41 protein-coding genes are annotated in these 56,175 nt (G+C 69.1%); 22 read left to right on the plus strand and 19 right to left on the minus strand.

What is annotated here, in order from left to right:
* The coding region (locus tag QHF89_RS41255) for a L,D-transpeptidase (RefSeq protein ID WP_284721602.1) at positions 1-1,496 on the plus strand (1,496 nt) is incomplete at its 5' end.
* Positions 1,497-2,441: 945 nt separating this feature from the next.
* On the opposite strand, the gene QHF89_RS41260 is transcribed toward QHF89_RS41255, so the two are convergent.
* The 3 genes from QHF89_RS41260 to QHF89_RS41270 all read right to left on the minus strand — a co-directional run bounded on the left by QHF89_RS41260 (position 2,442) and on the right by QHF89_RS41270 (position 8,324).
* Entirely contained in the window at positions 2,442-4,157 is a 1,716-nt protein-coding gene (locus QHF89_RS41260; protein WP_136970414.1) for a reverse transcriptase domain-containing protein, read from the minus strand.
* A gap of 355 nt (positions 4,158-4,512) precedes the next feature.
* Complete coding sequence (locus tag QHF89_RS41265; RefSeq protein WP_136970415.1) at positions 4,513-6,621, minus strand: SWIM zinc finger family protein; 2,109 nt, start codon at positions 6,619-6,621, stop codon at positions 4,513-4,515.
* Positions 6,618-8,324, minus strand: coding sequence for a hypothetical protein (locus tag QHF89_RS41270; RefSeq protein WP_136970416.1), 1,707 nt, complete (start codon positions 8,322-8,324; stop codon positions 6,618-6,620). Before QHF89_RS41270 ends, QHF89_RS41265 begins: the two co-directional genes overlap by 4 nt.
* A 175-nt stretch (positions 8,325-8,499) precedes the next feature.
* Here QHF89_RS41270 and QHF89_RS41275 point away from each other — a divergent pair, with 175 nt between their 5' ends.
* The 5 genes from QHF89_RS41275 (at position 8,500) to QHF89_RS41295 (ending at position 13,958) form a co-directional block, all read left to right on the plus strand.
* Positions 8,500-9,849 carry a pectin acetylesterase-family hydrolase gene (locus QHF89_RS41275; RefSeq protein ID WP_284721603.1) on the plus strand — a complete coding sequence of 450 codons (1,350 nt, stop codon included), beginning with the start codon at positions 8,500-8,502 and terminating at the stop codon, positions 9,847-9,849.
* Between the two features lie 82 nt (positions 9,850-9,931).
* Positions 9,932-10,528, plus strand: coding sequence for a TIGR00730 family Rossman fold protein (locus tag QHF89_RS41280; RefSeq protein WP_136970417.1), 597 nt, complete (start codon positions 9,932-9,934; stop codon positions 10,526-10,528).
* 34 nt (positions 10,529-10,562) lie between these two features.
* On the plus strand, positions 10,563-11,849 hold the full coding sequence (locus tag QHF89_RS41285) for an ABC1 kinase family protein (RefSeq protein ID WP_136970418.1): 1,287 nt from the start codon (positions 10,563-10,565) through the stop codon (positions 11,847-11,849).
* Positions 11,850-11,902: 53 nt separating this feature from the next.
* Entirely contained in the window at positions 11,903-12,487 is a 585-nt protein-coding gene (locus QHF89_RS41290; RefSeq protein ID WP_136970419.1) for a hypothetical protein, read from the plus strand.
* A gap of 166 nt (positions 12,488-12,653) precedes the next feature.
* Positions 12,654-13,958: a sigma-70 family RNA polymerase sigma factor gene (locus tag QHF89_RS41295; RefSeq protein ID WP_136970420.1), complete on the plus strand. Its 1,305-nt coding sequence runs from the start codon at positions 12,654-12,656 to the stop codon at positions 13,956-13,958.
* Between the two features lie 30 nt (positions 13,959-13,988).
* Here QHF89_RS41295 and QHF89_RS41300 read toward each other — a convergent pair whose 3' ends face one another.
* Together QHF89_RS41300 and QHF89_RS41305 are read right to left on the minus strand one after the other, a co-directional pair.
* Positions 13,989-14,792, minus strand: a complete 804-nt coding sequence (locus QHF89_RS41300; RefSeq protein WP_136970421.1) for an SDR family NAD(P)-dependent oxidoreductase — start codon at positions 14,790-14,792, stop codon at positions 13,989-13,991.
* 75 nt (positions 14,793-14,867) lie between these two features.
* A complete protein-coding gene (locus QHF89_RS41305) occupies positions 14,868-16,349 on the minus strand; it encodes a flavin-containing monooxygenase (protein WP_136970422.1) in 1,482 nt (493 codons plus the stop codon).
* Positions 16,350-16,460: 111 nt separating this feature from the next.
* On the opposite strand from QHF89_RS41305, the gene QHF89_RS41310 reads away from it, so the two are divergent.
* Entirely contained in the window at positions 16,461-17,159 is a 699-nt protein-coding gene (locus QHF89_RS41310) for a TetR/AcrR family transcriptional regulator (protein ID WP_136931604.1), read from the plus strand.
* On the opposite strand, the gene QHF89_RS41315 is transcribed toward QHF89_RS41310, so the two are convergent.
* From QHF89_RS41315 to QHF89_RS41330, 4 genes are all read right to left on the minus strand, one after another.
* Positions 17,160-21,002, minus strand: a complete 3,843-nt coding sequence (locus QHF89_RS41315; RefSeq protein WP_136970423.1) for a serine/threonine-protein kinase — start codon at positions 21,000-21,002, stop codon at positions 17,160-17,162.
* 120 nt (positions 21,003-21,122) lie between these two features.
* The gene (locus QHF89_RS41320; RefSeq protein ID WP_136931606.1) at positions 21,123-22,034 is read right to left on the minus strand and encodes a hypothetical protein; all 912 of its coding nucleotides are present in this window, start codon (positions 22,032-22,034) and stop codon (positions 21,123-21,125) included.
* A gap of 146 nt (positions 22,035-22,180) precedes the next feature.
* Positions 22,181-23,179: a lysylphosphatidylglycerol synthase domain-containing protein gene (locus QHF89_RS41325; RefSeq protein ID WP_284721604.1), complete on the minus strand. Its 999-nt coding sequence runs from the start codon at positions 23,177-23,179 to the stop codon at positions 22,181-22,183.
* A gap of 192 nt (positions 23,180-23,371) precedes the next feature.
* Positions 23,372-24,010 carry a hypothetical protein gene (locus tag QHF89_RS41330; RefSeq protein ID WP_136970424.1) on the minus strand — a complete coding sequence of 213 codons (639 nt, stop codon included), beginning with the start codon at positions 24,008-24,010 and terminating at the stop codon, positions 23,372-23,374.
* A 185-nt stretch (positions 24,011-24,195) separates the two neighbouring features.
* Between QHF89_RS41330 and QHF89_RS41335 the strand changes: the two genes are divergently transcribed.
* A complete protein-coding gene (locus QHF89_RS41335; RefSeq protein ID WP_136970425.1) occupies positions 24,196-24,975 on the plus strand; it encodes a YgaP-like transmembrane domain in 780 nt (259 codons plus the stop codon).
* A 35-nt stretch (positions 24,976-25,010) separates the two neighbouring features.
* Positions 25,011-26,186: an alcohol dehydrogenase catalytic domain-containing protein gene (locus QHF89_RS41340; RefSeq protein ID WP_136970454.1), complete on the plus strand. Its 1,176-nt coding sequence runs from the start codon at positions 25,011-25,013 to the stop codon at positions 26,184-26,186.
* Between the two features lie 13 nt (positions 26,187-26,199).
* Here QHF89_RS41340 and QHF89_RS41345 read toward each other — a convergent pair whose 3' ends face one another.
* Positions 26,200-26,781, minus strand: a complete 582-nt coding sequence (locus tag QHF89_RS41345; protein WP_136970426.1) for a hypothetical protein — start codon at positions 26,779-26,781, stop codon at positions 26,200-26,202.
* Between the two features lie 249 nt (positions 26,782-27,030).
* On the opposite strand from QHF89_RS41345, the gene QHF89_RS41350 reads away from it, so the two are divergent.
* A complete protein-coding gene (locus QHF89_RS41350) occupies positions 27,031-27,492 on the plus strand; it encodes a hypothetical protein (RefSeq protein ID WP_136970427.1) in 462 nt (153 codons plus the stop codon).
* 26 nt (positions 27,493-27,518) lie between these two features.
* Here the strand turns inward: QHF89_RS41350 and QHF89_RS41355 are convergent, their stop codons facing one another.
* Positions 27,519-29,213: a mechanosensitive ion channel family protein gene (locus QHF89_RS41355; RefSeq protein ID WP_136970428.1), complete on the minus strand. Its 1,695-nt coding sequence runs from the start codon at positions 29,211-29,213 to the stop codon at positions 27,519-27,521.
* A gap of 107 nt (positions 29,214-29,320) precedes the next feature.
* On the opposite strand from QHF89_RS41355, the gene QHF89_RS41360 reads away from it, so the two are divergent.
* Positions 29,321-30,007: a thioredoxin family protein gene (locus QHF89_RS41360; RefSeq protein ID WP_284721606.1), complete on the plus strand. Its 687-nt coding sequence runs from the start codon at positions 29,321-29,323 to the stop codon at positions 30,005-30,007.
* A 78-nt stretch (positions 30,008-30,085) separates the two neighbouring features.
* Positions 30,086-31,960 (plus strand): serine/threonine-protein kinase, encoded by a 1,875-nt coding sequence (locus QHF89_RS41365; RefSeq protein WP_136970430.1) that lies wholly within the window; start codon positions 30,086-30,088, stop codon positions 31,958-31,960.
* A gap of 9 nt (positions 31,961-31,969) precedes the next feature.
* Here QHF89_RS41365 and QHF89_RS41370 read toward each other — a convergent pair whose 3' ends face one another.
* A complete protein-coding gene (locus QHF89_RS41370; RefSeq protein WP_136970431.1) occupies positions 31,970-33,613 on the minus strand; it encodes an AMP-binding protein in 1,644 nt (547 codons plus the stop codon).
* A gap of 144 nt (positions 33,614-33,757) precedes the next feature.
* Between QHF89_RS41370 and QHF89_RS41375 the strand changes: the two genes are divergently transcribed.
* Positions 33,758-34,540: an SDR family NAD(P)-dependent oxidoreductase gene (locus QHF89_RS41375; RefSeq protein WP_136970432.1), complete on the plus strand. Its 783-nt coding sequence runs from the start codon at positions 33,758-33,760 to the stop codon at positions 34,538-34,540.
* A 16-nt stretch (positions 34,541-34,556) separates the two neighbouring features.
* Here the strand turns inward: QHF89_RS41375 and QHF89_RS41380 are convergent, their stop codons facing one another.
* Together QHF89_RS41380 and QHF89_RS41385 are read right to left on the minus strand one after the other, a co-directional pair.
* A complete protein-coding gene (locus tag QHF89_RS41380; protein WP_136970433.1) occupies positions 34,557-36,002 on the minus strand; it encodes a hypothetical protein in 1,446 nt (481 codons plus the stop codon).
* 76 nt (positions 36,003-36,078) lie between these two features.
* A complete protein-coding gene (locus QHF89_RS41385; protein ID WP_136970434.1) occupies positions 36,079-36,681 on the minus strand; it encodes an NUDIX hydrolase in 603 nt (200 codons plus the stop codon).
* Between the two features lie 88 nt (positions 36,682-36,769).
* Between QHF89_RS41385 and QHF89_RS41390 the strand changes: the two genes are divergently transcribed.
* A complete protein-coding gene (locus QHF89_RS41390) occupies positions 36,770-38,254 on the plus strand; it encodes a DUF7305 domain-containing protein (protein WP_284721607.1) in 1,485 nt (494 codons plus the stop codon).
* A 10-nt stretch (positions 38,255-38,264) separates the two neighbouring features.
* On the opposite strand, the gene QHF89_RS41395 is transcribed toward QHF89_RS41390, so the two are convergent.
* Positions 38,265-39,485: a methyltransferase gene (locus tag QHF89_RS41395; protein ID WP_136970435.1), complete on the minus strand. Its 1,221-nt coding sequence runs from the start codon at positions 39,483-39,485 to the stop codon at positions 38,265-38,267.
* 107 nt (positions 39,486-39,592) lie between these two features.
* Between QHF89_RS41395 and QHF89_RS41400 the strand changes: the two genes are divergently transcribed.
* Genes QHF89_RS41400 through QHF89_RS41410 form a run of 3 tightly spaced genes read left to right on the plus strand, consistent with a single transcriptional unit; the run spans position 39,593 to position 45,316 of the window.
* Positions 39,593-41,242 (plus strand): serine/threonine-protein kinase, encoded by a 1,650-nt coding sequence (locus tag QHF89_RS41400; protein ID WP_136970436.1) that lies wholly within the window; start codon positions 39,593-39,595, stop codon positions 41,240-41,242.
* Positions 41,223-44,084 (plus strand): FG-GAP repeat domain-containing protein, encoded by a 2,862-nt coding sequence (locus QHF89_RS41405; RefSeq protein WP_284721608.1) that lies wholly within the window; start codon positions 41,223-41,225, stop codon positions 44,082-44,084. The genes QHF89_RS41400 and QHF89_RS41405 overlap by 20 nt, the downstream gene beginning before the upstream one ends.
* The gene (locus QHF89_RS41410; RefSeq protein ID WP_136970438.1) at positions 44,081-45,316 is read left to right on the plus strand and encodes a PEGA domain-containing protein; all 1,236 of its coding nucleotides are present in this window, start codon (positions 44,081-44,083) and stop codon (positions 45,314-45,316) included. The genes QHF89_RS41405 and QHF89_RS41410 overlap by 4 nt, the downstream gene beginning before the upstream one ends.
* A 9-nt stretch (positions 45,317-45,325) precedes the next feature.
* On the opposite strand, the gene QHF89_RS41415 is transcribed toward QHF89_RS41410, so the two are convergent.
* Positions 45,326-46,003, minus strand: a complete 678-nt coding sequence (locus tag QHF89_RS41415) for a hypothetical protein (RefSeq protein WP_136970439.1) — start codon at positions 46,001-46,003, stop codon at positions 45,326-45,328.
* Between the two features lie 85 nt (positions 46,004-46,088).
* Here QHF89_RS41415 and QHF89_RS41420 point away from each other — a divergent pair, with 85 nt between their 5' ends.
* On the plus strand, positions 46,089-47,360 hold the full coding sequence (locus QHF89_RS41420; protein ID WP_284721609.1) for a hypothetical protein: 1,272 nt from the start codon (positions 46,089-46,091) through the stop codon (positions 47,358-47,360).
* On the opposite strand, the gene QHF89_RS41425 is transcribed toward QHF89_RS41420, so the two are convergent.
* On the minus strand, positions 47,361-47,987 hold the full coding sequence (locus tag QHF89_RS41425) for a phenylalanine--tRNA ligase beta subunit-related protein (protein WP_136970440.1): 627 nt from the start codon (positions 47,985-47,987) through the stop codon (positions 47,361-47,363).
* Between the two features lie 90 nt (positions 47,988-48,077).
* Between QHF89_RS41425 and QHF89_RS41430 the strand changes: the two genes are divergently transcribed.
* The 3 genes from QHF89_RS41430 (at position 48,078) to QHF89_RS41440 (ending at position 51,208) form a co-directional block, all read left to right on the plus strand.
* The gene (locus tag QHF89_RS41430) at positions 48,078-49,541 is read left to right on the plus strand and encodes a pyridoxal phosphate-dependent decarboxylase family protein (protein ID WP_136970441.1); all 1,464 of its coding nucleotides are present in this window, start codon (positions 48,078-48,080) and stop codon (positions 49,539-49,541) included.
* A 95-nt stretch (positions 49,542-49,636) separates the two neighbouring features.
* Positions 49,637-50,386: an alpha/beta hydrolase gene (locus QHF89_RS41435; RefSeq protein WP_284721610.1), complete on the plus strand. Its 750-nt coding sequence runs from the start codon at positions 49,637-49,639 to the stop codon at positions 50,384-50,386.
* 39 nt (positions 50,387-50,425) lie between these two features.
* Complete coding sequence (locus QHF89_RS41440; protein WP_284721611.1) at positions 50,426-51,208, plus strand: hypothetical protein; 783 nt, start codon at positions 50,426-50,428, stop codon at positions 51,206-51,208.
* Between the two features lie 6 nt (positions 51,209-51,214).
* On the opposite strand, the gene QHF89_RS41445 is transcribed toward QHF89_RS41440, so the two are convergent.
* Positions 51,215-52,126: a hypothetical protein gene (locus tag QHF89_RS41445; protein ID WP_136970444.1), complete on the minus strand. Its 912-nt coding sequence runs from the start codon at positions 52,124-52,126 to the stop codon at positions 51,215-51,217.
* Between the two features lie 641 nt (positions 52,127-52,767).
* On the opposite strand from QHF89_RS41445, the gene QHF89_RS41450 reads away from it, so the two are divergent.
* On the plus strand, positions 52,768-55,509 hold the full coding sequence (locus tag QHF89_RS41450) for a pentapeptide repeat-containing protein (RefSeq protein ID WP_136970445.1): 2,742 nt from the start codon (positions 52,768-52,770) through the stop codon (positions 55,507-55,509).
* Here QHF89_RS41450 and QHF89_RS41455 read toward each other — a convergent pair.
* Positions 55,427-56,026: an RNA polymerase sigma factor gene (locus QHF89_RS41455; protein WP_136970446.1), complete on the minus strand. Its 600-nt coding sequence runs from the start codon at positions 56,024-56,026 to the stop codon at positions 55,427-55,429. The genes QHF89_RS41450 and QHF89_RS41455 overlap by 83 nt on opposite strands.
* Positions 56,027-56,175 lie beyond the last annotated feature (149 nt).

Consider the following 56,175-nt stretch of genomic DNA (forward strand, 5'->3'; position numbering starts at 1 on the left):
CCGCCGCCGAGGTGATGCCCCCGGCGCCCCCCACGACCCCGCCCGCCGCCGCCCCCGCGACGGCCCCCGCGCCCACAGCCGCGCCCGCCGCCGCCCCCGCGCCCACAACCACGCCCGCTGCGCCGCGCATCTGGTCGAAGGGGCGGTTTGCCTGGATCCACCCCGAGCCCGGGGCAAGCCGCGCCTGGATCGGATACCTCGCGCTCGGCAGCTCCGTGCCACTCAAAGGCGGCTGCGTCGAAGCCGCGCACATCAAGGGGTATGGCGGCTGCGACGCCTGGTACGCCGTCGAACCACGCGGCTACGTCTGCGCGGGCGCCACCGCGACGATCGACGAAAAGGACCCAGCGATCGTCATCCTGCGGCGCGACGCAGCCGATGTGAGTTCGCCCTGGCCGTACCAGTACGGCGAATCCATTGGCGCTCCGCGTTATGACCACATCCCCACGCGCGCCGAGCAACACGAGGCGGAATGGGACCTCGAAAAACACGAGGCCAAGGTCGAAAAAGCGCGCGCCGCGGCAGGAAACACGGCCGCGATCGCCGCGATCGACAAAGCCCTCGTCGGCGTCGACCTCGCCCCCTCCGGCGAGGGCCCGCCCGAGCTCGTGCCCTTTGGCCCGCTCGTCCGGGAAAACCGCAAGTTCGTCCAGCTCGGCTCGACGATCGCCTTCGTGCGGGCCTTCGAGTCCGGCGGTCGCACGTTCGTCCTCACGGCAGACCAAGCGATCCTGCCGAAGGATCGCCTCAAGCCTTACCCGCGCTCCACGTTCCACGGCGTCTCGCTCAGCGACGACGTGAAGCTCCCGCTCGCGTTCTTCCGCCAGAAGCCACGCCCGAAATGGAAACGCGAAGCCGAAGGCAAGCTCGTGCAGACCGACGAGACGTTCCCGCGGCTCGGCTGGGTCGGCCTCACAGGCACGCGGATCGAGCAAGACGGCAAGGCGTTCGTCGAGACGAAGGAGAGCGGCATCTACGTCCTCGCCGAGGACGCGCAGATCGTCGAGGCCGTCCCCGAGGCGCCCTGGCTCGCCGACAAAGATCCGACGAAGAGCAAATGGGTCGACGTGCGCGTCTTGAATGGCACGCTCGTCGCCTACGAGGGCCTACGCCCAGTCTATGCGACGATGATCTCCCCGGGCCGCGGCGGCGTGCCGTACCCAGGCATCGAGCCGCTCAAGACCGCCTCCACGCCCGTCGGCCTCTTCCGCGTCGACGGCAAGTTCCGCACGGCGTCGATGGTGTCGAGCTCGGACGAGAACCTCGTGCATGCCGAGGTAAACTGGGTCCTGAACTTCAGCGGCCCCCACGCGCTGCACGGCGCCTACTGGCACGACGCCTGGGGCGAGCCAAAGAGCGGCGGCTGCGTGAACATGGCGCCGATCGACGCCAAATGGGTCTTCGACTGGACCGACCCGACCGTGCCCGAAGGCTGGCACGGCATGCGCGCCGTGCAGGCCTTCGGCCAGAGCACGATCGTGCGGATCCGGCGGTAGAGCCGGCCACGGCGTTGCGCCGGGGTTTCACCCCGGACCCCGCGGGGGGCTGTCCGCCCCCTCGACCCCGGACCAGCCAGGGGCTGGACCCAAGCTCGATGAACTGCGCTCCGCGCAGTTCATCGAACAGGCCCGGTTAAGACCGGCAGCGGCGTTGCCAACCGAGACCGCCGCGTTGCGGGTTCTGCTGGCACCCTGGGTTCTTCGTCGGCCTGTTTGAAAAACTGCGCTCCGCGCAGTTTTTCAACCCTGGGTCCAGCGCCTCGCTGGTCCGGGGTCGAGGGGGCGGACAGCCCCCCGCGGGGTCCGGGGCAGCGCCCCGGGGCGGACAGGGCTCGCCTGGCCCCGTGCGCTTCGTCGAAGGGCTTGGATCACGGCTCGCCTGCCCCCGCGCGCGTCGTGACCACGGGAGGGACGGGGCGTCCTGCCAGGGAACATGGCGTGACCACTGGAGGATCACGGCTCGGCTTGGTGGGTACGGGGGCAGCGCGGGGGAGGATCAGAGCGTCCTTCGTGTGGGATGGACGCGGAGTGGGAGAGGGACGGGGTCACCTGGCCGCTATCGGTCGCGGAGCGGGGGTGGATCACGGCTCTGTGCATCGGTCTCCTCTCGAAGCCGCCTCGCTGGGGCTTTGCCCCAGGCCCCAGCAGGGGTTGTCCACCCCTGGACCCGGACCAGCCAGGGGCTGGACCCAAGCTCGATGAACTGCGCTCCGCGCAGTTCATCGAACAGGCCCGGTCAAGACCAGCAACGACCCTGCCACCCCAAACAGCCGCGCTGCGGGTTCGGCTGGCGACCTGGGTTCTTCGTCGGCCTGCTTGAAAAACTGCGCATCGCGCAGTTTTTCAACCCTGGGTCCAGCGCCTCGCTGGTCCGGGGTCGAGGGGGCGGACAGCCCCCCGCGGGGTCCGGGGCAGCGCCCCGGGGCGACGCTTCCCCGCGTGTCAGCGCGGAATTTCGAGGAATGCCTTTGCGAGTTGCATCGCTCGCTCGGGGTCGACCATGTTCAGGTAGGCGATCTTCCCCTGCAGATACGCTTCGAAGTGGGGGATGTTCTCGCGGTTTTGCGCGGCGAGCCCGGTCTTCTTTGCGGCGTGCAGGATTGCGCGGAGCTTGCGGACCTCCTCGCGTGGCATCCCGAGTTTGTCGTTCACCACGATTCCGGTGACCTCTTGCCGCCCGCCTGCGTGCTGCACGCGCCCCTTCTTCGGGTTGATGGCGAACCCCTCCTCTTGCACGATGTGCCGCACCCGCGCGAGCAGGATTCCGAGGTCGCCTCGGCCTTTCTTCTGGCCGCCCTTGCCGTCGTCCACGAGCTCGTTTGCCGCGGAGAATGTGAGGTCGTCTGCGTACCGCGTGTACGTCCAGCCCATCTTGCGCGTCATGCCTGTGAGACGCCGATCGAGCTTGCGCGCGACCAGGTTCGAGATCGCGGGGCTCGTGCACGCGCCCTGCGGCAATCCCCGCTCGCCCACGGCCACCCAGTATGTCGTCCCGTCGTACACGACCTTCCGGCGCGGCGACTCCGTGCAGAGCAGCGCGAAGATCGTGGCCACTGCGGGCGAGTATCCGATCGACTCGAAGAGCCCGCGCACGCGGCCGAACGTGATCGTCGGGAAGAAGTCCGAGAGATCGAGGTTCACCACGGTCCCGCGGCCGAGGTGCGCCCGTGCGTTCGTTACTGTCGAGCGGCCCTTCACGAACCCGTGCGCCTCGGCCTCGACCGAAAGCTTTGCGAGCACGTTCTGGAGGATCCACTGCTGCGCCTTCGAGAGCGCCTCGTGCGGCGCCGAGAGCAAGCGCATCCCGCCCGAGCGCTTGGGCACCTCGAAGTACACGTAATGCGGCTTCTCGACCGCGTCGTTGTGGTAGCAGAGCCAGCGCAGACGCGGGATCGGCAGGCCCAGCGCCTTCGCGACCTCCGCCGGCGTCGAGAGCATGGGCAACCCCTGCTTCTGCAACGACTCGACGTTCGCGCGGCGATCCCCGAGGCTGCCGGACACGCCGCGGCCGAGGAAGATGATGTCTTCGGCGCGACGCTTGGCGACGGCCTCTGCGTGCTCCTTCTTGCGTTCGGCCGCGAGGCGCTTCTTCTCTGCCTTGCGCTCGGCCTTCTGGCGGCGCAGCTCCTCGATCGCCTCGTCGGCCTTCTTCCGGGCCACCGTGGACGCCAGGCTCGTGGCCTCGTTGTGCTTGAGCCAGAGATCCCCGACGCGGTGGATCTCCTCGATCTGCGCCTCCGTGAGCAAGCCGCGCAGGATGAGGCCCCGATCGATCAGCGCCGTGCGCTCGTCGCTCTGCGGCGGGATGGTGTCCACGCGCCCGATCCACGCCGTCTGGTACGGGTTGATCTTGAGCGCGCGCTTGCGCATCTCGTCTGCCGACAAACCAAGGATCCCCGACGTGTCGTACGGGTCCTTCGGCTTCGGTTTGTCCTTCTTCTTCGCCGCAGGCGCAGAGCTCGTCGAGGTGAACGTCGCGACGGCGGTCGTCGCGCTCCCCGTCGCAGCTCCCGTCGTCGTCGACTTGGTCGACGATGACGATGACGACGTCGAAGCCGATGCCGCCTTCGGTTTGTCGTCCGGCTCGTTTTTCCCGGGCTCGCCCTCGCCGGGTTTGCCGGTGCCGATGAAGGACTTGACTTTGTCCCAGAAGCCCACGGCAACTCCCGCTAGATCGAGGTTGCGATGCGCATCGCCCGAGAGCTCGGGCGAGCGACCCTTGATGCACCGTTCGACGCGCCGTCCAGCCCTCCAAGGAAGCCCGTCCGCCCGACTACTCGCCTAGGACCACGTCCGATCACCGAGGCCCTAGGCCCCCTACCGGCATCCAGACCCAAGGGTCCGCTGAGTGGATGCTGGTAGGGGGCTTTAGGGCCAAAAGAACATCGGGCGCGGGGACGCATGGGGGAACGAACTCCGCCACGGCGGAACGCCGCAGCATGGTGGGCTCGGGCGGACGGACCTCCTTGCAAGGCTGGACGCGAGCGCGTCGAACGAGACGACAAGACCATTCCTACAACGACTTCCTACCCAGAAGCCAGGCCAGACAGAGGACGGATGCGCGCTCGGCGCGGAACCGATCCGCGACGCGCTTCACCTCGGCGAGCACGTCGGGCGGGAGCGCGAGCCGCTCCTCCACGGCGTCCGCCGGTACACGTGTGGCAAGGGAACGCGCGAGCGTGACATCCGCGAGCGCGAGCGCCGTGGTCCACGATCGCTCCGCCTGGATCCGCGGCATCGCCACGTCCCACGCCTCCTCCAGCACCCGCGACACGGTGGTGTTTTTCCGGTTCGCCACCTTGCGGATGTCGTCGAGGATCTGGCGCGGGATCGGGAAGCTCTCGCCCGACGACCACTTCGACGCCTTCGGCGCCTCGGGCGCGGGCTCGGGCTTCGGCGCCTGCGGCAGGGCGCGGCTCGAGAGCACCATCTTGAGCGCGAGCAAATGCCGGCAAGGCCCGGCCCGAAGGCCACTCTTGTAGAAGTACGAGCACGAGCACTTCGCCTTCTTGATCGCGAGGTCCTCGTCGAAGATCGCCTCGCACCCCGTGCCCTTCGCCTTGCCGACGACCGCGCGCCGGCCATCGGAGAGAAGCTCGTCCCGATCGATCGTCACCGCGTTGCTCCGGGCCATCGCGCGGCCCTCGACGAGCTCCGGGTGCTCCGGCCCGAGGAAGGCCTCGCTGAGCACGGCGGGCATCACCTGCCGGTAGCGATACACCTGATCGGCGTGGTCGAAGATGAGCTGCCCGCGCTTTGCGAGCAGGTGCAGCGCGGGCACGAGGCTCTCCTCGGACGCACCCGTCGCCGCGGCGATCGCGGGCAACGTCGCGCGTTGCTCGTTCTGGAGGAACCGATCCGCCTGCAGCATCGTGCGCGCGTCCGGCTCGGTCGTGCCCGCGAGCAGGTCGAGCCCCGAGCCGCTCGTCCAGTCGTTGGTGGTCCACCCGCTCAGCGCGAGCACGAGCCGCATGTCGCCCATGTGCGCGATCCAGATGCTCGGCAGGCCCGATCCGAGCAGCCGCACCTCGACGCGATCCGTGAGCGGCAGGACGCGGGCGAGCGCGAAGAGCCGCCGCCGACCCCAGATCTTGACCTCCTCGGTGATCTCGCGGCCCGCGGGCGCCGAACGATACGGGCCCAGCTTGCCGCCCACGCTGCTCCCGCCGATCTCGAGCCCGCCGTCGTACACCGGCCCGCGCGATTGGATCTCGATCCCCCACGGATCGAGGATGATCTTCGGCGCCTTGCCCGGCGTGAGCACGAACCGGATGCTGCGCGGCCCGGTCTTCTCGCGGTGGCGCTTCAGGTGCGCGAGGATCGCGTACACGACCTCGACGGGCAGATCCACGCGGCGGCTCGGCAGGCACGTCGAGGCCTGGATCTGACCGAATCCACGCAGCCACGAGGGCGGCAGATCGATCTTCTCCTCGCGGTAGTCCGCCACGCCCTCGACCTTCACGTCGAAGCCGGTCGGGTCCACGGAGAGGCGCGTCTTCCGGTAGCTCCGCAGCGTCTGGAAATGCTCGTAGAGCGCGATCGAGTAATCGACGTTCGTCGTGCCGAGCCCCGCCTCCTGCGCGCCCACGAACGAGTCGCGGTCCACGGACAAACAGCCGTAGCTCGACTCGTCCTTGGAGAAACACTCGAAGAAGACCACGTCGGGCGCGACGGTCACGACCGGGTCGCACGGCACGAGGTGGCGGAAGAGCTCCGGATCGTGCCGCGCCAGCTCGTTCGCCCACTTGACGCGCGCGTCCCAGTAGAGGCGATGCATCTTGCGGAAGTCGCGATCGAGGTTCGGCGGGATCGGCTCCTTCGCGAGCCGCGCGAGCTCGGCGCGCTTCGCCTGATCGAAGAGCTGCGCCTTGAGCTGCGCCTCGCGCTCTTCTTCGGCCTTCTTCCACGCCTGGTACGCGGTCTTGTCTTTCTTCCGGAACTTGAGGTCGCCGACGACCACGTCGTGCAGCGCGCTCATGGCCTCGCGGAAGCGGATCGCGTCCTTGAGCTCGGCGTCGAAGAAGGTCTTCGGCCGCGCGAGGTTCGGGGAAAAACGCACGAGCAGGCTCTGCGCCGCCCCGAGCACGCCGCTCTTGCCCAGATAACGGAGGTCGACGTTCACGCCCTCTCCTCCTGGAAAAGCGAGAGCTCCGGCAACTTGCGCCCGATCGCGCTGCGAAGCGCCGGCGCCTGGAACGCCGCGCGCGAGACGGCCGCGAGCGCCGCGCGCCGCTCCGGCGGCCGCACGCTGCGCAGCGCATACCCGAGCAGCCCCACGAGCGGCTCCGCCTCGGCCGGATGTTCCACGATACGCGCCGCGATCTGCGAGAGCGCCGTGCGCTTCTGCTTCGAGCCGCGGTGCACCGCGAGGATCGTCGTCGCCCAGATCCGCTCGAGCGTCGCCGGACCGAGCGCCTTCTCCCGCTGCACGAGGTGCGCGAGCAAGAACGCCCGCACGTCGTCGTAGGGGCTCTCCGAGAGCGCCGACCAGAGCGCCGGATCATCCTTGAAGCGCACGTCGCGCTCGAAGAGCTGCAGGGCCTCGCGGCGCACGTCGTCGTAGCGCGCGTCCACGAGATCCCGGACGTGCGTCATGCGCGCTTCCTTGGCGGTCGAGAGGATCGACACGACCCACTTCGCCGCGGCCTCACGCACGCGCGGCGCGCGCGCCGTCGCGAGGCGCAACGTCGCCTCGATCGCCTTGATCCCGGCCGCCTTCTTGGTCATCGCCCAGTCGAGCCCGAGCTCGGCGACGGGCGCGACCGGCGAGCACGCGAGGTCCACGCACTGATCGAGCGTGAGCCGCGCGGGCGAGACGTGCTTCTTGATGGCCTCGCAGAGGAAGCCGAGCGCCGTCGGGTTGTCGATCTGGAGCAGCTCCAGCCACTCGGCCACCGTGAGGCTCGAAATGCCCTCGGCCGTGCGCAGGAGATCGGCCGCGAAGATCTGCACCTCTTCGTTCGGGTTCGCGATGAGCGGGCGCAGGCGCGCCATCGTCAGCGCGCCGAGCTCACGCGCGTACCCGGCCTTGAGGAGCTCCACCGCGAACACGCGCACCGTGCGGCCCTTCGCGCTCGTCACGAGCGCGAGCACGTCCTCGAAGCAGCCCTGCCACGCCTCGGGCCAGAGCGGCGCGGGCGCGAGCTCGGCGAGCGAGTGATCCTTCGCGACGCGGATGCCATCCGGGAGCCGATCGAGCGCGTCCGCGCCGTGGTAGAGCACGTGGAGCAAGCTCCACGCGTCGAGCAGGCGCTCGGGTTTGTCCAGGTGATCGTCGCGGTAGAGCACGAGCGCCTTGCGGATCACCTTGCCGTACCGGACGGGATCCTTGCGCCCGACGTCGCGGAAGTAGCGCAGGACGCGGCGGCGCAGGTAGTTGCGCGTGGCCTTCGAGAAGTGCGGCGCGCTGTCGTCGCGGCCCCAGAAGCGGGCCGGGTGTTTGCCCGTGCCCACGAGGACACGCACCTTGCGCGACTGCCGGCTCGCCCAGTCGTAGCGCGACTTCTCCACGAGCTTGCGCTCCACGAGCCTGTCGAAGGCGACCATGAAGTGGCCGACGAGCTCGTCGTCGTGCGCCTTCTCGGCGAGCTTGAAGAGGCTCTTCACGAGCGGCCGGTGGTGCGGCCTGTCGCAGCCGTCGGCGATGTACGCGAGCAGCGTGCGGCGCGCGAAGGGCCGGCTGTCCTTGAGCCACCGTTCGGCGAGCGATTTGAGCTTCTTGCCGGCCGTGAGCGAGAGGACCTCGTCGACGAAACGGTCGTCCCCCGACTCCCAGTATTCGTCGAGGAGCAGGTTCGATCCGGCCCTCGTGCGCGCGTTCGCCATGCGAGGGTCGAGACGATAGGCAAGTCGGGCGCGCGAGGTCAAGGGGCACGGCCTTCGGGGCTCCACACCACGGACGCCGCCCCGCCCCTTTCCACCCCCGCTTTTAATCTTCCACCCGAACGGTTCGTCCACGATCCGCGTTGAGCGCGCGCGATCAATCCTTTACCGTGGCTCCATGAGAGCGCTTCGATTCTCACCCAGCACGCTTGCCATTCCTCTCGTCTCGCTCCTCGCCGCGGCCGGCTGCGGCGGCGGAGACGGCGATACCGATCAACTCTTCACGAGCACGTCGAGCTCGAGCGGCGGCACGTCCGTGGGCGGCTCGGGCGGCGCCGGCGGGGACGGCGGCGGAATGGGCGGCACGGGCGGAGACGGCGGGAGCGGCGGCGCCGGCGGGGACGGCGGGGCGGGCGCCGGTGGAATGGGCGGCTCCGGTGGGACGGGCGGCTCCGGCGGCGGCGGGCCCGCGTGCGCGCCCGAGGGGCCGTTCGACGGCGCGCCCGTCGAGGCGCAGGCCGGGCAATGGACGTGGGTGCCGGTCCCCGAGGCGAAATGCCGGGGCGGCAGCTCCACCGGCTTCGGCGTCCGCATCAACCCGCAATCGACGAAGCTCGTCATTTTCCTCGAGGGCGGCGGCGCGTGCTTCAACGGCACGACGTGCAACCTGAACCCGAGCTCCTACGGGCAGAACAACTTCGACAACTGGAAAAACAACGGCGGGAAGAACGGCATCTTCAGCACGGTGGAGGACGAGAACGCCGTGAAGGACTGGAGCTTCGTCTACGTCCCCTATTGCACGGGCGACGTGCACGCCGGCAATGCCCCGGGCGCCGACGTGCCGGGCGGGCTCTCCCCCAAGGGCCAGCAGTTCGTCGGGTACGCGAACATCGGCCATTACCTGAAGCGCATCATCCCCACGTTCAAGAACGTGACCGAGGTCCTGCTCACCGGCGTGAGCGCGGGCGGGTTCGGCGCATTCTACAATTACGACCGCGTGGCGCAGGCGTTTTGCCCCACGCCCGTCGCGCTGATCGACGACTCGGGCCCCCCGATGGGCGACACCTACATGGCGCCCTGCCTCCAGAAGCGCTGGCGCGATCTCTACAACTTCCCGGACACGCTCCCCGCCGACTGCGTCGAATGCTCGCTCCCGAACGGCGGCGGCCTCGCCAATGCCTGGAAGCTCCTCGGGAAGAAATACCCCGAGGCCTCGCTCGGGCTCATCTCGTCCGACAAGGACAACACGATCTCGCAGTTTTACGGCTACGGGAAGAACGACTGCCAGAACATCGACGGCCTCTTCCCGACGGCGCTCTCCGGCGCCGAATACACCGCGGGCCTCGAGGAGATCCGCGAGAGCTTCCTCCAGCAATCGCCCGCGTGGAGCAGCTATTACGTGAGCGCCACGACCCACACCTATCTCGGCGGCAACGGCTATTACAACACCAACGTCGATGGAACGCCCATGTCCGAGTGGGTGAAGGGCATCGTCGACGGCGCCGCGGCCACCCACATCGGGCCGTAACGAAACGACACGCGGAGCAACTTTCCGCTCTTACCGAATTTTCCGGATGCCAGGGCCGGCGCCCTGGACTATGTTCCGCGGCATGAACAGCACGCGCACCTATTTCCGCCGCGTCGCGGTCTACTGCGGGTCCTCCGGCGGCGTCGGGACCCATTACCTCGACGCCGCCCGCGCGGCCGGCTCCTTCCTCGCCGAGCGCGGCATCGATCTCGTCTACGGCGGCGGCCGCGTCGGCATGATGGGCGCCGTCGCCGAAGGCGCGCTCATGAAGGGCGGCCGGGTCTACGGCGTGATCCCCGAGAAGCTCAAAGCCCGCGAACTCGCGCACGAGGGGCTGACGGAGCTCTTCATCGTCGATAGCATGCACGCCCGCAAGACCATGATGGCCTCCATGGCCGACGCCTTCGTCGCCCTGCCCGGCGGCTGGGGCACGCTCGAAGAGGTGTTCGAGGTCGTGACGTGGTCGCAGCTCAACTACCACAAGAAGCCGGTCGGCCTGCTCAACGTGCGCGGCTACTACGACCACCTCGTCGCGTTCCTCGATCACGCGATGACCGAGGGCTTCATCCGCCCCATTCACCGCCCACTCTGCGCGTCGGCCGATACGATGGACGCGCTGCTCGACCGCCTCTCGAAGCTCCAGATCCCCGATATCGGCCGGTGGATCGACAAACCTTGAACCCCCCCCGCCCGCGCCCCACACCTCCGCCCCGATGACCGACGAACGAAAGATCCCGGAAGGACGCCTGGGAAGGCTCGCGCGGCTCGCCGCCGTCGGGGCGCGCACGGGCGCGAGCCTGATCCGCGGGACATCGGCCGCCGACGCCGCCGCGAGCAAGGCCGCGGAGATGCTCGGCACGCTGCGTGGCCTCGCCGCCAAGGCCGGCCAGATGGCGAGTTACGTGGACGGCATGGTCCCCGAGGGGCAACGCGAAGCCTACGAGACGGCCATGCGCAAGCTGCGGAACGCCGCGCCGACCTCGTCGCCCGTCGCCATCCGCGCGCGGGTCGAGGAGGACCTCGGGGCGCCAATCGACAAACTCTTCGCCGAATGGGACGAGCAGCCGTTCGCGAGCGCCTCGATCGGCCAGGTGCACCGCGCGCGGCTCGACGACGGGCGCGAGGTCGCCGTGAAGGTGCAGCACCCGGGCATCGAAAAGGCCGTCGAGAGCGACCTCGAGAATGCCGACGTCCTCGGCGGCATGGTCGCGGTGCTCGGGCCGAAGCGCCTGGAGCCCAAGGCCGTGCTCGCCGAGCTCCGGGCGCGCTTCCTGGAGGAGCTCGATTACGAGCTCGAAGCCCGGAGGCAACGCGCGTTCACGGCGCTGCACGAGGGAGATCCGGCGATCCGCATTCCCGAGGTCATCCTCGAACGATCGAGCAAGCGCGTGCTCACGAGCGAGCTCGTGCACGGAAAAGCCCTGGAAGAGGCCTGCGAGGCGGACCTCGTGATCCGGGAGCGGTATGCCGACACGCTCTGGCGGTTCGTCTTCAAGGGCAACCTCGTCGGCGGCATGTTCAACGCCGATCCGCACCCGGGCAATTACCTGTTCCAGGACGACGGCTCGATCATCTTCCTCGATTTTGGCTGCGTGCAGCCGATCGAGGGCGAGCGGCTCACGCTCGCGCGAAACCTCCACCTCGCGGCCTTGCGCCGGGACGAAGAGGCGTTCGGCGAGATCGCCACGAAGATCCTGCTCACGGAGGGCGGGGTCTACGAGCGAATGGCGGTCGCGTACTCGCGCCGCTGCTTCGAGCCGATCTTCGGCTCGCCGTACCGGATCACGCGGGCGTACGCGGCGAGCCTGGTCGAGGGCATCAAGGAGATGAAAAACGAGGTGCTGTTCAAGAAGGACGGCAACTTCGTGCAGCTCCCGCCCGGCATGCTCTTCATGAACCGGCTGCAGTTCGGCTTTTATTCGGTCCTCGCGCGCCTCGACGTGAGCCTCGATTACGCGGCCGTGGAGGAGACGTTCCTGCGCGAGGCGGGGTTCGTCTGATGCTGGGCCGTTGTGAGACGCGCCCTTCGGCTTATACTCCGCCGAGGTCCGTGATGCCCAGGCTCTCCCTCTCCTTCGTCGCGCTCGCCCTCCTCGCGCCGGCCTCCTGCGGGTACGAGGAGCCGAACATGCCCTCCCAGGAGGCGCTCTACGACGAGCCCGGGAGGCCGAACGACTTCTTCCTGCAGGGCTCGGGCGGGCACGTCATCCACGCGACGATCGGCGAGGGGACGGCGATCGGGCCGGTCGTGAACGTCGGCCTCTACGCCGAGGACGACGGCAAGGCCCTGCGCGGCCTCGTGCTCGGCAAGACGCTGAGCGCCTCCGTCCGCGGCGCCGAGGTCGAGGGGCTGTGGGGCGCCGAGCCGCTGCGGCTCCGCGTGACGCGCGTGGAGAAGCGGCAGCACGTCGAGGGGCTGCTCCGTGGGCGCATCACCGATCTCTGGATCGGGCCCGAGGCGCTCACCGGGACCGTCGGCCTCTGCGGGTTCGATCTCGCGCGGCGCGGGCACATTTACGAAGGGTCGCTACGTTGTGGGGGTTCGATGGAGCTCGTGAGCGTCCGGATCCCCGAGACGTTCGCCGGCTGGGGCGAGACCGCCTCGGCCGTGATGGTAGCCATGCTCCTGACTGGCTGAGCGTCCGCACATCATTCGTATTCGACGGCTGGGATGGTTCCCTCGCCCGCGATTCTTTTGTGCGCCCCCCTTTCGGAGGCGCGAGGGATGCTTATGTTCCCTAATCCCGGCGAGCACCACCCTCCGCCGCGTCTTCGCCGGGCAGGACGCGGGCCTGGAGACCACATTGAACAAACTCAGGATCGCGGGCCCCGCGAAGGAGCCCGCACGCACGCGTCGTCCGCGCACGCGCAAGGCCCCCACGCCCCCGGCGCCTCGCGCGGCTCCGATCCAGGACGCGACCGATCTCTATCTGCGGGGGCTCGAAGCAAGCCAGCCGCTCACGCGCGAGGCCGAGGCCGAGCTCGGGCGTCGTATCGTGGACGCCGAGCGCGACGCGCTGTCCGCGCTCGTACGCTCCTCCGCGAGCGTGCACGCGCTCGCTGCGATGGCGGCGGAAATCCAGTCTGGCCAGACAAACCCGCGGGATCTCCTCCTCAACGGAGAGGCCCCGGACGCGGCGGACAGCACGAGCCGCCTCGTCGGCGCGCTCGAACGGGCGCGCGCGATCGCCGAGGGGCCAGAGAGCGAAGCCGCGCTGCCCACGGATCTCGCGGAGGCCTTCGACGCGCTCCGGGTCGACCCGACGTTCGTCGAGCGCCTCGATCAGGCGCTCGTGGCCCGCGCGAAGGCCACCCACGCCGAGGAGCAGGCGCGCATCGAAGAGGCGCGGGATCGCTCCGCGAAGGCGCGGGCGCGGGCGGCGCACGAGAAGGGCGATCTCGTCCGGGCGAACCTGCGCCTCGTCGTCGCGACGGCGCGCCATTATTCGAACCGCGGCGTCCCCCTGCTCGACCTCGTGCAGGAGGGCAACCTCGGCCTCATCCGGGCCGCCGACAAGTTCGACTATTCACGCGGGTATCGGTTCGGCACGTATGCGGCGTGGTGGATCCGGCAATCCATCGAGCGGGCGCTCCTCTACCAAGGCAAGGACGTGCGCATGCCGGTGCACCTCACGGCGAGCCGGCGGCGGGTCCTCGGCGCGGAGCGGGCGCTCTCGCAGAAAAACGCGCGATTGCCCTCGCAGGAGGAGATCGCGGAGAGTTCGGGCGTGCCGCTCGACAAGGTCCAGGCGGTCCGCGCGCTCTCGCTCATGCCGGTCAGCCTCGACGCGCCCATGGGCGACGAGGGCGATTTCCGCTTCGGCGACACCCTGGCGAGCGAGACGGACGCGCCCGACGAGGCGCTCGCCCGGACGCGCATGCGCGAGGCCGCGAGCGAGATGCTGGAGACGCTCACGCCCCGCGAGCGTGAGGTCCTGCGGCTCCGTTATGGGCTGACGGGCGAGGACGACCATACCTTGGAGCAAATCGGGCGCTCGTTCTCGCTGAGCCGCGAGCGAATTCGGCAGATCGAGTCGAAGGCGCTGGAAAAACTCCGCACCTGGTCCGAGGAGCGGGGGCTCGGCTCTTATCTCGAAGGCTTGCGCTGAAGGCCGAGTTCGTCCATCGAGGGCGGGCCTTCAGCGCTTCGCCCGCAGATTCACGCCGAAGCTGATGAGCTTGCGGAACGAGCTCGGCAACGCGCGCTTCATCCTCCAGAGCCAGCGCGCGTCGGCCATGGGCACCGCATACAGCTCGTCGTGCTCCACGGCCGCGAGCGCCGCGAGGACCACCTCCTCGACCGGGCGCCCGCCCGCCATGAGCTGGTCTGCCATGGTGCGGGTCTCTTGATCCGCGAAGCGACCCGAATTCACGATGTCTGTCTTGAAAAACGTCGGACAGAGGACGGTCACGCCCACGCCCGTGCCGTCGAGCTCCACGGCCAAGGTCTCCGAGATCGCGATGACGCCCGCCTTCGCGGCGTTGTAGGCGGCCATGCGCGGCGCGCACAAAAGGCCTGCGGCGGAGGCGACATTGAGGATGTGGCCGGCGCCCTGCTTTTTCATGCGGGGAACGAAGGTGTGGCAGCCGTGGATCACGCCGAAGAGATCGACCTCGATCGTCCAGCGCCAATCCGCGAGCGAGAGGTCCCCGACGAGCCCGCCGCTGCTGACGCCGGCGTTGTTGACCAGGAGGTCGACGGGGCCCTCGCAAGCGTTCGCGAGCGCCTCCACGTCCTCGATTTTCGTCACGTCGCAGCCGAGCGCCGTGGCCGAGGCGGCACCGCGGGCGCGCGCGAGGCGGGCCGTCTCCTCCGCCGCGCCGGGCTGGATGTCGGAGAGCACGAGCCGCCCGCCGCGCGCCGCGAGCTCGAGCGCGAGCGCGCGGCCGAAGCCGCCCCCTGCCCCGGTGATGACGCTGCATCCCGATGATCGAAGTCCCATGAAGTTCTCCTCGTCCTCGTCTCGTGATCTCGTGCCCGCATGAAAACCCGACCCGCGCCGATCCGTCAATGGCGCTCACGCCATCGGGACCACCTCGTAGGGCGCGGGATCGAAGCGCCGCGTCCGCAGGCGATACTCGAACGTGAAGCCCGGCCAAAGCGTGGTGTTCTTGCCGCTCCGGGTCTGGTACCAGCTCACGCATCCGGTCGACCAGACCGTGCGCGGAAAACGCGCCTGGAGCTTGCGGTTCTCCTCGGCTTGCGCCTCCGGCCGCACGTCGACGAACTTCCAGCGCCGCGCCCGCATCGCCTCGATGCAGCTCATGACGTAGGCCGCCTGGGACTCGATCATGAAGACCATCGAGCTGTGGCCGAGGCCGACGTTGGGCCCGACGATCAGGAACAAATTGGGAAACCCCGCGATCGTCGTCCCGAGATACGCCTCGGGCCCGTCACGCCACGCGTCGTTCAAATCACGCCCGCCGCGCCCGCGAATCTCGAACGGCGCGACGGCCTCCGCCGCCTGGAACCCGGTCGCGAGGATCAACGTATCGACCTCTCGGAACCCCCCGTCGCTCGTCCGCACGCCCTCCGCCTCGATCGCCTCGATGGGATCGGTGACGAGCTCGACGTTCGATCGAAGGAGCGCGGGGTAATAATCGTTCGAGAGCAGGACGCGCTTGCAGCCCATCGTATATCGCGGCGTGAGTTTTTCCCGTAACACGGGATCGGGCACGCTCTTCGCGAGGTACATCCGCGCGAGCCGCTCGGCGAGCTTCATGACGCGCGGCTCGGCGACGAACCCGAGCGCGAAGAGCTCGTGCCACCAGTATTGCCGCAGGCGGGCCACCCGCTGGAGGAGCGGCACGCGGGCGAACCATTGGCGCTCGCGGGGCGTGATCGCCCGGTCTTGTTTCGGCAGGATCCACGGCGGCGTGCGCTGAAAGAGGTGGAGACGCCCGACCTTCGGCGCGAGAGCCGGCACGATCTGGATCGCGCTCGCCCCGGTGCCGATGACCGCCACCGTCTTTCCGTCGAGGTTCGCGTGTTCGTCCCAGCGCGCCGAATGAAAGGTTTTCCCGCCGAACGCGCCGAGGCCGGGGATGTCGGGGAGCGCGGGGCGGTTGAGGCCGCCGCAGGCCGAGACGACCACGCGCGCCATCGTCGTGCCGCCGTCGCTCGTCTCGACCCGCCAAACCCCTGCCCGCTCGTCGAACGTGGCGCGTCGGACCTCGGTGTTCAGGCGAATGTGGGGGAGCAAGCCGTACTTGCGGGCGCAGGCTTCGAGGTAGTCCAGGATCTCGGCCTGCGGCGCGAAGCTGCGCGTCCAGCGCGGGTTCGGCTCGAACGAGAACGAATAGAGGTGCGATTCGACGTCGCACGCCGCGCCGGGGTAATGGTTGTCGCGCCAGGTGCCGCCGACGCGCCCCGCCTGCTCGAAGAGGATGAAATCGTGGATGCCGGCCTGCTTGAGCCGGATCGCCATGGCCAGGCCCGCGAAGCCGCTGCCGACGATGATGATGGGGCTGACCGAGCCCGAAACGCGCGCGCGCTGCATGGCTGTTGACTCCGGTTCAGTAGTGCATCCGAAGATACCGCCTGTTGAACTGAAGTCAACAAGAAAGCCGACGATTGAACATCCGAGGCGCCGGAGGTATAGGCTCGCCTCATGAAGAGCCGAGCAAGGCCGAGGCCGGCGGCGCGGCCCCCGGCGGACGCCGAACGAGGGCCCGCCCCGCGCGCGCGGCTCGAGGTCGACGAGCGCCGCGCCCAGCTCCTCGCGCTCGGCCTGTCGATCTTCAGCGAGCGCTCCTACGACGAGATCTCGATCGACGACATCGCGCGCGCCGCGGGGGTCTCGAAGGGGCTGCTTTATCATTACTTCCCGACGAAGCGCGATTTTTACGTGGCGGCCCTGCGCGCGGCGTCGAAGGAGCTGCTCGACGAGACGCTCGGCACGGCGCCGGACGCCTCGCCCGAGGAGAAAGTCGAAGAGGGCGTGCGGACGTACCTCGCGTACGTGGAGCGACGCGGGGCCGCCTACGTCGCCCTCATGCGGGGCGGAATCGGCTCGGATCCGGAGGTCGCCGCGGTGCTGGAGGAGACGCGCGCGACGTTCCTCGGCCGCATCGTCGCGGACCTGCCCCCCGAAGCCACGGGCCCGCTCGTCCACACCACGATGCGCGGCTGGATCGGCTTCGTGGAGGCCGCCTCGATCGACTGGGTGGCGCGAAGATCCGTGCCGATCGAGCAGATCGTCGCGCTCGCGAAGGTGCTGCTCTTCGACGCGCTGCGCGCCGCGACGGCGTTTTCCCTGGCGAACGAGCCCGCCCCGCCCAAGAAAAAGCGGCCCGCGAAGGCGCGCTGATCAGAGCCACGCGGTCGCGAGCGAGCGAGCGCGGACGTTCTCGGGCACGGCCTGGAGGTAATGCGAGCGCAGCGCCTCGTCCGGGATCTCCGCGGCACGGGCCTCGATCCGATGCACCACGTCGCGCAGGGCCCGCGAGGCTTCCTCCATCTCGCCCTCCTCGGCGGACGCCTCGGCCATGACGAGCCGCGCCTCGATCTCGACGTACCCGCCGCCGTCCTGACCGAGCGCCGCGCCGATCTCCCGGGCGAGCGCGCGCGCCTCGTCCGCCTTTCGCAAAAGGAAAAGGCAACGCACGAGGAGCGTGGTGATCCAGAGCTTGCGGAGCGGGACCCGCTGGCAAAGGGCGAGGGCCACGCGTGCCTCGCGGACGGCGTCCTCGTAGACGCCACGGTGGAGCAGGATCTGCGCCCGGAGGCCACGCGCCCAGCCGCGATACCCGTCGCTCACGCCCGCGGCCCCGAGCACGCGCTCGGTGATGCTCTCCGCCTCGGCCCATTTCGCCGGTTCGCCGAAGCCGACGAGCAGCGCCGCGAGGTGGAGCTCCGATTGCAGGAGCGCAAACGGCCCACGAATGCGGCGCGCATGATCGACGGCGGCCCGCAACGCGCGCTCGCCGGCCTCGCGCTCGCCGATCTCGCCGAGGGCCTGGCCGAGCCGGTTCAACGCGATGATGTGGTTGCGCGCGTCGCCGATGGCCTCGAACGCGGTGACGGCCCGGCGCGTGAGCTCGAGCTGGCGGAACGGGGCGCGCTCGAAGGCGCGGAGTTCGTCGCTCTGCCCGATCGCCAAGGAGCCGGCGAGGTCGAGGTCGAGCGCGGGCATCGAAGCAGCGAGCCGCTCGGCCCGGTCGAGCAGGGCGCGGCAGAGCTCGCGACGCCCGTACGACGTGAGCAAGGAGGCCGCGAGCGGGGCCCATAACAGGTAATCCCGGCGCGCGTCGGGCTGGGGCTCGAAGTGGACGAATCGGCCGGCCATGCGGAGAAAATCCTCCTCCGCGCCGACGACGAGCGAGGCCCACGTGCCGTGGAAGAGGAGCAAGCACGCCCAGCGGCCTCCGTGCGCGACGAGCGGCAATGCCGAGACGCTCGCCCGGTGCGCGGCGTCGAACTCCGAGCGCCAGCAATGCGCCATCGCCGAGAGCGCCTGCAGGTTGCCGAGGACCTCGCCCGAGGCACCACACGTGATCCCGCGCTGCGCGCAGAGGAGCGCGCCGGAAAAGTCGTCGCGGTCGAACGACTGGCCGCCGGCGCGGAGGTAATGGGCCGCGGCGTTCTCGGGGTCGCGGCCGCGCTGGAAATGCTCGGCGAGGACGAGCGCGTCGGGCTCGCCGGCGCGCTTCAGCCACGTCCCGGCGAGCCTATGGCCGAGGTGCCGGTCTTGATCGGTGAGCATGGCGTACGCGCCCTCGCGGATGATCGCGTGGCGAAACGCGTACTCCTCCTGTCCGGCGAACCTCGAATGCAGCCGCCGCGTGACGAGCTCGCGCGCGCAAAGCTCCGCGAGCGAACCGGCGAGCGGCTCGCCGTCGCCGAGCAGCGAGCGGAGGCCGCTCTCCCAGAACGCCTCACCGAAGATGCTCGCGGCCCGGAGCAGCCGCCGCGACTCGGGCGCGAGCGCGGAGAGGCGCGCCTCCACCATACCGAGCACCGTGTCCGGCAGCTCTCCGCCCCGACCGTCCGCGACCGCGCGGATGAGCTCTTCCAGGAAAAACGCATTTCCTTCCGCGCGCTCCACGAGCGCCGCGCCGCGCTCCGCCGCGACGTCGCCGCCGAGCACGGCCGACACGAGCTCCGTCGCGGCGCGCCGTGGCAGCGGTCCGAGCCGGATCTCCTGCACGTTCCGGCCCGCCCACAGGCGCGGGAAGATCTCGTGCACCGCGGGCCGCGCGAACGCGAGCACGACGAAAGGCACATCGGTGAGATCACGCAGCGCGGCGTCGAGGATCTTGAGCGACGGCGCGTCTCCCCAGTGCAGATCCTCGAGCACCACGAGGATCGGCCGCGTGGCCCCGACCGCCGCCGTGAGCGCGCGGTACGCCGCCTCGATCTGGTCGGCCATGAGCTGCGGGTTTTGACGCGCCGCGCGCAGGCGTGGCCTGCCCTCGTCGGGGAAAGGCGCGCCCGCGAGCTCCCCGAGGAACTCCATGATCGTGCGTCGCTCCGCCTCGTCGGCGAAGACCGCCGCGAGCAGCTCGATCTTGCGGCGCTGCGCCTCGATCGGCTCGCCCGCCGAGATCTGCAGGATGTCGCGCAGCGCGCCCGAGAGCAGCGAGAAGGCCGAGCCGGCGCCGATCGCGTCGGGCCGCGCGAGGGTGCACACGACGTTCGTGTGGCGCTCCTTGACCACCCGCAAGAGCTCTTGCCGGAGGCGCGATTTGCCCATCCCCGGCGGCGCCGTCACCAGCACGGCCGAGGGGCATCGTTCGTCGAAGCTCTCGTCCACGAGGTCGAGGACGTTCCGAAGCTCGCGGTCGCGGCCCACGAAGGGGCTCGGCCGGCCGAGCAAGGTGCGGCTCTCCTGCCCCGTCCGGCGCTCGCCACGCAGCGCGATCCGCCCCTCTTGCTCGACCAGATCGAAGCGGGCGTCGAGCAGCGCGCGTGTGTTGTCGTCGATCCGGACGGGCGCGCCGTCCTCTTGCGCCGAGAGCGCCTCGTCGAGCAGCGCCGCCGCGCGTTCGAGCGCCTCGCCCACGGGCAGGCGGTTCGTCGACTCGCCGCGCCCGGTCACCAGGACGACGGCCGCCTCGGGCGCCGCGAGCTTCATCCACGTCGCGCAACGCGCCGCGTTCGCCGCTTGATCCACCACGCTTCCCTCGCCGAGCAGCACGGCCACGACCGCGCCGGACGAGAGCTCCTCGACCCGCGCGCCGAGCGGCAGCGCCACGCGCCGCACCGCCGCCACGAGGTCCCGCGGCGCCTCGCGATCGAGCGGCGGCGAGACCGCCACGATCGAGACGAGCCGCCGCTCCGTGCCCGTGAGCGACGCCCGCCAAGGCTCGCCGGTCGAGACGGGCAGCCTCGCGGTCGCGTCGATGCGGTCGAGCATCTCGCGCACCGCCGCGCCGTCCTCGGGGCGCACCTCCGGATCCTTGGACAGCAAACGATGGACGAGCGCCGCGAGCGGCTCGGGCGCGTCCGGGCGCAAATCCCGAAGGCGCGGAGGATCTTCGAGCAGGAGCTTCGCGAGCAGGGCCATCGGGTGCGCGCCCTGGAACGCGGGTTTTCCCGACAAACATTCGAACAGGACACACCCGAGGGCGAACACGTCGGCCCGCGCGTCGGCCTCGCGATCGCCGCGCGCCTGCTCCGGGGCCATGTATCCCGGCGTCCCCAGGATCGAGCCCGTCCGGGTGAGCGCGTCCGTCCCGCCGCTCTGCGCGATGCCGAAATCGACGATCTTCACGCGATCGGGCGCGCCGCCCATGAGGAACAAGTTGCTCGGCTTGACGTCCCGGTGGACGATCCGCCGCGCGTGCGCCGCGCCGAGCGCATCCGCGATGTTGCGGGCGAGGGACCAACTCTCCTCGATGCCGAGCGCGCCCCGTTCGAGGCGCGCGAGCAGGCTCTCGCCTTCGAGCCATTCCATCGCGAGGTAAGGTTCACCCGACGCGGCAATGCCATGCGCCACGTATCGCACGACGTGCGGGTGCTCGAACGTCGAGAGGATACGCGCCTCCTTCAGGAAACGCGGGCCCGACTCCCCCTCGGGGTCACGCAGGACCTTGAGCGCCACGGGCTCGCCCGTGATCCGGTCGACGGCGCGCCACACCGTCCCCATCCCTCCAGATCCGGCCCGCCTCCCGAGCACGAACCGATCGTCCAGCACCTCACCGGATCGCATTGGGATTCAGGATACCCCGGAGAACCGGCGTATACAAGTTCGCTCGCCTGGCGGACGAGCGAACTATCGCTCCCATTCGATTCTTTTTTCCGTCGGGAGGCGGCCGCGCGACCAGGACGTTTAGGGCAGGCTCGCCATTTCAATCGGCTTGCGGCACGCGGCGAATCCGCCCGCGCAATGCCCCGACTGGAACATCGGGCCCCGCGGCGCGCTCGTGCCCGGCCAAAAGCCGGCCGCGCCCCAGCGGCCGTCGAAGCGGAATGCCCGCCCCGCGAGCGCGCTCTCGGGCACGTCGTCGAGCCGCGAGAGCCCGCCGCCCTCCCACGTCCGCCACGGCCGATCGGCGCACGCGGCGAGATCGTCACACGACGAGGCGGCCGATTCGAACCACGCGAGGTCCGAGCGGTCGGCATACGTCGCGTGGGTCCCGCGCGCGGACAAAACAACGGGATGCTCCCCCTCCTTGCGGAGCCGGGACCATGCGAAATAAGGCCCGGGATTGTTGTCCTCGTGCCGGGCGAGATACGCGCCGAGCGGGCGGCCCGCCTCGTCGAGGCGCACGGTCATGTGCTCCCAGTCGCTCTCGTGCTGGAAAATCAGCGGACCGTCGTTGTACGGGTAATAAAACCAGTATTCGAGGTGAATCCCGCCGCTCGCCCGCGGGTAGACGTCGACGTAGGTCACCCAGTCCTCGGGGCGCTCGCTCCCTTGGCGCACGTCGTCGTCGAACGCCCTGCGCGCGCGGCGCACGCGCGCGGCGCCCTCCACGAAATCGGACCTTTCCATGACCCACGGCACCGACGCCGGGCGCGCGCGATCCTCGCGGTCGAGGAGGACAATGGGAGCGAACGTGCGTGCGAGCTCGGCCTCCCGCTCGTCCGAGAGCCCATCGCCGTCGCGATCACCCGACGCGAGCGGCGCGGGCGGCGTGCCGACGGCGGCGTAGACCGGATCCATCCACGCCTCGCGCAAATCACGCGCGCGCCCGCTGCCGAGCTCGCAGCCGGCGAGAGCGAGAAAGAGGACGGACACGGCCGCGAGCCGGGGATGGCGGCGCGCCCTCCGGGGCGAGAAAACGAGCGGGACGAACGGCATGAGGCGGGCAACCTTTGCACGCACCTCCCCCTCGTCGCAAGACCGGCCTGGACGTTATCGCGAATGGATTGCACGTTTTGATTTCAATGCTCGGGCTGCTCGTCCGGCGGCGCGGACGCTCTCCATAGAAGTGGCACGAGCGCGCCCACCGACACGAAGAAGGCCTCGAGCGCGTGCCCGAGCAGCGCGATGGCGAGGGCCTGGGGCACCGTCGCTCCGAGCACGTCGGCGCTCCACGCGAACGCCCCCTCACTCACGCCCACCTGCGCGGGGACGAACGCGCCCACGGCGAGCGCGACCATGCTCGCCCCCTCGGCCACGAGCGCGCGCGAAACGCCCGTCGCCGCACCCACCGCACGAGCCAGGATTGCATATTGCGCGACCTGGATCGCGCGGCCGAGGAGCATCGCGGCGATCGGCCCGGGCGGCAGGAGGCTCGTCTCGCGGGCCCGCGCCTGCATGGCATGGACATGCGCGCCCGCTCGTCGCGACAACCGCCCGGCGATCGCGCCGAGCCACGGCGCGCGCATCGCCGCCCGGATGCCCGTCCCGGCCGTGATAAGCAGCCCGGCGTGGAGGACGAGCGCCATCGTGATCGGCGAGGCCCCCGAAATCACGTACGCCGCGGCCGCACAAGGCACCGAGAGGATCCCTCCGCTCACGAGGGTCACGGCTTGCCCCGTCGCGGCCGCCGCCGTCGCCGCCGCCGGACCTGCCCACGGCGCGAGCAAGGCCGCCTTCGTGGCCTCGGCCGCCGTCCGGCCGGCGGGCGCGATCGACGAGACGGCCCGCGCCACGAGCGCCGCGCGCACGAGGACCCGAACGGGCAGGCATTTCCCTGCGGCCGGACCATAGGCCGCGTACGTCGCGAGCGCGTCCGTCCCGACGCGCGCCGCTTCGAGCCCCACGACGAGCGGCAGCCACGGCGCCGCGTCGCGCAGAATCTGGCAAAGCGCCTCCGCGCCCACCTGCCGCACGAGCGCGCCCACGATCCCGATTCCGAGAGCCGCGAATGCGAGGCGCACGCCCCAGCGGAGCGCGGAGATCGCCGCCGTCCGCTCCAGCCTTTCGTGTCGCTCCACGTTCCCCCCGCGAAACCAGGCGAGGCGCTCGCGCGGCCTCGTCCTTGGCTCTCGCCACGGACGTGCCAGCGCCGCGCGCCTTCGTCATCGCGGCGAAAGAGGAAATGGTGCGACAAAACGAAAACAGCGCGCAACGTGGAGTTCCGGGAGGCTCCACGCTGCGCGCCCATGGAATTCGATCCGGCGGAGGTATCAGCGGCCCTGGCCGCCCGTCCGTCCGCCCTGCGTGCCCTGCTGCTGGCCGCCTTGCGTGCCCTGCGGCTGGCCGCTCTTCGGACCTGGCTGCTCGCCAATGAGGATCCGATTCGCGAGCAGGTAGACCTGCCCGCCGCTCAGCTCATTGGCCTCCTGGGAGGACAGCGCCCACTGCTGCTGCAAGAGCTGCACGTTCGGCGCCTGCCGGAGCTCGCCCACCAGCGCCACCTGATCCCCCTTCTGCAGCTTGTGCTGGCCCTGCTGCAGCGAGCTCCGGGCCTGGTCGTCCAGGTAGACCGGCACGACCCGCTCGGCGTTCGGGCCAATCCAGAAGACCCGATCGTTCGAGACCCGCTGCACCTGCGCCCCGACGAGGTCGAACTGCCGATTGAAGAGCGTCGGGCGGTCGGGCGTCACGAGCACGATCGTCAAATCACGAATGGGCTCCGGCGCGGCGGGCTGCGCGAGCTGCTGCCCCCCGGGGGGAGGCGTCGCCGGCTGCTGGACCGCCGCCCCTTCGCCGCCCTTCCGCACCTCGGCCCCGGCCTGCCCGCCGCGGTCCCGCTCCTGGCATCCCGCCACGGCGAGCGCCGCGAAGAGGCCGGCCACGCTCACCAAACGAAAAGATCTGCGCATCGCGCTCCTCCCGTCGTTCATTGCAGAGCTCCTCTCGCCCTCGATTTTCCGCCGAGGACGCCGCCCCCATTTCGCTGCAAGTCCCGATCCCGAGGATCTCGCTCCGTTCGCCGACCACGCCCGGCCGGAGGGAGGTCTCTTCCTTGCATTCTCCGCCTCGCACCCGACGCCCCCGAGGAGACCGCATGCCATCCAAAACGCCCAGGCTCGACGATATCCACGGTATTCCTGCGCGCGCGCGCAGGAGAAATCCGCTGAACGTGGGCCCGAGCGAGCGTGTCGTCTCCACGGCGCTCGGCGGTGGCCTCGTCGCCTGGGCCCTTTGGCGTCGGGGCGCGCTCGGCCTCCTCGCGGGCGCGGTCGGCGGCGCGCTCGCCCATCGCGGCGTCCGCGGCCATTGCCCTGCTTATGCGGCCCTCGGCATGAGCTCCCGCAAGACCCCGAACCCCACGTACATGCCCTTGCTCGAGACCGAAACGTTCACGCGCATCGAGCGCAGCGCCACCGTCGCCCGCCCGGCGAACGAGGTCTACTCCTTTTTGCGGGATCCGGCCCACGTCCCCCATTTCGCGCCGCACGTCGAGCGCGTGGAGGACCTCGGCGACGGACGTATCCGGGTATGGACGGCGGTCCATGGGGAGCGCTCCTCGTGGGAGGCCCATATCGATCTCGACCACGAGGCCCGCGCGATCGTGCTCGGCCACGCGGAGGGTCCGCCGGAGCGGCTCGCCATTCTCCTGGGCAACGCACCCGGCGGTCGAGGGACGGAGATCCGGCTCGTGCTCGAGCTCTCGAAGACGCGCGGCCTCTTGCTCCGCGCCCTCGCCGCCGTGGCGGGCGCGGATCCGGACGCATGGGCCCGCGCCGGCTTGCGCCGCCTCAAGATGCTGCTCGAAGCCGGCGAAATCGCCACGACCGAGGGACAACCCTCCGGGCGATTCATTCCCGTGATGCACGCGGCCTAGCGCCGAGACCCACGGACGATGAAGGAGACATGATCATGCAGGCGCTCTGTTATCAAGGCGTGAACCGCGTCGGGGTCGAGACCGTCCCCGATCCCCAGATCCTCGGCCCGCACGACGCCATCCTGCGCGTCACCATGTCGAGCGTATGCGGCTCGGATCTGCACCTGCTCGATGGATACGTGCCCACGATGCGGCAAGGCGACATCATCGGCCACGAGTTCATCGGCGAGGTCGTCGAGGTCGCGACCGAAGTGAAGAAACTCCGCCCCGGCATGCGTGTCGTCGTCGACTCGATCATCGGCTGCGGCCATTGCTTCTTCTGCCAGACCGAGCAATACTCGCTCTGCGACAACACGAACCCGAAGCCCGAGCTCCTCGACAAACTCTACGGCTACTCGACCGCGGGCATCTATGGCTATTCGCACGCCTTCGGCGGCTTCGCGGGCAGCCACGCGACCTACGTACGCGTGCCGTTCGCCGACACGAATGCATTCGAGGTGCCCGAGGGCCTGCCTGACGAGCGCGTCCTCTTCGCCTCGGACGCCCTGCCCACGGGGTACATGGGCGCCGACCTCTGCAACATCCAGCGCGGCGACGTCGTGGCGGTATGGGGCTGCGGCGGCGTCGGGCAAATGGCCATCCTCAGCGCTTTTTTGCTCGGCGCCGAGCGCGTCATCGCGATCGACCGCTTCCCCGAACGACTCGCCATGGCTCGGGACCGGGCGGGTGCGGAGATCCTCGATTACGAGCAGGTCGACGTGCGCGAGGCGCTCCGCGAAATGACCGGCGGCCGCGGCCCCGACGCGTGCATCGATTGCGTCGGCATGGAGGCGCACGGGACGGGGATTGACTACGCGTACGATCGGGTCAAGCAGGCCGTTCGCCTGGAGACCGACCGGCCGACCGTCCTGCGCCAGGCCATCCTCGCGTGCCGCAAGGGCGGCACCGTCTCGATCATGGGCGTCTACGGCGGATTCGTGGACAAATTCCCCATGGGCGCCGCGATGAACAAGGGGCTCACGCTGAAGATGGGCCAGCAGCACGGCCAGCGGTACATCCCGCGCCTGCTCGAGCACATCCGGAAAGGCGAGATCGACCCGAGTTATCTCCTCACGCACCGCGCCCGCCTCGCGGACGGGCAAGCGGCGTACGACACGTTCAAGGAGAAACGGGACGGTTGCATGCGCGTCGTCTTCACACCGGAAGCGTGAGCGCGCACCGGGATCAGATATCGTTCGCGCAAGCGGAGAACTCGTTGCCGCAGCCGTTCACGTCGGTCGCGCAAGTGAGGCACGACATCGCGGGCGCGGCGCCGACGCAGAGGTTCGCGCTGCAGGAGACGGCGCAGGTCTCGGCGCAGAGGCAACCAAAGAGTTCCTTGTACAACTCCGCGGAATTGGGGCAAAGGACGAGGGAGGGATCCGAGGTGTACTCGGCGCAGCCCACGCAACTTCCATTGCAGACCGCAGGGTCGTCCACGGCGCCGTTGCAATCCTCGTCGAGGCCATTGCCACAGACCTCGGTGGACGGCAGCGTCTCGCCCTGGCACGCCCCGAACGTGCCGCTCGCCGAGCAGATACGAATGCCGCTTTGGCAAACCCCCACACCGATCACGCCCGCGGGACCCGAATAACAGGACTCCACCTCGCCGGACGTGCACGTCGAGGGCCCCGAGCTCGACGTACTCCCGCCGCCGACGCCGCTGCCCCCGCCCTCGCCGGGTGTATCCACGACGACCTTCGCCCCACAGGCCGATCCGGCGAAGCACAACAAAAAGATGACGCTCACCCCAAAGACCGTTCGCATGGATCGCATGTCTAAGCCGCTGCCCCTGTGCCTGTCATCCGTTTTCCATCATCCAGAACAACGCGTCGCGTCAAGTCGGTGATTGCATCCTCGCAAGGGCCTCGGGGGCCCCTTTCCCCGTTGCAACGGCGCCCGCGCGAAGGTCGATGCCACAACTCCATGAAAGGATTCGATTCATCACGGGCGAAAGGGGCTGGATCGGTCGTTGCAAAGGGGATCGCGGAGTCGGTCGAACCGGGGAGGCGCGTCATGAGCACATCGTCGTCATTCGAGGAGCGGTTCGGGCCGCACCGCTTGCGTTTCGAGGCCCCAAACCAGATCTGCACCGTGCTCGATGGCCCCCTCTCCATCGACGAGGCCCAGGGGATCATCGACCGGATCTACGAGATCGGCCGGAAGCACGGCCCGCTGCTCTCGATGCTCGACGTCGCGCGGTACAAGACCTCGGGGGAGCGCGTGCGGCAGGTCTTCTTGCGGGGCTCCACCGAGCGCATTCCGGTCGTCGCGGGCGCCATTTTTGGCGCGTCGTTCCCGACTCGCATTGCAATGTCGATGGTCCTCACCGCCGGCGCCCACATCCTGCCGAGCCGCTTCTCCTTCCCCGTGACGTTCGTCGCGACCGAGGCGGAGGCCCGCGCGTGGCTCGCCTCCCACCGCCCGGCGGACTCCGAGCGCACCGGCCCCGGCGAGCTCCTGCCCACCGGAACCTGAAACGGCCCCATGTGCGCACCTGTTCGTCAGGGCGCGGGCGGCAACGCCTCGAATTCGATCCCCGCGCGGCGCGGCTTCCCGAGCGCTCGACCGGCCTCGGCGGCGTCGTTCGTCAGCACGACGGCGAGCTGCGTCGCATTCGCGAGCTGGATTCCTCGCTCGTCAAACACCTCCTTGATGAACTTGCGCAGGATCCGCGGCATGGGATCCGGATCCCCGGGCGTGAGCTTGACGGCGACACGAACCACGATGCCATTCTGCGCGATCTGCGTCACGCCACGGACGACCAGCTTGTCGAGGACGCGATCGGGGTGCGCCTCCCCGAGGCGCCTCCCAGCTTCCACCAGCGCTTCGAATACCTGGTTCAGGTTCGCCTGGAGCTCCACGACCACGTCCACGACCGCATGCACGTACTCGCGTGAAAAATTGATGATCGTGCCGATGTCGCCATTCCGGAACGTGAACATCCGGCCGAAGCCGTCGCGGATCATCGTGACCCGGAGCTGGACCGAGTCGATCGTCCCTTCGCAGTCCCCGATGCGCACGTAATCGCCCTTGAGCAAGTGCCCCTCGAACAGGATGAAGAAGCCGCTCACCATGTCGTTGACGAGCTTCTGCGCGCCGAGCCCCACCGCCAGCCCCACGATGCCCGCGCCGGCCAGGAACGGCTTCGTGTCGATGCCGAGCTGATCCATCATGATCAGCGCCGAGCCGAAATAAATGACGTACGTGACGATGCTCTGGAGCAGATAGACCAGCGTCACGCGGTGCTTCGAGGTCTCGTCCTCCGCGCTCTTCTCGCCTGCGAACGCCTCGACCAGGACCACACGCGCGAGCTCGACGAAGACGCGGGCCGCGAAGAAGGTCCCGAGGAGCCGGATGATGCGCGGACCATAAGGCGCGAAGGCCTCGAGCGTCTGGAACTGCCGCACGATGAGCGTCGCCGCCGCGAGGTGGATGATGGCCTCCAGGGTACGCTTGGCGAGCGGCAGCAGCTTGCGGATGCCGGCGTAGTAGACGTGCAGCGCCGATTTCTCGAGGCGGGCCGCGCCCACGTTGTCGATCCCTTCGAGGCTCAGGACGCCGATCCCCGCGAGCGTCCGCGCCGCGCACACCACGAGGAGCACGTAGAGAATCGTGTCGAGCAGCCAGTGGACGCTCCACGGTAGCCCCAGCGATTCGCTGCCGAGGCGGTGCAGGCCGTAGAGGAACGCGACGCTCCCCAGGCTCGTGGCCCGCTGCCGCAGAACCGGGATCTCCTCTTTCTGCCCCTCGAGCGCCGCGACGGAGAGCAGCTTCGCTTGGATGCGATCGACCAGCGACTTGAAGAAGATGCGCAGCGCGAGCCAGCCGACCGCGACCGCGACCACGATCGTCGCGCCGTGGAGGAGGTCCTGGCCCGTGCGGACGCTCGCGTACGCGACGAACCGGTTCGCCCACGGATGAAGATCGATGTCCCGAATGATGGCAATGGCGAGCGTCGCGCAGCCTCCCACCACGACGAGCAGCGCAAGGACCGTCGCCACGAGGCGCAGCGACTTCTGGACCTGCTCGGCAGCGCTCTCGACGGACTTCGAGCGAACCGACTGCGTCGCCTGTCGCACGACCCACCGCAAGAAGATGGTCAGCGCGAGCGGCGCGAGAAGCAAGATGGCGGTGGCCGCAGCGGTCAGCGCTACGTTGTTCAGGACTGGATCGGGAAAAAACCGGGGCAAGGGCATGTTGTCATCATCACTCTACACCAGAGCCCTGAAAAAATGGCGCTCCCCGGGAGAGAGCGCGTCCGGACATCCTTGCCCCCCCGCCCGGGCGTGGAAAGATGCCCCGCATGACCCTACGTCACGTCCTGCTCCTTCCGCTCCTCCTCCTCGCCTGCAACAAGGAAGCCCCTGCCCCGGCGCCGGAGGCGAAGGCCCCGGAAGGAAAAACCTCCGCGGCGGCGGCGGCAGCCTCGGACAAACCGGCCGCGGGCGCCGAGATCGGCAAGCCCGCCCCCGATTTCACGCTCACCGACTACGAGGGCAAGACGCACCACCTCGCCGACTACCGCGGCAAGATCGTGGTCCTCGAGTGGTTCAACCCCGAGTGCCCGTTCGTCAAGGCCTCCCACACGAAGGGATCGCTCAAGGGGTATTCGAAGCGCGCCGTCGAGAAGGGCGTCGTCTGGCTGGGGATCAACTCGGGCGCGCCCGGCAAGCAGGGCCACGGAGCGGAGCGCGTCGCCGAGGGGCGAAAGGCGTTTGGCATGGAAAACCCCGTGCTCGCCGACGAGACGGGCAAGGTCGGGCATCTGTATGGCGCGACGAACACCCCCCACATGTTCGTGATCGACGCGCAGGGCACGCTCGTCTACCGCGGCGCCATCGACAACTCGCCCGACGGCGAGGGCGAGTCGCCGAAGGATGGCAAGCTCGTGAACCACGTCGACGCGGCCCTCGAAGACCTCGCCGCCGGCAAGCCCGTGCGCACGCCCGACACCCGCGCCTACGGCTGCAGCGTCAAGTACGGCTCCTGAAATCCCTCCGGCGCCGTACGAATCCCGACCGCTCGCCGTCCATTGTCCGGACCGCTCGACCTCAGGTAGTCTCGGCGCATGTCGAAGTCCACGCCGCCGGACGGGCCTTCCCCTTCGGTCCTCGACGAAGCCCTCACCGTGCCGCGCGCGCAGCCGGCGGCCGCGGCGGACGGCGAGCCGAGCGCCCTTCTGATCTCGAGCTCGGCGCTTTCGGAGCGGGGGCCCGGCTCGCTGCTCCAGGACGAGCTCGCGTCGCTCGTGGGCAAGCTCATCTCGGATCGGTACGTCGTGCACGAGCTCATCGGGCACGGCGGCATGGGGGCGGTCTACCGCGGCGAGCAGGTCCACCTGCGCAAGCGCGTGGCGATCAAGGTCCTCCGGCCGGACATGGCCCGCATGGTCGAGCTCTCGGTGCGGTTCGAGCGCGAGGCCATCGCGGGTGCGCACGTGAGCCACCCGAACGTCGTCGCCGCCACGGATTTCGGCAAGCTCGACGACGGCTCGCAGTTCCTGATCCTGGAGTTCGTCGAAGGGACGGCGCTGAAAGACCTCATCGACGAGGGGCCGCTCGCCCTCGATCGCGCCCTCTCCATCAGCCGGCAGCTCGCCATGGCCCTCGGGGCCGTGCACGAAAAGAGCATCGTGCACCGCGACGTGAAGCCGCAGAACATCCTCGTCGATAACCGAGGGACCGTAAAACTCCTCGACTTTGGCCTCGCCAAGGTGCGCGTCGAGCTGCTCTCGGACCAGGGGCGGAACGCGAAGCCGAGCCCGGCCCTGACGGGCGTGGGCATGGTCATGGGGACGTTCGCGTACATGGCGCCCGAGGCGGCGCGCGGCATGGAAGGCGTCGACGCGCGCTCGGATCTGTATGCGCTCGGCGTCGTGATGTACGAGATGCTCACGGGCAAACGCCCCTTCGAGGAGAGCGATCCGGGGCTCCACCTGAAGAAGATCCGCAGCGAGGATCCGCCGCCGATGCGGGCGCGCGCGCCGGAGATCCAGGTGCCACCGCGGATCGAGGCCGTCGTGATGCGCCTCCTCGCGCGGCAGCCGGATCAAAGGTTCGCCTCGGCGAACGAGGTGCTCGCGGCGCTCGACGAGGCGGCCGCGGCGCCCGCGAAGGCCCCGGACAAGACGCTCGGGAGCGCGCTCGACGAGGCGCCGGAGAAGGCCCCCGAGGCCCCGCCCGCGAAGGCGGCCGCCTCGCCTGCGACGAAGCTCCCGAAGCGCTCGCTCATTCTGATCGCCTCGGGCCTCTCGGCGCTCGCGGTGCTCCTGCTCGTCGTGGTCCTCCTCCGCGGGGGATCGTCCGAGCCCAAAGAAACCCCCACGGCGAGCGCCGAGCCGACGTCGACGAGCGCGGCAGCCCCGGCGAGCGCGCCGACCGACATCGAAGGCGCGGACGCCACGGAATGGGCCGAGCGCCTCCGGCGGGCAGCCTCCCGCAAGGAATGGCGGCCGGGGGCCAAGGCTTTTCTCGCGCTCGCGAAGCTCGATCCTTCGCGCCTCACCGGCAGCGAGCTCCGCGGCGACGTCGGCGCGGTCGTCGCCGGCATTGGCTTCGAGACGAGCTTCACCGAGTCGGATCAGGTCTTCGACGCGCTCGAAAATGAGCTCGGCAGCGGCGGCCTCGACGTCCTCTTCCACGTGGTGCGCACCCGCGGCGGCACGAAGGCGAGCCGCCGCGCCCAGGACATCCTCGGAAAGCCGGGCATCCTGGACCGCGCCACGCCCGCGTTGCGCGTCGCGTACGAGCTGCGCAAGGCCGCTTGTCCCGACAAGCGCGCGCTCTTCGCCCGCGCGGTCGAGGAGGGCGACGGACTCGCCCTCGACGAGCTCTTGATCGTGAAGGACGCCCCCTGCTCGACCAAGCGGGATCCGTGTTGTTATCGTGAGGACACGGAGCTCAAGGACGCGATCAGCAAGCTCCGGGCGAAGCTCGGCGGCTGATTCCGCGGCTCAGGCGGTCTCCATCCGCGACGCGAGCTCGAGCCCGAGTTCGCCCACGGCCACCTCGCGCATCCGGAACTTTTGCACCTTCCCCGTCACGGTCATGGGGAATTCGTCCACGATCTTCCAGTACCGGGGAATTTTGAAGGTCGCGATCTTCCCTTTGCAAAACTCGACGAGCTCGGCCTCGCTCACCGTGTCGCCCGGCTTCGGCCGGATCCAGGCCATGATCTCCTCGCCGTATTTCGCGCTCGGTACGCCAATCACCTGTGCCTCGCTCACGCGCGGGTGGAGGTGCAAATACTCCTCGATCTCGCGTGGATACACGTTCTCTCCGCCGCGAATGATCATGTCCTTGATGCGGCCGACGATGTTCACGTATCCCGCCGCGTCGATCGTCGCGAGATCCCCGGTATGCATCCAGCGGCCCGCGTCGATCGACACGCGCGTGGCCTCCTCGTCGCCCCAGTAGCCGAGCATCACGCTGTAGCCGCGCGTGCAGAGCTCGCCGGCGACCCCGCGCGGCAGCACCGTGCCCGTCTTCGGGTCGACGATCTTGACCTCCACGTGCGGGTGCACGCGGCCCACGGTGCCGACGCGTTTGTCCTCGGGATCGTCCATCGCGCTTTGCGTGGAGACGGGCGAGGTCTCGGTCATCCCGTAACAGATCGTCACCTCGCGCATGTGCATCTGCGAGACCACGCGCCGCATGACCTCCACCGGACACGGCGAGCCCGCCATGATCCCGGTGCGGAGCGAGCGCAGGTCGAACTCCTTGAACCGCGGATGATCGAGCTCCGCGATGAACATCGTCGGCACGCCGTAGAGCGACGTGCACTTCTCGGCCTCGACCGCTTCCAGCACGGCGAGCGGATCGAACGCCTCGCCCGGGATCACCATCGTCGACCCGTGCGACGTACACGCGAGGTTTCCCATCACCATGCCGAAGCAATGGTAAAACGGCACGGGAATGCAGACCCGATCGTCCGGGCCGTAGCCGAGGGCCTCGCCCACGAAAAACCCGTTGTTCAGCACGTTGTGGTGCGAGAGCGTCGCGCCCTTGGGAAACCCTGTCGTGCCCGAGGTGTACTGGATGTTGATCGGATCGTCGAACGAGAGCTCCGCCTCGCGCTCGGCGAGCGCGTCGTCGCTCACGTGCCCGCCCGCCTCGACGATCATCTTCCAATCGTCGTCGAGGATCAGGACGAGCCGGAGCTCGGCAAGGCGCGGGCGGACCTCGGCGATCATCTCCACGTAACTCGTGGTCCGGAACCTGCGCGCCGCGAACAGCACCGACACGCCCGATTTCCGCAATGCGTATTCGAGCTCCGCCGTCTTGTACGCGGGATTCACGTTCACGAGAATGGCGCCGACGCGCGCCGCGGCGTACTGGAGCACGACCCATTCGAACCGGTTCGGCGACCAGAGCCCCACGCGATCGCCCCGCTTCACGCCGAACGCGACGAGGCCCCGCGCGACCCGCGTCGTCGCCTCCCACAGCTCGGCGTACGTCCACCGCACGCCCTGCGCGCGGACGACGAGGGCCTCCCGATCCGGGTACCGCGACGCCGTGCGGCGCAGGTTTTCCCCAATGGTCTCGCCGAGCAGCGGCGTCGCGCTCGTGCCGTGCGTGTACGAGAGAGCGGCGGTCATGACGCGGCATGGTGCCACGAGACAGGCGCGCCCGGGAGATGAATCGCGCGCACCAAACGTGCGTCCCGGGCGTACCGTGACGGTGCCCGGGATGCTCGGCGGTTGACGAGACGCGTGGGGCCGCGGATGATGGGTCGGGGCACCATGGCAGGACGCATCGCAGGCAAAGTGGCGCTCGTGACGGGCGCGGGGTCGGGCATCGGGCAGGCGACGGCGGAGCTCTTCGCGGAGGAGGGCGCGCGGGTGGTCGTCACCGATATCGACGTCGCGGCGGCGGAGGCGGCGGCCACGCGCATCGCGACGCGCGGCGGCCAGGCGCTCGCGCTGGAGCTCGACGCGACGGACGAGGCGGACTGGGAGTCGGTCATGGACCGCGTGCTCGCGGGCTGGGGCAGGATCGACATCCTGGTGAACAACGCGGGCGTCGCGTCGAGCGGCACGCTCGCCGACAGCACGCTCGCCGATTTCCGGCGCGTCGTCGCGGTGAACCTCGACAGCGTTTTTCTCGGCACGCAGCGGGGGATCCGCGTGATGCGCGGCGGAGGCGGTGGCAGCATCGTCAATGTGGCGAGCGCCTCGGGCAAGAAGGCGAGCGCGGGCGCAGGCGCGTATTGCGCGAGCAAGGCCGCCGTGGTGATGCTGACGAAGGTGGCGGCGCTCGAAGGCGCGCCGCACCGGATCCGGGTGAACGCCGTGCTGCCCGCGGGCGTGGAGACGCCGATGTGGGAGAAGCAGCCGTTTTTCCAGGCGCTCGTGAAGGAGCTCGGCGACGTGCGGGACGCCTACGCGGCGCTCGCGAAGACCTCGCCGTTCGAGCGCTTCGCGACGCCGCGGGAGGTCGCGGCGGCCATTTTGATGTGCGCTTCGGACGAGAGCTCGTACGTGACGGGCGCCGAGATCGTGGTCGACGGCGGGTACACGGCCTGAGCGCCCGGCGCCGGATTCAAGGCGTGTTCAGGATGCGAAGCACACGCACCTTGAGCCCCTTTTCGTCTTCGAGCCGCACGCCCACGGCCACGTCGGCCCCGAATGCGCGGATGTCGAGCAGCCGCACGTCCGTCCACAGGTCGGAGAACAGATCGTAGGCCGCCGGCGCGTCGATCGGGAGCGTGAGCAAGGGATCCACGGCAAGGTTTCCGGGCTCGTACCGCGCGATCACGAGATCGTTCGTGGTCTTCACGTCCTCGGCCACGCCGCTGCAGATGCACATGAATTCGCTGTCGAAGCATTGCTTCTGGTAGACGCGCATGTAATCGAGGTGGCTCACGATCCAGGCGAGCCAGACCTTGCCGTCCGCGGTCCGCGTGATCGCGAAGGCGCCGTTCTCGATGCCTGTCGTGGTCTCGTGGCAGGGAGCCGGGCATGTCCCGTTCTGCGAATCGTACTCGGTGGTGGCGGGACAAACGTACGGCGGGACGTTCGTGTCGGGGATCTCGATCTCGTCGGATGCCTGGCCCTCCGGCCACACCACGTGCAGGCCGACGTCGTGCTGGAGGACGGCGACGAACGGCTCGATGCCCGCGCCGAGCGCGCTCGCCGGGGCCTGGGTCACGCGGTATTTTGTGATCACCGAGGGCACGGAGACGCCGGTCAGGACCTCCGGCGGATCGCCGTACGCGAGATCGTAAAAGGAGCCATTGGGGATGAACCCGAGCGAGACCGGCGCGCCCGAGGCGTCGATCGTGAATCGACTCCCCTCGCCGACGGTCTTCACGGCCGACGACGAGAAGCTCCCGTCCACCGTGCGCTTGGCGACCGAAACGCCGCTCGGCGGCTCGCTCGCGTACCACACGTGCGCGACGCCCGCCGGATCAATCTCGAAATCGTGGACGGGCACGTACCGGTCGTCCCTGTCGGCGACCGCCTCTTTCACGAACCCGCTCCCCTCCGGGCGCACGAGCACGAGGCCGTTCGGGTATCCGACCGGCGAGGTGCTGCCGTCGATCGTCGTCTCGTCGCCGACGGCGTAGACCTCGCCGGTCGGCCCCTGCGCGAGCACCATCGCGGTCGCGTCGAGCCGCATCGGAAATGCGTCGAACCGGCTGCCGCCTATGGGCGTGATCTCGAAGAGATAGGTCCCGTCGTGGCTCGACGTGCCGAGGAACGTCCCCGTGGGCCCCGGCGCGACGCGCACCCCGGCCGCGCCGAATTCGCGTTCGGTGCAGCGCACCTCCACGTCGGCCGTGATGGGGCAGCTCCCGCCGGGGCATCCCACGTCGTGCGAGGCCACCTCGAACGAGCACGTGATGGGATCACCGCCCGATCCGCCGCCACCGCCGGCCCCTCCCCCACCCGCGCCCGGCAGCTCGTCGGACCCGCCGCAGCCCGCCGCGACGTGCACGATCCCGACGAACATAGCCCCGACAAACGATCCGCGGAATGCCCTCATGACGCCTCCACCTCGCGCAAAAAGGAAGGCGAAGACACCATCAGAATGGCAGCCGCCTGTCAAGCCCTGTCGGGGCTCAACGCTGGTGGAGGACCTCGAACAGCATTTCGAGCATGCGGTACGTCAATCCCCACACGATTCGTTGCTCGACGGCGAACGCTGGCATATCGAGCACGTTTCCCTCGTGGTTGTACGCATACTTCGATGCGCTCTGGCCACGCGCCATCGGGCCGATTGGCGCCCATACCACCTCGGCCACCTCGGCGCTCAATGTGAACGGCGGCGGATCGGGGTCGTCGAGCGCGAAGACGAACGGCGTGATGTTCATTCCGACGCGCCGCGCCCGGGCCACGGCGGGCAGGTCCGCGAGCCGCGCCAGAAAGCGGCCGTGCTGGGCGAGATCGAGCCCGATCTCTTCCTCCGTCTCGCGCAAGGCCGTGTAATAGAGGCTCGGATCCGCGGGCTCCCGCCGACCGCCCGGGAACGCCATCTGCCCGGACCACGGATCTCCCTGGCGCTCGGAGCGCCGGATCAAAAGGACCTCGGCCTCGTTCCCCTCCCGTGGCGTGCGCAGGATCGCAGCGACGGCCGCTTGTCGCTCCGTCGTGGCGGCCTCGGACACGAGATCGAGAATGGCGAGCCGGGAGGCGATGGCGGCGAGATCATACGAGGTGGACACGGCGTTTCCCCCACAGGGCTAGCGGCGCGCGCGCGAGACGTCAAGGGAAGGGGCTTGACGTGTTGTGTCCCCATCGTGGTATCCGGTCATGATGGGACACAAGCAGCTTTTTTCTCTCCTCGTCCTGGTGGCATTGCCCACGGCCCTCGTCGCTGCCTGCGGATCGGGCGGAGCGGGAGGCGCGGGCTCGGCTTCGGGCACGGGCGGAGCGGGTGGACAGGCCGGCGCGGGCGGCGTGGGCGGGCAGGCCGGCGCGGGCGTGGGCGGCGAATTCGTGGGCTCCGGCGGATCCAGCGGCGCGGGCGGGATGGGCGGCGCGGGCGGCGCGCCGTCGTCGTCCTCCTCGGGTACGGGCGGAAACCCGCTCGACGCGGGGCTCGAGGATTTCTGCATGGGCAATGGCGCGATCCCGATCCCGGGGTCCGGGGAATGCACGGGCGACATCGGCAAAAAGACGTTCCTCTTCGCCGCCTGCTCCTGCACGGGCTTCGACGCGAACAACACCATCCAGACCGACTCGTTCTCCTCGATCGACCCGAACAAACCGCTCGCGGGCGGCTCGATCGGCGTCAATGGCAACTACAGCGCGCAGGCCGCGGCGAGCATCAAGGGCGCGCTGCTCGTGAAGGGCTCGATGAGCACGACGAACCAGCACGACGTCGTACAGGACATGCAATGCGGCGGCAATGCCACGATCTCGCACGTGGCCTCCGCCCAGAGCAACGCGACGATCGGCGGCGTCGTGAACAGCAGCAACAAGGAGCTCACGATCCAGGGCAAGCTCTTCACCCCGATCGCCGACAACACGGCGAAGGTGAACGCGCTCGGCGGCTCCGTCGTCGGCCCGGTCGACATCGAGACGCCCTGCAACTGCGACGATCCCGTCGACGTCGCCGGCATCGTCCAGGCGTTCGGCGGGACGAACGACAACGACGAAAATGGCGTCGACCCGGACGTGCTCGTGTCGACCCCCAGCATGCCCACCGAGATCACCCTGCCCTGCGGCCGGTATTTCCTCACGGGCATCAAGTCCGACAGCACCGTCACCGTGCACCTCACGGGCCGCACGGTGCTCGCGATCGACGGCGACATCGCGGTCGCCGGCAAGCTCACGATGGACCTCACCGACACGGCCGAGCTCGATCTCTTCGTGAAAGGCAATGTGGCTCTGACGAACCAGGCGGCGATCGGCGCGATCACGCGCCCCGCGGCCACGCGTGTCTACATCGGCGGCACGCAGGTGGCGCTCGCCGGCGCATTCGTGCTCGGGGCGAACCTCTACATGCCGAACGCGGCGCTCCAGGCGAGCAACGCGCTCGAGATCTTCGGCGCCGTCTTCGCGAAGAGCATCGCCACGGCCCACCAATTCAAGGTCCATTACGACGAGGCGATCATCACGATCGACGGCTGCCAGCCGCCGGGCAGCGCGTGCACCGATTGCCACGATTGCGTGAACCCGACCCCCGCCTGCGGCCCCGGCGGCCAATGCGGCCCGTGTAGCACGGACAAGGATTGTTGCCCGCCGCTCGTCTGCACCCCGAACGGGACGTGCGTGCTGCCTCCGCCCAAATAAAACGTGTTTCTTATCCCCGCGGCGCCTCGCCGAGAATGGCGAGGTTTCGCGGCGTCGCCTCCGCCGCGAACACCTCCGCGACCCGCGCCGTATACCCACGCTCTTCGAGCGCCGCCGCGCGGTCGAGCACGACCGTGATCTCCAGCGGCCGCGCGAGCATCGCGCGCGGCAACGTCCAGCGTCGAATCCGGTCGAACTCGATCGCCCCTTCCGCCTCGTGCTCCCGGATCTCCGCCGCGGTCGCAGGCGCGAGCCCGCGGAGCGCGAGCGCCCGCGCCGCGAGCTCACCGAGCCCTTCGCGCGCCCGTCGCCGGTTGATGCCGCGCATCTCCTCGCCCGGCGCGATCGCGACGCCCCGCGCCCGCAAGAGCCGCGCGAGCGCGTGCCGGTGTTTCCGCGCCGCAAGCATCTCCGCGAGGCTCGCCTCCACGCCCACGAGCCGCGACGTCAGGTTCGAAAGCCCGAGCGCCTCGCGGGGCAGCACGAGCCCCGCCGCCTGCGCCGCGGCCGAAAGCGGCTCACGCGAAGGTCCGTCGATCTTCTGCAGGCAACACGAAACGAGCGCCACGTCGCACGGTGCCCTCGATGCTTCGAGCACCAACCGATCGCCGAGCGAGCCACACGCGTGCAGCCCCACCGCGAGATCGTCGGGCGAGAACACGATCGAATCCCGAAGCGCGTCGAGCACGACGAACCGCGCGCGCGTACCCCGCCCGAGGATCGAAGCCGCCTCCACGCGCTGCGGCTCACGCTCGATGCCCACCGCATCGCGATCGAACATCGCGGCCGCGAGGCGCGTGAAGTGCCCTCGCCCCGCGCCCACGTCCACGATCCTCCGCGCCCTCCGCGCCATGGGCTCGACCGCGTCGAGCAGCGCTTCGAGCTGCCGCGTCTTGCGCTCCGAGATCGATCGGGGCCGATCGAGCCGCGTCCCCGGCGTCGCCGCGAGCCGCTCGGGCAGCGCCGACACCTCGCGCGCCGCGCGCCCGAGCTCCACGAGCGACGGCGGCGCGCCCGCGAGCATCGGCAAACGCGCCGCGAGCCCCTCGGCCTCGCAACGAGCGAGCTCGTCGTCGGCAAGCGCGCGCAGGAAGGCCGCATAGCCGCGCGCCTCGCAAAAGTCGGGCGGCTCCTTGGAATCCGGCCGCTCGCGCAGGATGTCGAGCGCCGGCACGACGAGCGCGAGCGCCCGCGCGAGGCTCTCCGAGACGAACCGGGACGCCGCTTCCATGTCCGGCGAAGCGAACGACCCCACATGCCTCCTGTCAAGCTGTACGTTTCGTGCCTTCGGGCTTCTACTCGCGCCCCTGCGTGGTGTAGGCTCCCGCCGAGCGCCGCATGGCCACCTGTCCTACTTGCCTTGCCACCTACTCGGGCGACGTCGCCACCTGCCCCAGCGACGGCACGTCTCTCGTCCCGGACGACGCGATCCCGGCCGCAGCGCTCCAGCTCGAGCCCGGCCGGATCGTCGGGGAATACCGCATCGAGCGCAAAATCGGCGAGGGCGGGTTCGGCGCGGTGTACGCCGCGGTCCACCCGGTCATCGGCAAATTCGCGGCGATCAAGGTCCTGAACCCGCAATACTCGCACAACCCGGTGATGGTCTCGCGGTTCGTCGCCGAGGCCCGCGCGGTCAACCAGATCCGCCACCGCGGCATCATCGACATCTTCTCGTTCGGCAAGCTCGACGACGGACGGCAGTATTACATCATGGAGCTGCTCGAGGGCATGACCCTCGAAGCATACCTGCGCGAACGTGGCCGGCTCCGCCCCTCCGAAGCATTGCCCATCCTGCGGCAGATCGCGCGCGCCCTCGACGCGGCGCACGCCGCCGGCATCGCGCACCGCGATCTCAAGCCGGAGAACGTCTACCTGGTCTTCGACGAGGACCGCTCCGTCTTCCCGAAGCTCCTCGATTTCGGCATCGCGAAGCTCCTCGGCGACTCGCAGAGCCACAAGACGCGCACCGGCACGCCCATGGGCACGCCGCTCTACATGTCGCCCGAGCAATGCCGCGGCAAGCAGGTCGATCACCGGACGGACATCTATTCGTTCGGCGTGATGACCCACGCCGTGCTCACGGGCCAGCCGCCGTTCCTGGGCGACGACGTGATGGACGTGCTCATGCAGCAGGTCCAGTCCCCCGCACCGGCCCTGTCGTCGGTTTGTCCGGACCTCGGCACGACCCTCGACGCGCCCGTGCTCCGGATGCTCGCGAAGGATCCGGCCGAACGCCCGGCCTCGGTGACGGCCGCGATCGACGCGGTCGTCGATGCGGCCCGCGCGGCGGGAATCGAGGTGCCCGCCGTCGCCACGCGCTCGAGCGAAAAACTCCCGCGCCTCGACGTGCCGGCGGGCCTCACGCCCGCCGAGCAAGCCGTCTTCGGGCAGGCGACGACGATGATGCAGCCGGACGCGGCGCCGGCGACCACGGGCTCGACCTCGCCCTCGGGGGAGCAGCCGAAGGCCACGCTCAGGTCCACGCCGGACGCCGCGCCGAGCCGCCGCTCCAACGTTCTCTTCGTGGCCCTCGGCGCGGGCCTCTTCGTCGCGGGAATCGGCGTGGCGACGCTTTATGCTTCCCGGGGCGGGCCCGACGCCGTGGCTGCGCACCCTCCGCCTCCGCCTCCCCCGCCGCCCACGCTCCCCGCGCTCCCCCCGGAGAAGCCGAGCGCGCCGGAGCCCACGGTCGTGCCGGATGTGCCGCTCGAAATCGAGCTTCGCGTCCAGGCGACCCCGGAGAACGTCGAAATCCACCTCGGCGAGCGCAAGCTCGGCGTCGCGCCCGGCCCCATCAAGATCCCGCGCGGCGATGCGCCGGTCGAGCTCACCTTCTCGGCGAAGGGCCATCAATCGAAATCGGTCACCGTCGAGCCCAACCACAACCTCCTGATCCCGATCACGCTGGAGAAGGAGAAGGCGACCTCCCAGCCGCGGACGAGCGGGACGGCGAAGACGGTGAAGAATCGTGGGGACCTCGAGTACTAGCTTCCGGCGTCGCGCGGCGCTGATCGGCCTCGCTGCATTCCTTGGGGCTGTGGCGGTCGCGAGCTGCGAGCCCCTCGACAACGTCGACAAGAACGTCTGTGGCAACCGCGTCTTCGAACCCGACACGGGCGAAGATTGTGATGGCAACCCGGAAACCGATCCCGTCGACACCGTCGACACGGTCGACGCGGGGGACGCGGGGGACGCGGGGGACACGAGCACGAAGCGCAAGACCCGCTGCGGCTCGGCCTGCCGCTACGTCTGCAACCTCGCCGACGATCCGACCGTGGCGTGCCCGGCCGAGTTCGGCTGCGGGATTGACGGCACATGCCGCAAGCCCGGCGGGCTCTCCGCCTCTCCGCTCTCGATCGCGGGCGGCGGCGTGCGACGCTTGCTCTCCGGCGATTTCGACGGTGACGGCCGGCAGGACGCCGTGGCGATCGACGACAGCTCGCTCGACATCCTGTTTTTTGAGACGAACGGCCTCATCGACCAATCGCTCAACGTGCCAAACGATCGACGTTTGCCTGGAATCGGCGATATCGACGGGGACGGCACCTCCGATCTCATCCTGAACCTCGGCAACGCGCTCGGCGTCCTGACGGGGCAGGACAACCGCACGCTCCTGCCGAGGAGTTATCCTTCGGGGGACGTGGACCTCGGCACGGTGCGGCTCTTGCCCCTCGGCCGGCTCGATGAAGACAATATGCTGCTCGCGTTCGTCACGAATGCGGGACAAACCACCCTCGAAGCGCGGGTCATCGGGGAAAGCGACGAAGCAGATTCCACGCCTCCCCCCAAGCAGGTCGGCCCCTCGTTCTCGGGGACGCTCGCCGGCGTCGCCTTCGCCCCGGCGAAGACACCCACCGCGTGCCCCCTCATCGCCTTCGCGCTCGCGGCCCCGGCACCTGCGATGTACGTTCTCACGTGCCAGGCTCCGAAAAAGCTCGCCGAGGAGCCGACGTTCATCCCCATTTCGCTCCCCGCAGGCGCCTCCCTGTGGACCGGCGTCTTCTTCGCGGACGCCGACGACGACGGCGACGACGATCTGCTCGTCGGACTCGTGGATTCGACGAAAACCGAGGGCCTGCATCTCTACCGGAACGAGGGCAATGGTACGTTCCTCGCGCCCATGCCCGCGCCGACCTACCTCGAGCCGCTCAGCGTCTTCGATCCCGAGAGCTGCCTCGGGCGTACCCTCGGCGGCCCGCCCCTCGCCGTGGGTGACTTTGATGTCAATGGGGCGCTCGACGTGGTCGATGCTCGTGGGGTCCTCTACAACCCGTTCCAGCCCAGTCCTGATGACACGTACACGCGGGATTGCATGAAAATCCCGGCAGGCGTGAAATGGGGGCGCGCCGTGTTCGGAGACTTCAATGGCGACAAGCTCCCGGATCTCCTCGCGGCGCGCGAAAAGCAGACGCTCCTCGACGTGTGGAGTCGCGTCGAAGGGGGCGAACTCAAGACGTTCACGATTCCGGTGGAGGAGATCGTCGGCGAGTTCGCCGTTGGTGATTTCGACGGCGACTCCGTGGACGACGCCGTCCTCCGGCTCGTGCCGCCCGCCGCGCCGAATGGCCAGATGTCCTCGGGCCCGAGCGAGCTCCTCATGCTCTTCGGCCGCCCGCTGGCCGTGCCCGAGGCCCCTCTCTCCCTCGGCGTCTTCGAGGGCCTCGAGCACATCGCCGCGGGCCGCGTGAAAGGGAAAAATGCCGTCGGTGCCCCCGATCTGCTCGACGATCTCGTGGTCCTCTCCGTGCGCACGTCGGACATGGCGGGCATGCCGGGCATGCCGGGCATGACCTCGCCCACCAAGCATTTCACGATCGTCGAAGGAAACGTCGGTCGAAGGCTTCTCGCGCCGCTCACCATCAAGCCCCCTCCGGGGCAGGGAATGGAACTATCGAACTCCGCCGATGGACCGACCCAGATCGTCGTGTCGCGCTTCGGCGTCGAGGAATGCAAGGCGCCTTCGCCGCCGGACGAGACCGAGGAGGAGGAGACGGTGACCCCGTCGACGATCGTGGCGCGGACGGCCAGCAAGATCTGGCTCGCGGGTTGTTCCTCGGATGGTTCGTCCCTGCCGGTCCTCGAAGGCTTGGATGCGATGAACGGCAGCATGCTGATCGCGCCCGTGAATTACGACCAGCGGTACGACGCGGTGCATGACGCGCTGGCGATCTTCATGGATGCCCCGGGGGAAAGCCAGGGCCTCTGGGTCAACGATTACCGGGCCGGTCAATTCGATCCGCTCCCGAACCCCATCCCCGCCGTGGCTCACAATCTCGTCTTGCCGGACCCCGATCCGTTCAACGTGCCGTCGCTCGTCGTCGACGTCGACGGCAATGGCCAGCGCGACATCGTCGTCCTCGTGCAAAAGCGCGTGCCCCAGGAGAACGGGAATCCGATCACGGTCCGGTCCGCCGTCGCGATCTTCTGGAACGAAGGCTCGGGCAAGGATCCCGTCAACGCGAAAAACATGACCCTCGCCGCCGATCTGTCGGACGATTATTTCGGCCCCGACATGGCGACGAGCAACGCAGACACCGAGGAACTGCGGGGGATCATCGACATCGCATTGCTGAACACCAATGCGACAGCGGACAAGGAGCTCGCGGTGCTCACGCGGGGCGGGCTCTACGTGTTCTCGTTCGACGCGAAGACCCGCAAGTTCATCGTCCCGGTGGTCCTGCCGGACGAAGAACCGCCTTTGCCGTTCTCCCGGATCCGGGGTGGCCAAGCGCTGCTCGCGATCGACGCGAACAGCGACGGCGTCGACGATCTGCTCGTCGCCGAGGGCCAGAAGCTGCTCCTCTTCCTCGGCAAGGAGATCGCCCGATGAAGCGTTTCTTCGCGGCGCTCGTGGCGCTCGCGCTCGCGACCGGGGCGGGGCCTTCGCTCGCGGGCCCTGCGGACGTCGATTCCCCCGAAGCGCGCGCCTACTTCGAGACCGGCGCGCGTGAATACGAGAAGGGCAATTACGCGAACGCCGTCCGCGCCTTCGAGCAGGCTTACGCGCTCACGACGCGCCCCGGCCTCCTCTTCTCCATCGCGCAGGCCTACCGCAAGCAATACGGCAACGATGGCAAGCCGCAGAACCTGCGCCAGGCCGTGGACTATTATCGCCGGTACCTGGCCACGGACACGACGGGCAAGCGCCGCGGCGAGGCCGACGCGGGCATCAAGGACATCGAGGAGATCCTCTCGCGTTTGCCCCCCGAGGTGCAGAGCACGCCCGCGCCCGAGGAGGCGCCCTCGACCCAGATCTCCATCACGACGCAGGTCGAGGACGCGACGATTTCGATCGACGGCGCAGCGCCGCGGCCGCTCGAGGCGATCGACGTCACGCCGGGCAAACACAAGGTCCTGGTGCAGGCGCCCGGATATTTCCCCGAAGAGCGCGAAGTGCCGGCCAAGCAAGGCCAGATGACGGCGCTCGACGTGCCGCTGCGCGAAATGCCGGCGTACGTCTCGATCACGGGCCCGGCTGGCGCCTCGGTCACGGTGGATGGTTTGCCCAAGGGCGCGTTGCCGCTCCAGGCGCCGCTCCAGATCGAGGCGGGCGTCCGGACCCTCCACGTGAGCCTGAACGGCTTCAATACGTTCACCACGGAGCTCGATCTCGGGCGCGGCAAGTCGGAGGACCTGAAGGCCACGCTCGACCGCACGCGACAAAGGATGACCTCGTTCGTCCTCATCGGCGGGGCGGCGACCTGCGTCGCCGGGGGCATCGTCATGGCGTTCCTCGCGGCCGATTCCGGCGAGGAGGCGAAGAAGCTCAACGAGAAGCGCAAAAATGAGACGATCAGCGATACGGAGCTCGACGATTACCTGACGTATCGGGACGGGCAGACGGCGTTTCGCAACGGCGCGACGGCGGCGCTGAACGTGGCCGCCGGCTTTGGGGCCCTCGCGTTCTTGTTGTATTACTTCGACGAACCCCGGCTCACCCCCCCGCGCAAGAAGGACGACAAGAAGCCCCAGAGCCCGGGTCCCTCGCGCCTGCGCGAGATCGCGGTCGTGCCCGCCGTCGGCCCCGGCCTCGTGGGCCTCTCGTTCGGCGCGCGCTTCTGATTCGCCTGCCTACCGCCGTTTCCGCCGCATCACCGCCGCCGCGACGAGCATCCCGATCATCGCGCCCATGCCTCCGAGGCTCCGGGCCGATCCCGGCGCCGCGGCGCACGTTCCGGGCTGGGTCGTGTTTCCGTCTCCGCTGAGGTCGGGCACCGAGCCGGGCGGCTCGCTGCATTGCGAAAGGTCGAGCTTGCAATCGTCCGTGCAGGCGAGCTGCCCTTCCCCCGCGCCTGCCTCGGCGCAATCGTTCACCAGGAAAAGATCCCCGTCGCACGCCTCGCCAGCTTCGAGTTTGCCGCTCCCGCAGACGGGCGGCGGATGCACGTCGGGGTCGCCGGGGTTGTACACGAACCCCTTCGGATCCGCGTCGCCCTTCGTCCAGGCGCAATCCGGGTCGCCGAGCTCCAGCCCGTTCGTCCAGCCGTCCCGATCCGAATCGAGCGGGCAGAGCGCCGCCCAGTTCACGTTTTGCTCTTGCACCGGCACGGCGCCGACGAGATAGAGGCGTGCGTCACTGCCGAAATCCGTGTTGTAGCTGGCCTTCGTGTCGCCGTGGCAGTTCAAGCAGCCGTATTTGGTGCCGTTCGGAATGTCATTCACCCGGAATGGACGTGCGGATGCGGCCGTGGCGAAGACGAACGAGGCGAGACCGAGGAGGAGACCCAAAGATCGCGAAGGGAACGTCATTCGCCGAGCCTAAGGACCACGGGCCCGAGACGTCAAGCGCGTGGAGGTACGCAAGCTCTGCCCGGAACGTGTTATAGCTACGCCCATGGTTCCCTGCCCTCGCCGCCCGGATCTCGCGCGCACGTCGGTCACCGCCGCCGTCCTCGCCGCGACCTGCGTCACGCTCGGCCTTGCCGTCGCCTGCACCCCGACCGAGCCACGAACGGGGCAATGGCAACCGACGGAGGGAACCTTCGAGGACCCGCGGCCCGAGGGCACCACGAAGGCCACGTCAGAGCCCACGACGAAGCCGACGGGGAACAAGCCGCCGCCGCCGCCTCCGCCGCCGCCGCCGCCGCCGCCGCCTCCGCCTCCGCCTCCGCCTCCTCCTCCGCCTCCGCCTCCGCCTCCTCCTCCGCCTCCTCCTCCCCCGCCCACCGCGACGATTGGCGTGACCGGTCCGAACTGCATCCTCAAAGGGTCATCCCCGCTCGCGAAGGGCACCGTGCTTTACGACGCGCCCCAGGGCGGCCGCGCCATTGCGAGCTTCCAGGGCGGCTACGTCCCCCTGTCGATGAGCGAGGTCCCGCCGGATCCGGCCATTCAACGCTCGAAGATCACCACACGCACGAGCGAGCCTTCCTTCCGGCTCGAAGGCTACGTCGCGACGAACGCGATTCCGGTCTGGAGCGGCCGCGACATCCCGATCGTTTCGGGCAACGTGTGGATCGCGACCGCGCAGAAGCTCAAGATCACCGGGGCGAAGCTCGGGTTCGTCACGGTCGAGATGCCCATCGCCGGCACGAATGGCCAGAACGCCACCGTCAGCGCGCCTTGTGACGCGCTCGCGTTGCAGCGCGGCACGCCCGTGCCCATGGAGGTGCCCGGCAATGGCCGCGGCTACCTCGCCAAGGGCCAGGACATCGACATCCTCGACGGCCCCGCCGGCAACGTCGTCTACACGCTCCGCATGAGCGTCGCCGACATCAAGCTCTTCTGGAGCACCGAGACGAGCGGCTCGTTCGTCCACGGAAAGCTCCGCGCCGATCTCGCGATCGACGGGTGGATGCGCGGGTCGGACCTCACGGCCTTACCGAAGGGCGAGATGATGGATCAATACATCCCCCCCGAGACGAGCGTCGCGGGCGCGCAGCTCGTCATGGATCCGCCGCCCCGCGTCGCCCGGGCCTCGAAGGACATCCCCATTCGCTTCCGGCGTGACGAAAAAGAGCGGCCGATCGGCGTGATCGAGGCCGGCGCCGAGCTCCTCGTGCTGGAGACCGTCGCCGGCTGGACGAACGTGCTGCCGAAATCGGTGTTTGCCCTGCCCGACGAGAGCGGCGGCTTCTGGATCCCGGCCAGCGAGACGCCGCGCTGATCACGCCACGACGTCCACCGTCGCCCCGGCCTCCTCCAGCAATCGCCGATACCACGCCGCGGCCTCGCGTGCGCGGCCAGGCAACGCGCGCGTGCCCCATACCACGCTCAACGTGCGCCGCGTCCCCGCGTGCGTCTTCGTGCGTTGCGCGTCCTTCACCCCGTTCGCCGACGGCCCCTCCGCGTCGAACAGGCAAAGCAGCCCGCCGAGATCGATCTCCTGCCCCGAGGCATTGAAGACATATTTCTCGCCCGGCTTCGCGATCCCGAGCCGGAGCGGCGGCGTCGCGCGGTCGAGATCGATCACGCTGATGGGCAGCCCGCTGTGCAGCGAGACGGCGTTGCACGTATCCACGGCCGTATTGATCGATCCGAGCGCGCCCTCGGCCACCGCGCGGACGAGGTACTCGGACGAAGGCTTGCCCCGCCCCGTCGGCTTGTACCCGCCGTGCCGCAAGAGATCCCGCACGGCCGAGCGGACCGCATCGTCGGCCGCGAGCGGCGCCGCGGCGCCCGGCGTGAGCAGCACGCGGACGCTCTCCGGGACGGCGATTTCGCCGAGCGGCGCGGGAAACGTGGTCGTGAAGGCGGCGGCCTCGAGCAGCGGGTGGGGATCGATCGTCAGCATGGTCGGGCGCATCCTAGCCCGGCGCGCCCCGCTTGACACGAGGGGGCCGCCGCGTGCCTGATGGCCCCTGAAAACGACCGAGGAGGCACGATGAAGATCCCCGCGAAGGGTCTCGGCACGGACGAGCTGTTCGGAAAACTCACCGCGTTCCGCGCCCACGACATGCCCTGGCGCGACGGACGCACCTTCGCGTACGTCTACGATGCCGGGCCCGAGGCCGAGGCCGTCATTCACCGCGCGTACACCCTGTACCTCGGGGAAAACGCGCTCGATCCCACCGTCTTTCCGAGCACGCTCGTGCTCGAAAACGACGTCGTCTCCATGGCCGCCGCGCACCTCGGCGGCGACGACGCCGTCGCGGGCTCGTTCACGAGCGGCGGCACCGAGAGCATCCTGCTCGCCGTGAAGACCGCGCGCGACCACGCCCGCGAGGCGCGCGGCATTCGCGAGCCCGAGATCCTCGTCCCCGAGACGGCGCATGCCGCGTTTCACAAGGCCGCCCATTACCTCGACGTCAAGCTCGTCTCCGTGCCCGTCGATCGCACGACCTTCAAGGCCGACGTCGCGGCCATGCGCGAGGCCATCGGCCCGAACACGATCCTGCTCGTCGGATCGGCCGTCTCCTACGCACACGGCGTCGTCGATCCGATCCACGAGCTCGGCGCGCTCGCGCTCGAAAAGAACCTCCTCCTCCACGTCGACGCGTGCATCGGCGGGTTTCTCCTGCCGTATTTCCGGCGGCTCGGCGCGCCCGTCCCCGATTTCGACTTCCGGGTCCCGGGCGTCACCAGCATCTCCATGGACTTCCACAAGTATGCCTTCGCCGCGAAGGGCGCGTCCGTGATCCTCCACAAGACGAAGGATCTCCGGCGCCACCAGTTTTATGCCTGCGCGGGCTGGTCGGGTTACACCGTCGTCAACTCGACCGTGCAGAGCACGAAATCGGCCGGGCCGCTCGCCGCCTGCTGGGCCGTGCTCCACCACTTCGGCGACGCCGGCTACCTCGACATCGCACGCGGCATGCTGGCCGCGACGCGCAAGATCGTGGACGGCATCGCGGAGATCCCGGGCCTCCGGCTCCTCGCGCGGCCCGAGATGAACCTCGTCGCCTTCACGTCCGACGAGGTCAGCGTCTTTCACGTCATCGACGAGATGAAGGCCCGCGGCTGGTTCGTCCAGCCGCAGCTCGGCTTTGGTTCGTCGAAAGAGAACATTCACCTCTCGCTCAACCCGAAGGCGCTCGGGCTCGCAGGCGATCTGCTCCGGGATCTCCGCGCCTGCGTGGAGATCGCCCGGACGCTCCCCCCGCCCGGCGGCGATCTCTCGGCGCTCCGCGGCGCGCTCGCCTCGCTCGACCTCACGAAGCTCGATCCGGCGGTGCTCGGCGGCATCCTGCGCGAGGCCATGGCGGCGACGGGCGTGGCCGGCGCCAACCTTCCCGATCGCATGGCCGCGGTGAGCGAGGTCCTGAACCACCTGCCGCCCCCGCTGCGCGAGCGGCTGCTCGTCGAATACATGAACGGCCTCTTCCAGACCCGCGTGGACGGACCCTGATCCCTCGCTGCGCCGGAAATCTCGAACATTGATCCGCCGGTGAACCCCGCCGTTCCCCGATTGCGACGAGCGAGCGCCTCCCCCACGAAGCGGGCATGCAGCAGATGCTCCGCCGCCTCGGGCTCGTCGCATCCCTCGCCGCCGCCGCTGCGGGCTGCGGCCGGGACGAACACGTCCTCGCCGCGATTCGCCCCCTCGCCACCCAGAAACGCCTCGCGCTCCCGGTCGAGGTGTACACGCTGAACATCCCCGACGATCTGCCCGGGTTCGCCGTGCCCGGCCCGAACGGAGCGAAACCGAAAATGCTCTTTTTGCACGGGATGTGCTCGGCCGGCGTCGGGGACGTGCAGGCCTTCCAGTTCACGGCGAGCGAACACGGCGGCATCCTCGCGGTCCGCGGCGACACGCCCTGCAACGGCGGCGGCGTCCTGCGCAAACATTCGCTCGACCTCGACAAACTCGACGCCCGCATCCGGGCCGCGTTCGAGGTCAGCGGCGGGGAGGCGAAGGACCTCGTGCTGGTCGGCCACTCGCAGGGCGCTTATCTCGGCGAGCGGCTCGCCGAGCAATGGCCCGAGCGGTATTCGCGGCTCATCTTGATCGGCGCGCCCACGGAGCCCTCCGCGGCGCGGCTCCGGCACGTGCGCGGCGCGGTCATGGTGAGCGGCCAGTACGACGTGACGACGCGCATGAAGCAGGCCGCCGCGGAGCTCCAGGCAGCGGGAATCCCTTCCACGTACCTCGAAATGCCGGGCGCCAAGCACGGGCAGATGGGCGACGCCGAGCGGGTCTTCGGCCAGGCGTTCGCGTGGCTCGAAAAGAACGCGCTCCCGCGCAGGCCCTAGCCGTAGATGAAACGCCTGGATCCGGGGTATCCTCGGTCCATGGCTTCGAACAACCTGCTCGCCTTCGTGCTCGCTGCGTCCGGCGCCCTCCTCGCCCCCGCCTGTTACCTGACCTCGTCATTCGACGGCCTGACCGGCGCTCCGGACGGGGAAGCGGCGAGCGGGTCGAGTTCCAGCAGCGGCATGGGCGGCGCCGGGGGCGCGGGCGGCGAGGGCGGCGCCGGGGGCGCGGGCGGCGACGGGGGCGCGGGCGGCGGCGTCAGCGCACCGGCGACGGGGATCCTCGACGACTTCGACCGCGCCGACGGTGTGCCCGGGGGCTCGTGGAAGCTCCGGTACCCGGGGGCGTACACGATTGACGGCGAGCGGCTCCAGACGGTCGGCAAGGACCCCGACGCGGCGATATGGGATCAGGTCTTTGGTCCCCGCCAGGAGGCGTACGTCACGATCGAGTCGATGGACGGGGACGAGACGGAGATCGAGCTCATCCTGCGCAACCAGGGGGACCCGAGCGAATGCGAGTCGGTCGTGGTGAGCTGGAACCGCTTCAATGCGGTTCCCGGGATCCACGTCGCGTATTGCACGGGCGGGGAGTGGACCACGGTGGGCGAGCCGGTCCCGTACACGCTCGTGGAAGGCGACACGTTCTGGGGGCGCGGCTACGAGGATGGCCGCATCGAGGCGTACGTGAACGGCAAGCTGCTCGGGACGTGGGACGCCTCGGGCGCGCCGATGGGGACCTCGGGCGGCCGGATCGGCGTGTTCACCTATGGCATCCCGGACAAGGTCCGCTTCGAGGACTTCGGCGGCGGCACTTTCTGAGCGCGATCAAAACGTGCCGACGAGCATCGCCGCGCCGCCACCCGGCAGCGGCGCGACGACGGGGATCACGGCCGGGCGGGCGGCGGTCGCCTTCTTTTCGCCGCTGCCGCTCGTGAAAAACAGCGCCGTCGCGACGCCGAGCGACACGACCCCGACGCCGAGCGACACGTCCGCGAGCAGCAGCGTCGTCTTCACGGCGTCGACGTCCGCCTCGGCGCAGCTCTGCGTCCGGCCACAACCGTCCCGGAGCCCCGCGAGATCGCCCTTCCCCGTGATCCCGAGATAAGCAAACGCCCCGAGCGACACGACCCCGAGGCCACCGAGCACGTACGACGCCACGCGTTTTCCAGACGTACCCGACGCCGCGGGCTCCTCCGGGCCTCCGTCCGGGGACGCTGGGGCCGCCGCGCCCTTTGCCTCCAGATCCACGGTGATCACGCGATTCTTTTCGCCGACACGCACGACGACCTGCCGCTCGACCGGCGCGGCGTTCGGCGCGACGAACCGCAGCGTATGCGGGCCGGGGTTCACCGCGATGGGCTGGCCGTCGAGGGTCTTCGTGAGGACGGTGCCGTCGAGCGTCACCTCGGCCGACACGACGTCGTTGCCCTGGGCGTCGCGCAGGCCGGGCACGATCGTCGGCAGGCTCGACTCGACGCGCGGGAGCATGGTGGCGCATTCGTCGCGCACGACGGCCGGGCAGGTCTCGGCGCTGCAGAAGACGAACTTGCCGCGCGCCTCGACCAGGCGGCCGGCTTTTTCGAGCTCCTGCCCCTCCTCGAACGCGGCCGCGCACTGGGCCTTGCGCGCCGGATCCGGCGGCGGGGCGGCGTGCGAGGGCGGGGCGGAGAGCGCCGCGAGCGCGAAGAAGGCGGCGGGGAGGACGCGCGGGGCGGAGAGGGCTCTCGACATGGGCATGGCAACGCGGGGGAGCAGACCGAAGGAACAACAGCTTGCGTGGGGCGTCAACCGCGGGCGGCGTGCTCCGTGCTCCGTGCCGTCCTCGGCTCCTACCTCGGCGCCTCCTTCGACCTCCGTGCCGTCCTCGGCTCCTACCTCGGAGGTTCCCTTCGACCTCCGCGACGTCCTCGGCTCCTACCTCGGAGGTTCCCTTCGACCTCCGCGACATCCTCGGCTCCTACCTCGGAGGTTCCCTTCGACCTCCGTGCCGTCCTCGGCTCCTACCTCGGAGGTTCCCTTCGACCTCCGCGACGTCCTCGGCTCCTACCTCGGAGGTTCCCTTCGACCTCCGCGACGTCCTCGGCTCCCACCTCGGAGGTTCCCTTCGACCTCCGCGACGTCCTCGGCTCCTACCTCGGGGCTTCCCTTCAACCTCCGCGCGAACCTCGCACCGCATCCGCCTGGCGCCTACCCCTGCTCCGCCTCCGCCTCCGCTTCCGTTCCCGCTTCCGCCCGTCTTGACCGCATCCGCCCTTCCCGCGAATGATGCCTCCCGTGTGGCGAGACAAGTCCGAGGCGTTGCTGGCCACGAGCCCTCACGCCCGTGCGCGAGCCATGCTGACGCCGCTCAGAACCCGGTGAATGGAGAGCGTCCACCCATGGAACCCATCACGATCGTCACCATGCTCGGCAAGGTCTTCACTGCGGGGGCGCTCAGCTACCTTGGCGAGGCCAAACAGGGCTTCGACGAATCGGACGTCAGCGCGATCAGCGCCGTCCTCGAGGTCCTCGGCGCCGTGCACGGGGTAGCGAAGGCCAAGCCGCGGACACGGATGACGGCGCTGCATACGGCGCTCGTGCTTCAGGCGTTCGGCACGGCGTTCTACGAGCACTGGGCGGGGGACGAGCGGATGGCGCCCGGGTTGCAGGAGCGGTCGTGGCTCCATCGGGCTTTCCGGTCGAACGACAAGGCCGCGCGGGAGGAGGAGATCCAGACGCGGCTCCGTGTCGCGCTGGGGTGGCTGCAGCCGGAATTCGAGCAGCGGGCCGCGGGGGAGAGGCTCTCGGCGATGCATGTGTTGCATCCCGATCCGATGGCCACGCCGATCTATCAGGCGTTGTATACGGCGTTCGCCGATGGGCGGTTCGAGGGGGGCGAGGACACGGCGTTGCTCGACATGCGGCGCGAGGGGGCGCGGCTCCAGTTCGAGGGCGCGTTTCAGATGGCGTATGCCGAGCTGCTGGTAACGGGGGCAGGGCAGGAGCTGGGGCGGTTTTTGTTGGAGGTCGATAAGGATCGCGCGCGGCAGCTTCGGCGGCGGTTGATGGAGGATGGGTCGATTTCGGACAGGCGGCACGTCTTCGGGACGACCACGCCGGGCGTGCCGATGATGCCGCTTGGTTTCATGTATGTGGAGCCGGATGGCGTTTGGGGAAAAACGCGCAAGCCCCTGCGCGAGTTCATCGGCGACCTGCTCGGGAAGCATCCCATCGTCGTCGTGCGTGGGGATTTCGGTATGGGGAAGTCCCTCACCGCGCGGATGCTCGCCCTTGGGTGGGCGCAGACGTACATGCGGGGCGTGAACCAACCGTCCGCGGAGCTTGTGCTTCCAATCTTCATCAAGTGCGCGCGAGACTTTCAGCGCGAGTCCTTTGCTGCGACGGTCCGGGAGGCGCTTCGCAACCAGGCGGAGGCGATTGGGCTCTCTCTGCTGCGGAGTGACGATGCTTTGGCGATGCCGCCCGATACGATGCGGGTCGTGTACATCGTGGATGGGCTGGACGAGGTCGCGTTGTCGCACACGGAGGTGGAGCAGCTTTTTCGGGAGCTGAAGGGGGCGACGAGTGATCGGCATCGGGTGGTGGTGTTCTCCCGAAAGGGCGCGTTGCCGTCGGAGGACAAGCTCGGGGGCATCCCCGTCATTGATGTGCAGCCTTTCCGTGAGGAGGATCAAGTCGGGACTTGGCTCGATCGCTGGAACCGGCTCAGTACGCGCGACCCCGTTACGGTCGAGGGGCTAAAGAATGCCGAACTTCTGGCGCTGGCGACGACGCCCATCCTGCTCTTCATGATCGCCGTCACCTGGGGTCCTACCCGGATCGAGCAGGGCGAAACGAGCCAGGTGGCGATCTACGAGCATTTCTTCAAGCAGATCGCCGCTGGGAAGTGCAAGCACGACCGGGATCGGCATCCTCGTGTTGCGGAAGCATCCGAGAGACTCCGAGAGAAGCTGCGCGAACATGGCCACGTCGGAAAGGAAACCTCGCCGGAGGATGCGATGTTGTGGCTCATGTCGCGCATTGCGTGGGAACACCGGAGGCGTGAAGCGCGGGGCGAGCATCTCGATTTGCAAGACGTCAACAATCTCCTCCGGAAGGTGCTCGACCTCCGCGAAGAGCCGCAGATCCAGGAGATGATCCGCATGGGAGCCATGCTCGTGTTGCAGGCAGACTTGCGGGATCAGAACCACGTGATCCTGTTCGGCCACAAGAGCTTCGGGGAGTTCTTGGCGGCTCGCTGGTGGGCGGATAGGTTGCGGGCGATTCTCCAGGAACGCAGAGAATCGAGGCAGAGGAGCCTGGAGCGTGAGCTTTATGGCGCGATGTTGCTCGAAGCAGGCAATCGCAGCTTCGAGTTCCTGCTGGCCATCCTCAACGGCGTCCAGTGGAAGGAGGACGAAAGAAAGAGCCTTGGGGGTTGGGCGGAGGGCTGCTTCGTCGATGAACGGCCGGATTTTGACGAGGGCAAGCACGAGGAGGAACGGTCATGGCGAGATGACCAGCGCGTTCCGCTTCGGTATGCTGCGTTTACGATCCGGTGCTACCTTCATGGACTGGAACCATTGAAGGTCGAGACGTCGGCGCTGCGTTCCATGCTGGCATGGTTCTGGATGCGTCAGGAGTGGGCGCCATTGTGTGCGCCATGGATCAGCGCAAAGGGCGTTATCCTGGAACGTGCGGACCTCATCGGTGCGGACCTCAGCGGTGCGGACCTCAGCGGTGCGGACCTCAGCCGTGCGGACCTCAGCGATGCGGACCTCAGCGGTGCGAACCTCAGCGGTGCGGACCTCAGAGATGCAGACCTCATCGGTGCGAACCTCAGCGGTGCGAACCTCAGCGGTGCGGACCTCATCGATGCGATCCTGAGACGTGCGGGCCTCAGCGGTGCGGACCTCAGCGGTGCGATCCTCAGCGGTGCGGACCTCAGAGGTGTGGACCTCAGCGGTGCGAACCTCATCGGTGCGGACCTCATCAGTGCGGACCTGAACGGTGCGAACCTCAGCGGTGCGGATCTCAGCGGCGCTCTCTACAATGCGCTTACTTGCTGGCCCGAATTCTTCGACCCAAGTTCCCGAGGGGCAATCGATGTCGACATTCCAGGCCGTTCGGCGCAAGACTGACCAATTTCTCCCGCGCCAGTTGCAGCCGCGCGTAGGCCGTCTTCAACCGTATTCGCAGCCTGCGGGCAATCTCCACCATCGAACGTCCCTCGATCTCGTACGCAATCAGCACCGCGGCGACCTTCCGGCCGAGCTTGCCGAGGACCCTCGCCAGGAGGCGGGTCGCCTCCATGGCCTGGATCATTCGTGGAAAGACCAGCGGCTCGGGGAGATCGGCCGTGAGGTCCTCGACTCGGTGCCGGGCGAGCTTGCGATGGTTCGAGGCCATGTAGAGCGCGACCGTGTAGAGCCATGGTCGTGCTTGGTCGCCGAGCGCGAGCCGATCGTGGCGCTGCCAGGCGAGCACGAAGACCTCCTGCACGAGATCGTCGGCCTCCCGAGCCGAAACCCCGCGGGCGCGAAGGACGGAGCGGACGAACCCCCGGCATTCGCGGTAAAACCGCGCGAAGGAAGCCTCGGGCGAGGGAAGGCGTGTAGGTTTCTTGGCGGATTCAGGATGGACGTCTACGTTGCTCACAGCTCGTGAACTCCGGTTGTGCGGTGTTTGCGGGTCAGACGCCGGTCGGTGGTGCTAACACCGGCTGGCGTCGCTTGTTTTCTCGCACAGGTTGGGGGAGAAGAAAATCCCCCAAATGAAGAGAAAGGTTCGTCGCGGGAGACCCCGCG

It is taken from the genome of Polyangium sorediatum (assembly GCF_029946465.1).
Classification (GTDB): domain Bacteria; phylum Myxococcota_A; class Polyangia; order Polyangiales; family Polyangiaceae; genus Polyangium; species Polyangium fumosum.

Bases quoted from the DNA above. Each gene is read 5' to 3' on its own strand.
- QHF89_RS41270 (WP_136970416.1), bottom strand. From the start codon at position 8,324: ATGGCGAACGCGCGCACGAGGGCCGGATCGAACCTGCTCCTCGACGAA.
- QHF89_RS41275 (WP_284721603.1), top strand. From the start codon at position 8,500: ATGAGAGCGCTTCGATTCTCACCCAGCACGCTTGCCATTCCTCTCGTC.
- QHF89_RS41280 (WP_136970417.1), top strand. From the start codon at position 9,932: ATGAACAGCACGCGCACCTATTTCCGCCGCGTCGCGGTCTACTGCGGG.
- QHF89_RS41285 (WP_136970418.1), top strand. From the start codon at position 10,563: ATGACCGACGAACGAAAGATCCCGGAAGGACGCCTGGGAAGGCTCGCG.
- QHF89_RS41290 (WP_136970419.1), top strand. From the start codon at position 11,903: ATGCCCAGGCTCTCCCTCTCCTTCGTCGCGCTCGCCCTCCTCGCGCCG.
- QHF89_RS41300 (WP_136970421.1), bottom strand. From the start codon at position 14,792: ATGGGACTTCGATCATCGGGATGCAGCGTCATCACCGGGGCAGGGGGC.
- QHF89_RS41305 (WP_136970422.1), bottom strand. From the start codon at position 16,349: ATGCAGCGCGCGCGCGTTTCGGGCTCGGTCAGCCCCATCATCATCGTC.
- QHF89_RS41310 (WP_136931604.1), top strand. From the start codon at position 16,461: ATGAAGAGCCGAGCAAGGCCGAGGCCGGCGGCGCGGCCCCCGGCGGAC.
- QHF89_RS41315 (WP_136970423.1), bottom strand. From the start codon at position 21,002: ATGCGATCCGGTGAGGTGCTGGACGATCGGTTCGTGCTCGGGAGGCGG.
- QHF89_RS41330 (WP_136970424.1), bottom strand. From the start codon at position 24,010: ATGCGCAGATCTTTTCGTTTGGTGAGCGTGGCCGGCCTCTTCGCGGCG.
- QHF89_RS41335 (WP_136970425.1), top strand. From the start codon at position 24,196: ATGCCATCCAAAACGCCCAGGCTCGACGATATCCACGGTATTCCTGCG.
- QHF89_RS41340 (WP_136970454.1), top strand. From the start codon at position 25,011: ATGCAGGCGCTCTGTTATCAAGGCGTGAACCGCGTCGGGGTCGAGACC.
- QHF89_RS41345 (WP_136970426.1), bottom strand. From the start codon at position 26,781: ATGCGAACGGTCTTTGGGGTGAGCGTCATCTTTTTGTTGTGCTTCGCC.
- QHF89_RS41350 (WP_136970427.1), top strand. From the start codon at position 27,031: ATGAGCACATCGTCGTCATTCGAGGAGCGGTTCGGGCCGCACCGCTTG.
- QHF89_RS41355 (WP_136970428.1), bottom strand. From the start codon at position 29,213: ATGCCCTTGCCCCGGTTTTTTCCCGATCCAGTCCTGAACAACGTAGCG.
- QHF89_RS41360 (WP_284721606.1), top strand. From the start codon at position 29,321: ATGACCCTACGTCACGTCCTGCTCCTTCCGCTCCTCCTCCTCGCCTGC.
- QHF89_RS41365 (WP_136970430.1), top strand. From the start codon at position 30,086: ATGTCGAAGTCCACGCCGCCGGACGGGCCTTCCCCTTCGGTCCTCGAC.
- QHF89_RS41370 (WP_136970431.1), bottom strand. From the start codon at position 33,613: ATGACCGCCGCTCTCTCGTACACGCACGGCACGAGCGCGACGCCGCTG.
- QHF89_RS41375 (WP_136970432.1), top strand. From the start codon at position 33,758: ATGGCAGGACGCATCGCAGGCAAAGTGGCGCTCGTGACGGGCGCGGGG.
- QHF89_RS41380 (WP_136970433.1), bottom strand. From the start codon at position 36,002: ATGAGGGCATTCCGCGGATCGTTTGTCGGGGCTATGTTCGTCGGGATC.
- QHF89_RS41390 (WP_284721607.1), top strand. From the start codon at position 36,770: ATGATGGGACACAAGCAGCTTTTTTCTCTCCTCGTCCTGGTGGCATTG.
- QHF89_RS41395 (WP_136970435.1), bottom strand. From the start codon at position 39,485: ATGGAAGCGGCGTCCCGGTTCGTCTCGGAGAGCCTCGCGCGGGCGCTC.
- QHF89_RS41400 (WP_136970436.1), top strand. From the start codon at position 39,593: ATGGCCACCTGTCCTACTTGCCTTGCCACCTACTCGGGCGACGTCGCC.
- QHF89_RS41410 (WP_136970438.1), top strand. From the start codon at position 44,081: ATGAAGCGTTTCTTCGCGGCGCTCGTGGCGCTCGCGCTCGCGACCGGG.
- QHF89_RS41415 (WP_136970439.1), bottom strand. From the start codon at position 46,003: ATGACGTTCCCTTCGCGATCTTTGGGTCTCCTCCTCGGTCTCGCCTCG.
- QHF89_RS41420 (WP_284721609.1), top strand. From the start codon at position 46,089: ATGGTTCCCTGCCCTCGCCGCCCGGATCTCGCGCGCACGTCGGTCACC.
- QHF89_RS41425 (WP_136970440.1), bottom strand. From the start codon at position 47,987: ATGCTGACGATCGATCCCCACCCGCTGCTCGAGGCCGCCGCCTTCACG.
- QHF89_RS41430 (WP_136970441.1), top strand. From the start codon at position 48,078: ATGAAGATCCCCGCGAAGGGTCTCGGCACGGACGAGCTGTTCGGAAAA.
- QHF89_RS41435 (WP_284721610.1), top strand. From the start codon at position 49,637: ATGCAGCAGATGCTCCGCCGCCTCGGGCTCGTCGCATCCCTCGCCGCC.
- QHF89_RS41440 (WP_284721611.1), top strand. From the start codon at position 50,426: ATGGCTTCGAACAACCTGCTCGCCTTCGTGCTCGCTGCGTCCGGCGCC.
- QHF89_RS41445 (WP_136970444.1), bottom strand. From the start codon at position 52,126: ATGCCCATGTCGAGAGCCCTCTCCGCCCCGCGCGTCCTCCCCGCCGCC.
- QHF89_RS41450 (WP_136970445.1), top strand. From the start codon at position 52,768: ATGGAACCCATCACGATCGTCACCATGCTCGGCAAGGTCTTCACTGCG.